This window comes from Collimonas sp. OK242, from assembly GCF_900107095.1.
GTDB lineage: Bacteria > Pseudomonadota > Gammaproteobacteria > Burkholderiales > Burkholderiaceae_D > Collimonas.
The window spans coordinates 1-56,865 of record NZ_FNOR01000017.1 but is presented as its reverse complement, the minus strand read 5'-3'; the positions used below and the strand labels follow the sequence as shown (position 1 = coordinate 56,865).

The window sequence follows — 56,865 nt, the reverse complement described above, 5'->3', positions numbered from 1 at the left end:
GCCAGATGGCGCAGCGGCTGGTGGCCTACGCGCGCGAATCCGGGTTGGTCAAGGTCCGGGTGGAACATCCGGTGTCGACTTGCCTGGAGCTGGCGGCGGCATTGCAGCAGCGCTACGGCCTTGAGCAATGCCATGTGGTGCCGAGCGAAGGCGCGGGCGGCAGCGTGGTCGACGAGGCCGGCGTGCAGCAGATGCTGGCGGTGGTGGGGGCTGAAGTGATGGAGCGCTATCTGCAGCAGGAGACGCCGCTGGTGGTCAATGTCGGTTCGGGACGGACCTTGAAGGCGGTGCTGGAAGCGGTTACCGAGATGGAGCGGCCGCAGCACCGGATCGTTTCGATGGTGGGGGCGATTGCTGCCGATGGTTCGTCAAACCGTTATGACGTGGCGCTTACCGCTGCCGATAAAATCCAGGCGCGTTTCTTTTTCTTGCCGGCGCCGCTGGTGGCCGACAGTGCGGAGGATATGCGGCAGTGGTGCAGCCATCGGGTGTATCGGATCGTCGCCGATCTGGCGCAGCTGGCGGATGTGACCTTTATCGGTGTCGGTACGATTGCACTTGGCTGCCCGATGCATGAGGATGGTTTTATCACGGCTGAAGAGGTTAAGCAGTTGCAGGAATACGGGGCGGTGGGCGAAATGATCGGGCATGCCATTGCCGGCGACGGCCGCCTGATTGCATCGCCGCTTGAGGAGCGTATCACCAGTTTGCCGCTGACTTCGCCGCCGACGCGCCCGGTGATCGGCATGGCCGGCGGCGTCAAGAAGGCTGAAGCGATCCGGGCGGTATTGCGCGGCGGTTGGTGGTCGGGTTTGATCACCGACGAATACTGCGCGCGCTACGCACTACAGGACAAGTAGTTAAATGGGGGCTTTCGCCTTCGGCAAGGTGCCGGGCTTCTGGCCTTGGCGGGCCGGCATTGTCTTGTTGTATATAAATAATGTGGTAATACGGGCCTTGCCAAATCGCCGGAAATCCTGCACTATTGGTCTTGATTTTAATAATCCTTTACTGAAAAACATGTCTTTCGCACGCGCTTATTTCTTTTTTTACTTTAGCTATTCCAGCCCCACGGCGGTGAAAAGCGGTAAGCGTTCGTAAGTAAAGAGCAAACCGAAATTTCTAAAAAACCGCCAGCGATGGCGGTTTTTTTATACCCAGTCACTTTTGAGCCAGGAGAAAAACATGCTACGCACCGATGATTTGCGCATACGAGAAATGAAAGAACTAGTCCCGCCATCCCATTTGATACGCGAATTCGGCTGCTCCGAGAAAGTGGCGGAAACCGCCGCCAATTCGCGGATTGCGCTGCATCGCATTTTGCATGGCCAGGATGACCGCCTGATGGTGGTGATCGGACCGTGCTCGATCCACGACACCAAGGCGGCGCTGGAATATGCGGGCCGTCTGGCGGGCGAGCGCGAGCGCTTCAAGGGCGAGCTGGAAATCGTGATGCGGGTCTACTTCGAAAAGCCGCGCACCACGGTCGGCTGGAAAGGTTTGATCAACGATCCGTACATGGACAACAGCTTCCGCATCAACGACGGTTTGCGCATGGCGCGCGAGCTGTTGTTGAACATTAACCAGCTGGGCTTGCCGGCCGGCACCGAATTCCTGGATGTGATCAGCCCGCAATACATTGCCGACCTGATCAGCTGGGGCGCAATCGGCGCCCGCACTACCGAATCGCAGGTGCATCGCGAACTGGCTTCCGGCTTGTCATGCCCGGTCGGTTTCAAGAACGGCACCGACGGCAATATCAAGATTGCGGTGGATGCCATCAAGGCAGCTTCGCAGCCGCATCATTTCTTGTCGGTGACCAAGGGCGGCCACTCGGCGATTGTGTCGACTAATGGCAATGAAGATTGCCATATCATTCTGCGCGGCGGCAAGGCGCCGAACTATGACGCTGCCAGTGTCGATGCGGCTTGCAAGGATATCGCCAACAGCGGACTGGCATCGCGCCTGATGATCGATGCGTCGCACGCCAACAGTTCGAAGAAGCCGGAAAATCAAATCCCGGTATGCGCCGATATCGGCAAGCAGATCGCCGCCGGCGACGATCGCATCGTGGGCGTCATGGTGGAGTCGCACCTGGTCGCCGGCCGCCAGGATCTGGTGCCGGGCAAAGAACTGGTCTACGGCCAATCGGTGACCGACGGTTGCATCAACTGGGAAGAAAGCGTGGCGGTGCTGGAAGGTTTGGCGGCGGCAGTAAAACAACGCCGTTTGCTCAATAGCAGCCCGGCCTGAACGGCTAGCTGACACAGGGCGGACATGTTATCCGCCCGCTGGTGTATCAAGCGCTGTCAGAAGCGCTTGGTCAACACCATCATCTCGCCTTCGCGCCGCATCTCGGTGCGGTTCAGGAACGACATGCCGAGCAGTGCGAACGGTAGTCCGGCCTCTTGCACCAGGGCATCGACCTGATTCATTTCAATGTCGCCGATCTTGACGGTATTCAGCTTGACCATATACGCCGGCGCCGCGCCGTTGGCGGTATTGACCGCGACCATCCTGCCCTTTTTGTAGTCCACGCCGAGCCGTACTGCGTCCGATGCGGGCAGGGCGATCATGGTGGCGCCGGTATCGACCAGCATGGTCATCATGGCGCCGTTGATCTGGGCCTGCGCCACAAAATGACCCTGCGGATTGACTTTCAAGGTGACGCTGGAAGCAGCGCCGGGCGCGCTGCGGCTGACGTATTCGCCGATGCCGATCACTTGCCGCTTGCCTTTCACCTCCAGCGTGGCGGTGGAGCCGTTGGCTTCCACCAGCTTTACGTCGTCGGTGACTTTGCTGCCAACCGAGAAAGTCTTCGGTCCGGAGCCGTCGATCACCAGCACAGCTTTTCCCGGAAACAGGCCGACTACGCCAATATCGGAAGCTTGTGCAGCACAGGCAACGCAAGAAATGGAAGCAAGTAAAAACAGGCGGTTGACTAGAGCAAACGGGCGCATTGTTGTCCGGCTTTCCTGGCAAGAGGTTAAGGTAGCGCCGTAGTGCCGATATCTTGAACAGCTGGCAACAGCAGGTGGATAATAACCCTATAAGTTGCCAAGCTACAATTTAGTCGCGGAAATTATTGAATTCCAGTGGCAAATCGGCCACTTCCTTGCGCAACATCGCCATTGCTGCCTGCAAATCGTCGCGCTTGGCGCCGGTGATGCGGACGGCGTCGCCCTGGATGCTGGCCTGGACCTTCATCTTGCTGTCCTTGACGATGCGGACGATCTTCTTGGCGGCTTCAGATTCGATACCGTTCTTGATCTTGATCACTTGCTTGACCTTGTCGCCACCGATTTTTTCGATCTTGCCGATGTCGAGAAAGCGCACGTCGACGTTGCGTTTGACCAGTTTCGAGGTCAGGACGTCGCGCACCTGGGCCAGTTGGAATTCCGAGTCGGCATACGCAGTCAGGTCGCGTTCCTTCAACTCGATGCGGGCGTCGCTGCCCTTGAAGTCGAAGCGGGTCGAGATTTCCTTGTTGGCTTGATCGTTGGCATTTTTTACTTCGACCAGATTAGCTTCCGATACGGTATCGAATGATGGCATGGTGATACTCCTTCAGTATGTTCAAACAAAGCCGGCAGGCTCAATAAGTGGCGCCGCCGTCGAGCTATGCGCATTTTAACGGACAAGAAACCCGAGATGTCGGTCTGGCCGGTCTATTTCTTATGTGCCCGTCTATCTTTTGGCGCCCGGGCCAGCCGCTGGCCGGATTCGCTTGCCGCAGTTAGTTACGCTTATAATCCCGATGCTATGACTATCTCCAAGCTTCCCTACCAATTCGATTTTTCGCTGCGCCAGCATAATACCTTTGGTATCGATGCCAGCGCACATGCCTACCTGCCGGTCGCTTCGCTGGAAACTCTGCAGATACTCAGGTCAGATCCTGATGCTGCCCGTCTGCCGCGGCTGGTGCTGGGCGGCGGCAGCAATCTGATCCTGACCCAGGATTTTCCGGGACTGGTGTTGCATATGTGTAATCGCGGACGGGAAGTTGTCGGCGCCGACGATGACGCTGTCTATGTACGGGCGGCAGCCGGCGAAAACTGGCATGAGACGGTGTTATGGACGCTGGAGCAAGGGCTGGCGGGGCTGGAGAACCTGTCCCTGATTCCCGGCAACGTCGGTGCTGCGCCGATCCAGAACATAGGCGCTTACGGTATTGAATTGCAAGAGCGTTTCCATGCGCTGACGGCAATCGATATGGAGAGCGGCGAAATCCTGACCCTCGATCGCAGCGCCTGCGCGTTTGATTATCGCGACAGCGTGTTCAAGCACAGCCTGCGCGACCGGGCAGTAGTGCTCGACGTTACCTTCGCCTTGCCGAAGCGCTGGCAGCCTGCTTTGCGTTATGCCGATGTGGCGCAAGAGCTGGACGCTCGCAAATTGCTGCAGCCAAACGCGCGCGATGTCAGCGATGCGGTGATTGCCATCCGCACCCGCAAGCTGCCGGACCCTGCAGTGATCGGCAATGCCGGCAGCTTTTTCAAAAATCCGATAGTGACGGCGCTACAGCGCAATGCGCTGCTGGAACAACATCCGCAATTGGTGAATTACCTGCAGCCGAACGGCAGTTACAAACTGGCTGCCGGCTGGCTGATCGACCAGTGCGGATGGAAAGGGAAAAACCTGGGCGCCGCGGGCGTTTATGAAAAACAGGCGCTGGTGCTGGTCAACCGCGGCGGCGCCAGCGGCCAGGATGTGGTGCGCCTGGCGCAAGCGGTGCAGGCTGATGTGAGGAGTAAATTTGGCGTAACGCTGGAGCCGGAACCGATTTTTATTTGAGCCGCAAGCGGTTCGCATCTCAATGTGTCATTATCAGGTCACATAACGGCATTAAACTCCGTTATGTCTCATCTCCAACACTCCCTAAAGTAATGGACTTAGCCCGTCATGCAACTGCATCACGGGCTTTTTTTGCACGCTTTTACGTTTTCCTGACTTCTTAGGCGTAATGGCAAACGTAGTTCACGGTTTCCAGCGTCTCGATATCGAAACTCGAATTGGCCGGGATTTCGAAGCTATCGCCACCGTTGTACGTAGTCCATGCTTGCTGGTCTTTCTGGCGTACGCGGCAGCTGCCGCTGGTGATGTCCATGATTTCCGCCACGCCGGTGTTGAACGTCAGGGCTGACGGCAAGATGACGCCGAGCGTCTTCTTGCTGTCATCCGCGAAAACGACGGTGTGGGAAATGCATTTGCCGTCGAAATAGACATTGCCTTGCTTGAGGACAGTGACATTGTCGAATTGTGTAGTCATGTTGAGTTCTTTTTGAGTTTTTTTGTAGGCGTGGATTTTATTCTGCGTCTTTGTCCAGCAGCGGCAGCGACACGGCGTTGCTGGAGGCGAGCAGGCCGGTGCTTTGATAGATCGCCAGCTTTTGGCGCGTATCGCTGATGTCGAGGTTGCGCATGGTCAGTTGGCCGATACGGTCTTGCGGCGAGAAGGCGCCTTCGCCCTTTTCCATGGTCAGGCGTTCCGGATGATAGGTCAGGTTGGCCGACTCGGTGTTGAGGATAGAATAATCGTTGCCGCGGCGCAGCTCGATCGTGACCTCGCCGGTGATGGCGCGCGCCACCCAGCGTTGTGCGGACTCGCGCAGCATGATCGCTTGCGAGTCGAACCAGCGGCCTTGATACAGCAGGCGGCCCAGGCGGCGGCCGCTTTCACGATATTGCTCGATGGTGTCTTCGTTATGGATGCCGGTGACCAGGCGCTCGTAGGCGATGAACAGCAGGGCCAGGCCCGGCGCTTCATAGATGCCGCGGCTCTTGGCTTCGATGATGCGGTTTTCGATCTGGTCGCTCATGCCCAGGCCGTGGCGTCCGCCGATACGGTTGGCTTCCATCAGCAGGTCGACCTGGCTGGCATACACGATGCCGTTGAGCGCGACCGGACGGCCTTCTTCAAAGCGTACGCTGACTTCTTCGCGCTTGACTTCCACGTCGTCGCGCCAGAAGGCGACGCCCATGATCGGTTCGACGATCTTCATGCCGGAGTTCAGGAACTCAAGGTCTTTCGCTTCATGCGTGGCGCCGAGCATGTTGGAATCCGTTGAATAGGCTTTTTCCACCGACATCTTGTAATCGAAGCCCGACTTGATCATGAATTCCGACATTTCCTTGCGGCCGCCCAATTCCTCGATGAACTTGTCGTCGAGCCAAGGCTTGTAGATGCGCAGCTTAGGATTGACCAGCAGGCCGTAGCGGTAGAAACGCTCGATATCGTTACCCTTGAAGGTGCTGCCGTCGCCCCAGATATCGACTTTGTCTTCGCGCATGGCGGCCACCAGCATGGTGCCGGTGACGGCGCGTCCGAGCGGCGTGGTGTTGAAGTAGGTGACGCCTGCGGTGGAGATGTGGAAGGCGCCGCTCTGCAGGGCGGCGATGCCTTCGGCCACCAGCTGTTCGCGGCAATCGACCAGGCGCGCCAGTTCAGCGCCGTAGGCCTTGGCTTTTTGGGGGATGGCGTCGTAGTTCGGCTCGTCAGGCTGGCCCAGGTTGGCTGTATAGGCGTAGGGAATGGCGCCTTTCTGGCGCATCCAGTGCAGCGCGGCGCTGGTATCGAGGCCGCCTGAAAAGGCGATGCCGACTTTTTCGTTAACCGGAACGGATTGCAGGATATTGGACATGATATTTCGTGTGGGTTGTTGTGACTGGGGTTGTACTGAGTTTGTACCGAATTTGTACGCTATGCGACTTTTCCGAGCACCAGGTATTCGAGCAAAGCTTTTTGCACATGCAAACGGTTTTCAGCTTCGTCCCAGACTACCGATTGCGGGCCGTCGATCACTTCGGCCGCAACTTCCTCGCCGCGATGCGCCGGCAGGCAATGCATGAACAAGGCATCCGGCTGGGCGCGCTGCATCTTGGCCTGGTCGACGATCCAGCCGTCGAAGGCTTTCAGGCGTGCCGCGTTTTCGTCTTCATAACCCATGCTGGTCCAGACGTCGGTGGTGACCAGGTCGACCCCTACGCAGGCGTCGGAGGGGTTGGCGAAGAAGGTGTAGCGCTGGTTGCCGGCGGTTACTTGCGCCGGGTCGATATCGTAACCCTTGGGGGTCGAGACATTGACGTGGAAACCGAACACCTGCGCCGCTTGCAGCCACGAATACAGCATGTTGTTGGCGTCGCCGATCCAGGCTACCTTCTTGCCGGCGATGGAGCCGCGGTGTTCGATGTAGGTGAAGATGTCGGCCAGCACCTGGCAAGGATGCTGCTCGTTGGTCAGGCCGTTGATCACCGGCACCCGCGAGTGGGTGGCGAAGCGTTCGATGATGTCCTGGCCGAAAGTACGGATCATGATGACGTCGCACATGCGCGACATTACCTGCGCCGCATCTTCCACCGGCTCACCGCGTCCCAGCTGGCTGTCGCGCGTGTTGAGGTAGATGGCGGCGCCGCCGAGCTGATGCATGCCGGCTTCGAACGACAGGCGGGTGCGGGTCGAGTTTTTCTCGAACACCATCACCAGCGTGCGGTCGAGCAGCGTGTAATGCGGTTCGTAATTCTTGAATTTGCGTTTGATGAGACGGCTACGTTCAATCACGTACTCGTATTCGTCCAGCGAAAAATCAGAAAACTGCAGGTAATGTTTGATTGCCATAAATGAAAACGGCGGCCGCTGTGGCGACTGCCGCCGATAGTTGGAATTCCATTTTTAAAACAACTGCTCAATTGCCGCACTGCCCGCTTCCCGACTACCCGAGATTGGCTTAGAAATGAAATAAGTGCTTCAATTATAAGGGATTTCAGTAGAAAAGATACCCGTCGAAAAGTGGTTGTTTTGATAATCAATACAGTTTTTGCGACGATTCATGCAACAACTGCACGTACAACTGATGCCGCATCGGCGATATTCTGTTTTCCTTGACCGCTTCCAGCACGGCGCAGCTCGGCTCGGTCAGATGGTGGCAGTTGTAAAATTTGCATTTGCCAAGATAGGGTGAGAATTCGGTGAAGGCGCGCTCCAGCATGCCTTCGCTCAGCTGGTACAAGCCGAATTCCTGGAATCCCGGCGAATCGATGATGTTGGCGGGATTGCCGCCCAGGCTGGTGTCAGCCGCATCCATTTCGTACAAGCGGGTGAAGGTAGTGGTGTGCTTGCCGGTATCGAGGGCGGCGGAAATTTCGCGCACGGCAATATCGGCGCCTGGCATGATCAGGTTGATCAGCGACGATTTGCCCATGCCGGACTGGCCGATCAGGATGGTTGACTTTCCCGCCAGCAGGGGCGCCAGCGTGGCGCAGGTTTGTTCCGGAAATGCCCGTGCCGACACTTCATGCACCGGGTAGCCGAGGCCGGCATACAGTTGCAGCCGTTGCCGGGTCTTGGCCAGCGATTCGACGATATCGGTCTTGTTCAGCACGATATGCGCGGTCACGCCGGCGGCTTCGGCGGCCACCAGCGCGCGTGAAATCAGATCGTCGGCAAAACCGGGTTCGGTGGCCACCACGATGAACAGCTGGGTGACGTTGGCCGCCAGCAGCTTGGATTTGTACTGGTCGGAGCGGTACAGCAGGCTGTGGCGCTCATCGATGGCTTCGATCACGCCCTGGTTGGGCGAAGTCAGCTTCAACTGAACCCGGTCGCCGACGGCGACATCGCTTTTCTTGCCGCGCGTGACGCATTGCAATTTGAGCGACTCTTGCAGCGACCCTTCGCCAATTTTTCCTTGCACCAGATAGTGCCGGCCGTGGGCGGCAATCACCAGGCCGCTGCCGGCCTGGTTGCTGTGTTGCTTGTGGCGGCTTGGCTTGCTGTGATCAACCATGTGCTGCCATCGGCTTGTCGCCCAATTTATCTGACAACTTATTGCTTAATTTTTTGATCCGCACCGAGGCCGGCGGGTGCGAATCGTAGAACGCAGAGTGCAGGGGATCCGGTGTCAGGGTTGAGGCATTGTCTTCATACAGCTTGACCAGCGCCGCCACCAGATCGTTGGCGTCGGTGTGCTGTGCGGCAAATGCGTCGGCTTCGAATTCGTGTTTGCGCGAGCTGATCGACGACAGCGGCGACAGCAGGAAGGTAAAGATCGGCAGCGCCAGCATGAACAGGATCAGCGCCATCGCATCGTTGTTGCTGAAGTCGACCAGCAGCAGCGGATTGACGCCGAGGCCGGTGTAAAACCAGAATTGCAGTTTCAGGTAACCGAGCAAGGCCAGGAACGCCAGCGAAAGCGCGAACATGACGACAATGCGTTTGGCTATGTGCTTGAGCTTGAAGTGGCCCAGTTCATGCGCCAGCACCGCTTCGATTTCATGCGGCGCCAGGCGCGCCAGCAGGGTGTCGAAAAAAACAATCCGCTTGCCGGCGCCGAAGCCAGAGAAATAGGCGTTGCCGTGGGCGCTGCGCTTAGAGCCGTCCATCACGAACAAGCCCTTGGAAGCGAAGCCGACCCGTTTCATCAAGCCTTCGATACGCTCGCGCAGGCTGTCGTCGTTGAGTGGCGTGAATTTATTGAACAGCGGCGCAATCACGGTAGGGTAGAGCACCAGCATCAACAGCTGGAAAGCGCTGAATACCAGCCAAGCGTAAAACCACCAGAGATCGCCCGATTTAGCCATCAGCTGCAACACTACCCAGATCAGCGGCAAGCCGATGGCGGCGCCGATCAAGGTATTTTTCAGCATATCGGTAAGGAACAGCCGGACCGTCATCTTGTTAAAGCCGAACCGGGCTTCCAGCACGAATTGCTTGTAATAATCCAGCGGCAGGTCGATCAGGCCGGAAATGGCGCCGAATGCCATCAGCAAGCCCAGCTGATAGACCATGCCGGGCCCGGCCCAGTTGAATATGATGTTGGAAAGCAACTGCAAACCGCCCAATAGCGTGAAGCCGATCAGGACCGCAGCGCTCACCAGCATCGAAAACAGGCCGAATTTGGTCTTGGCGACGGTGTAGTCGGCAGCGCGCTGGTGCGCGGCCAAGGGGATCTTTTCGGCGAATTCGGCCGGTACGGCGCTGCGGTGGGCCAGCACATGGCGAATCTGGCGCGAACTCAGCCAAAAGCGCAGCACCAGGGTGATCACCAGGAAAACGATGAATAAAACAGAAAATGCAAATGAAGACATGTAGTCCCTATGTGAGAAAATAGCCGTTTTATGGCTTACGCAAACAAACGTTGGGCCTGCCTTAGCTAATACAACCAAGAGAACAATTATGTCACAAGCCGACGATATATCCGCTACACCTGAAGCTCCGCCAGTTCCCGCGGCGCCGGTGCGGCCTAACGAATTCAACCTGATCTGGGTCGACATGGAAATGACCGGGCTCAATCCGGATAGCGACCGCATCATTGAAGTGGCGGTAGTGGTGACCGATCCGCAATTGAATATCCTGGCGGAAGGGCCGGTGTTTGCGATTCATCAGCCTGACGAAATAATGGATGGCATGGATGCCTGGAACAAGGGCACCCACGGCCGCTCCGGCCTGATCGAAAAGGTGAAAGCCTCGACCGTGACCGAAAGCGAGGCCGAATTGGCGCTGATCGCGTTCCTGAAAAAATACGTGCCGAACGGCAAATCGCCTATGTGCGGCAACACGATTTGCCAGGATCGCCGCTTCATGGCGCGCGGGATGCCCAAGCTGGAAGCGTTTTTCCACTACCGCAACCTGGATGTTTCCACCCTGAAAGAACTATGCCGCCGCTGGAAGCCGGAACTGGCCAGCGGCTTCAAGAAGCATCAAAAGCACACCGCGCTGGCGGACATCATCGAATCGATTGAAGAGCTGCGCTATTACCGCGAGCATTTCATCAGGGAATAACGCCGCATCAAGCTGGATGCCGACGGGTGGATGCGCTTGGCGCTATCCACCTGCTGCCTGGTTTAGTCTTCGCTGGAATCGATGCCGCAGCATTTCTTGAATTTCTTGCCGCTGCCGCAGATGCACTCATCATTGCGGCCGACTTTCGGCCGGTCGCGCTGGATGGTGGTGACCGCCGATTTACGGTGCGGCAGCCAGTAACGGTAGATTTCCGGAATCGCCGCTTCCACCTCTACTGCCAGCTTATGGCGCTGTACCGGATCTTCGCGCAACGCCATTTCTTCCTCTTCCAGTTCTTCCGCGCCTAGCAAGTAGATAGGGCGCACCACCGTCGCCAGGTTGGAGTGCCAGATCGGTTCCCAGGCTTTGGCGCGCAGGTTGATGCCTTCCCAGAAACCCCAGGTCCAGGCTTCGCCGTCGAGCAGGCTCTTACCTTCGTGCTCATGTTCGCAAAACAGCGGTTCGTATTCTTTCGGCGCCACTTCCAGCGTGACCGCGATTTCATTCATGTAGCGCGCAATCAGGCCGACGATCCTTTCATATTCCTTGTCGGACTTGAATTTCGGCGCATCCTTCAGCGACGGCCCCCACACATGCGGCAGCCATTCGCCCAGCAAAACCTGTTCCGGGCCGATTACCAGCGCCGTCAGATAGCCGTGCAGGGTATCCATGGTCATGCTGTCTTCAGCGCAACGATCGGACAATAAAAAATCGTCCAGTTCGTCAAATTCTTTGTCTGAGAGGGGTTCGTCGAGATTCATGGAGATGGCCGCTTAAATTTACGATGGAAATGGGGATACGGATTTTACGATTGAAATGCGCTCAAGCTGCAAAATATTCGAGGTACTTGTCCGTGGGCAACCATTTATTCTGTGAAAGTCTACCTGAAGCTGCGGCAGGATAGCGAGGTAAGAGTTTATTGACTACCAGATCACATTATCTTATATGAAAAGCAGAATGCTCACCCCCGAAGACCTTAACTAAGCCGCTGACGCTTACAATAGCCGACATGACTATTCCAAGCCCCGCATCATTTTCTACCCTCACGCCTGATACTGTACTGGACGCGCTCGACAGCATCGGCCTGCATGGCGATGGCCGTCTGCTGGCGCTGAACAGCTACGAAAACCGCGTGTACCAGATCGGCATGGAGCAAGGGCCGCCGCTGGTGGCGAAATTCTATCGGCCGCAACGTTGGAGCGACGCCGCCATCCTGGAAGAACACGGTTTCGTGCAAGAGCTGGTGGAACGCGAGATCCCGGTGGTGGCTGCATGGGCGGCGGAAGACGGCCGCACCCTGCATCAGTTCGAGGGTTTTCGCTTTGCGGTGTTTCCGCGCCACGGCGGCCGCGCGCCGGAGCTGGAAGATAGCGCCACGCTGGAATGGCTGGGCCGTTTCCTCGGCCGCATCCACGCAGTCGGCGCACTCAGCAATTATCAACACCGGCCGACACTGGATATCGTCAGTTTTGGCGAAGAACCTAGCGCATTTTTACTGGCCAACAATTTTGTGCCGGACGATCTGCTGGAAGCTTATCGCAGCACCGTGACCCAGGCCCTGCTGGGCGTGCGCCGCTGTTTCGAGCGTGCCGGCAGTGTCGGCGCCTTGCGCCTGCATGGCGATTGCCATGGCAGCAATGTGCTGTGGACCGACGCCGGGCCGCATTTTGTCGATTTCGACGATAGCCGCATGGGGCCGGCGGTGCAGGATTTGTGGATGCTATTGTCCGGCGAACGCAGGGACATGGTGCGGCAAATGGGCAGCTTGCTGGCCGGCTATGAAGATTTCTGCGATTTCGATACGCGCGAGCTGTACCTGATCGAAGCCCTGCGCACGCTGCGCCTGATCCACTACGCAGCCTGGATCGCGCGGCGCTGGGACGACCCGGCTTTCGCCGTGGCCTTCCCCTGGTTTAATACCCAGCGCTATTGGCAAGACCGGGTGTTGGAGTTGCGCGAACAAATCGCGCTGATGGATGAGCCGCCGCTGTGGCAGACATGAACGTCGCCGTGCCGCTTAGTGCGCTACCGATTTGGAGAACACGTTCAACACCAGCACGCCGGAAACAATCAGGCCGACGCCGATCAGCGCCGCTGCATCCAGGCTTTGCTTCAGGAACAGCCAGCCGACCAGGGCGATCAGCGCAATGCCGATACCCGACCACAGCGCATAGACGATCGCCACCGGCATCGTGCGCAATGTGAGCGACAGGAAGTAGAAGGCCGTCAGGTAGCCCGCCACCACGGCAATCGACGGCACCAGCCGGGTGAATTCGGCACTGGCTTTCAAGGCACTGGTGGCAATCACTTCGGCAACGATGGCGATCAATAGATAGACCCAATGCATGATTTCTCCCGGCTAAAAATAAAACGTAGATAAAACAAAATTCTGCAACTCTGGAACTCTAGTCGATAGCCGCAAACAGCTCTGTAACAAAATCGACAAATACCCTTACCTTGGCCGACAACTGATGGCTCTGGTGATACACCACCGATACCGGCGGCCCCGGCGTCGCCCAGTCTGCCAGAACCGGGGTCAAGAGGCCATCGCGAATCTGCGGATTGAGCGAGAGCGTCAGCAGCTGGACGATGCCGGCGCCGCTGCCGGCGGCATGGATCAGTGTTTCAGCGTGATTGATGGCGATATTGCCGGGCGGCGCCCAACTGAATTCTTGCCTGCCCTTGCTGAAGGTCCAGGGGACGTTCTGGCCGCTGTTGGGGTGAATGAAAGCGAGGCAACGGAAACCGCTTAGTTCCTGCGGCGTCTGCGGAGTTCCGTAGCGCGCCAGGAACTGCGGCGACGCGCAGCACAGGTTGCGGGTTTGATAGATGCGGCGCGCCACCATGCTGGAATCCTTCAGCTCGCCGATGCGGATCCAGACATCGCCGCGCCCCTCCACCATGTCGACCATGCGGTCGCCGACGTTCAGCCTGATCGACAGATCGGGATACAGCGCGGCAAAGCGCTCCAGCGCCGGCGCCAGGTAAATGCGGGCAATCACGGTAGGCACATCGACGCGCAAGATACCCTGGGGCGTCACGCGCCGGCCCTGCAATGCATCTTCCAGTTCGCTCATGTCGCCCAGCAAGCGTTGCGCGCGCTGATAGCAGCTATGGCCATCGTCGGTCAGGGAAATCTTGCGGGTGGTGCGATTCAGCAGGCGTACGCCGAAATGCCGCTCCAGGGCGGCAATGTGATTGGTGATGGTGGCGTTCGACATCTCCAGCTGCTCAGCCGCGCGGCTGAAGCTGTTCAGTTCCACCACCTGGCAAAATACCCGTAACGATTCCAGCCTGTCCATGGTGACGATTTTATATTATTTAAGATATTTAAAAAATGATTTTAATTATTGACTATTTTTCTGATTATTAAAAAGGATGATAATGCCAAAAACCAGATCGTATTGATACGACGCCAACACTTACACAAGGAGACACGCATGGCCACTGCGACGAAGAATACGAATAGTAGTCAGATAGACATTCCCGCCCTGATCGACCGCAGCCGCATCGGCAATTTCCAGGTCGTCATGCTGATCCTGTGCGCCATCTGCCTGATCATCGACGGTTTCGACGTCCAGGCCATGGGTTATGTGGCGCCTGCCATCATCCAGGAATGGGGCATCGCCAAAGCCAATCTGGGGCCGGTGTTCGGCGCCGGCTTATTCGGCATGCTGGTGGGCTCGCTCTGTTTCAGCATCCTGGCCGACCGCATCGGCCGCCGCCCGGTGTTGATTGCCGCCACTTTGTTCTTCGCCGCCTGCATGTTGTTGACGCCTCTGGCCGGCACGGTCGGGCAACTCATCGTACTGCGCTTCGTGACCGGCCTCGGGCTGGGCGCGATCATGCCGAATGCGATGGCGCTGGCCGGCGAATACAGTCCCGTGCGCAAGCGGGTCACCTTGATGATGCTGGTTTCCTGCGGTTTCACCTTGGGCGCGGTGCTGGGCGGTTTGTTGTCGGCGGCATTGATTCCGCGCTTCGGCTGGCAATCGGTATTCCATGTCGGCGGCGTCGTGCCGCTGGTGATCGGCGTGCTGATGATCTTCCTGCTGCCGGAGTCGATGCAATTCCTGGTGTTGCGCGGCAAACGGCTGGAGCAGGTCGGCAAGTGGCTGCGCCGTATCGATCCTGCGGTCGTGATCAGTCAGGATACGCGCTACGTCGTCAACGAAAAAGCCGGCAAGGGCGCGCCTATGCTGCAATTGTTCCAGGAGGGCAGGGCCAAGGTCACTATCCTATTGTGGATCATCAATTTCATGAACCTGGTGAATCTGTATTTCCTGTCGAACTGGTTGCCGACGATTGCCAAGGATGCCGGCCTGTCCACCGCCACCGCGGTGATGGCCGGCACCACCTTGCAGATCGGCGGCACGCTGGGCACCCTGATCATGGGGCAGTTGATTGACCGCTCCGGCTTCCGCCGCGTGCTGATTCCGGTATTCCTGATCGCAGGAATGGCAGTGGCCTTGATCGGCCGTCCCGAGGTCTCGTTGCTGTTCCTGTTTGCCAGCATCTTCGTTGCCGGTTTCTGCATAGTCGGCGGCCAGCCTGCGGTGAACGCGTTGGCAGGCACCTACTACCCGACCACATTGCGTTCCACCGGCATCGGCTGGAGCCTGGGCATAGGCCGCGTCGGTTCTATCGTCGGTCCGGTGCTGGGCGGTGAGCTGATCCGCCTGAACTGGCCGAACAGCAGCATCTTCATCTTGTTGGCCGTGCCGGCGCTGGTGTCGGCCGTGATGCTGATGCTGATGCAAGAGACTTCGCAACGTAAGGCAGCGCATGTTGTTATTGCGCACTAGGATGAGAACTTGAACCAGGTCGAAATTTGAACCGAGGATAAAACCCATGGAAAACATCAACGCGCTGCGTTACCAGTCCGGATTCTGCAATGACTTCGCCAGCGAAGCCCTGCCCGGCGCCTTACCCGCAACTCAGAATTCACCGCAGAAAGCGCCTTACGGCCTGTATGCGGAACAACTGTCCGGCACCGCATTTACCGCGCCGCGCGCGCACAACCGGCGCTCCTGGTTGTACCGTATCCGGCCGGGCGCAATGCACCACGAATTTGAAAAAATCGCGCAATCTCTGCAACCTTTGCTGGCCAGCGGTCCGTTCACCCAGATCGATACGCCGCCCAACCAGTTGCGCTGGAATCCATTGCCATTGCCGGCCGACGATCAGCCCACCGATTTTATCGATGGCATCGTCACCTTTGCCGGCAACGGCGACGCCGCAGCGCAGGCCGGGATTGCAATTCACCTGTACGCGGCAAATCGCTCCATGCATGACCGCTTCTTTTACGATGCCGACGGCGAATTGCTGATCGTGCCGCAAGAAGGACGTTTGCTGGCCAGGACCGAACTCGGCGTGCTGGAAGTCAAACCTGGCGAAATCGTCGTGATCCCGCGCGGCATGCGCTTTCGGATCGAACTGCCGGACGGCAGCGCGCGCGGTTATATCTGCGAAAACTACGGCGCTGCTTTTCAATTGCCGGAACTGGGCCCGATCGGCGCCAACGGCCTGGCCAATGCGCGCGATTTCCAGGCGCCGGTGGCGGCCTACGAAGATCGCGAAGGAGAGTTCCAATTGCTGGCCAAATTCGGCGGCCAGTTATGGACCGCGCGCATCGATCATTCGCCGCTGGACGTGGTGGCCTGGCATGGCAATTACGCGCCGTACAAATACGACCTGAGCTTGTTCAACACCATCAACACGGTCAGCTACGATCACCCGGATCCATCCATTTTCACGGTGCTGACTTCGCCCACGGATACGGCCGGCACCGCCAACGTCGATTTCGTGATTTTCCCGCCACGCTGGATGGTGGCCGAGCACACCTTCCGGCCGCCATGGTTCCACCGCAACATCATGAGCGAATACATGGGCCTGATCGAGGGCGCCTACGATGCCAAGGCCGAGGGTTTTACACCGGGCGGCGGCAGCCTGCACAACTGCATGAGCGGCCACGGCCCCGATGCGGCAACGTTCGACAAAGCGTCCAGTACGACGTTGGCGCCGCAACGCATAGCCAATACGATGGCCTTCATGTTTGAAAGCCGCTACATGATTCATCCCACGCCCTATGCGCTGGCGACGCCGCTGCTGCAGAAGGACTATCTGCAATGCTGGCACGGTTTGAAAAAGAATTTCAACGGCCAGCCATGATGCAACAAGACATGAGAGAAAAGACATGATGCAAACTAACGATCCAGCACTGAAATCATTCATTCCGACTCCGGCGGAGTCGCATTTCCCTATCCAGAATTTACCGTTCGGCGTATTCAGCACCGCTGCCAATCCGGCGCCGCGCGTCGGCATCGCCATCGGCGACCAGATACTGGATCTGGCTGCGCTAGCCGAAGCCGGCTTGCTGAACGTCAGCCCCGCCGTATTCCGCCAGGCTAGTTTGAATCCTTTCATCGCACTGGGCCGCGCAAGCTGGCGCAGCACCCGCACGGCCATCAGCGCACTGCTGCGTGATGACAACCCGCAACTGCGCGACAACCAGGCCCTGCGCGCCAAAGTCTTGGTCGCCCAGGATCAGGCCAGCCTGCATCTGCCGCTGGCGATTCCCGGCTATACCGATTTCTATTCGTCGAAAGAACACGCCACCAATGTCGGCTCCATGTTCCGCGATCCGGCCAATGCGCTGCTGCCGAACTGGCTGCATATCCCGATCGGCTATAACGGCCGCGCCAGCTCGGTAGTGGTCAGCGGCACGCCGGTGCGGCGCCCCAAGGGACAGCTGAAATTGCCGGACGCCGACGCGCCGGTCTTTGGCGCCTGCCGTAAACTGGATTTCGAACTGGAAACCGGCTTCATCATCGGCGTGCCGAACGCGCTGGGAGAACCGATCGACATCGCCAATGCGGAACAGCATATTTTCGGCATGGTTTTGCTCAACGACTGGAGCGCACGCGATCTGCAGCAGTGGGAATATGTACCGCTCGGACCGTTCAACAGCAAATCCTTCGCCACTTCGATTTCGCCGTGGGTAGTCACCATGGACGCGCTGGACCCGTTCCGCGTCGCCAGCCCGGTGCAGCAGCCGGCGCCGCTGCCATACTTGCAGCAGAGCGGCAAGAATGGCTACGACATCACCCTGGAGGTAGCGCTCACGCCTGGCGCGAACGCCGCAGCGCAAACCATCTGCCGCACCAATTTCAAAGCCATGTACTGGACCATGGTGCAGCAACTGGCGCATCACACCATATCCGGCTGCAACACCCGCATCGGCGACCTGATGGGTTCAGGCACCATCAGCGGCAGCACGCCGGATGCTTTCGGCAGTTTGCTGGAGCTGACATGGAACGGCAAGAATCCGCTGACGCTGGCGGATGGCAGCCAGCGCAGCTTTATCCAGGATGGCGATGAGGTGAGGATGACGGGCTGGTGCCAGGGCGATGGTTATCGCGTTGGTTTCGGTGTGGTCAGCGGCAAGATATTGCCGGCGCGAGACTGATAAAAAATGGGGTAGCACTCTATGAGCAATTCCAAGCGGGTTGCTCATAGTTGATCCGATTCGACAAGATCGCTGAGGTATTCTTGCTGTTTATTGAGCCATCGCTTTCAATGCAGCCTGAGCCAGAAAGCCGGAGCGCGTCATTTGATGCGACTTGGCGTAAGCATCGATGTCACGCAACAGACTTTCCGGCAATGAGATGTTGAGCCGCACAGGCTTGGTATTGATTTTTGATCGATCAATATCGACCAGCATCCAGTAGCCGTCGGCATAGTCTGCCGCGTCTTTCCATTTCTCGATGGATGATGCTTCAGGAATATGCGCTTCGCCCTGGTACATGGTTTCTGCTGCTTCCTGGGCCTTTGCCGGGAGATCATTCAATTCGTCTGCCGCTGTAAAGACGCCAGGAAGATCCGGAAAGCTGGCGCCGTAAGCGCTATTGCTGTCCTTCCATACATACAGTGGATATAACATTTTCGTCCTTATTTCAATTCGGTCTGTCGCAAGATGCTCTCGGCGGTTCCAACAGGCAGGTCTTTCTTCGGATGCGGAACTAGCACGGGTTAGTGGCGAAGTGTGGAGAAGTACGGGTTTTTTCAATAGTGGTAAAAGCCTGAAAAGCGGTTTCTGATTACACGCTGCATTACATCTTTCCGCTGCGAACACGAGATAAGCGGGTACAAAAAAGCCGCCCAGGGCGGCTTGGAATGAAATAGGTGGAAGCCTTACGCCTCCGGTCCGGCACCGAACCGTGGCGCGGCATCGTTCTCTCAGCGACTTATCGGTGCGGCACGCCATCCCGCCATTCACCCCAATGCGTGACGATATCCTGCACCAGCGGATTACCCGCGCGATACAGATTCTCCGTCGCCGGTACGAAGCCGCCCTGGTCGGCATAATTGAGCAGATTGTCAGCGCTAGTCTGCCCTTGATACGGCCGATCGAAATCCGACCCGGTGCGCAACGCCGCCACGCGGTTCAGATCGACCCGCTTGATGCTCGCTGCGCGTTTCAATGCTTCGAAGCTTGCATTGTCTTCCTGCGCCGTCATGCAATACACGCCCTTGTTGTCGGTCAGGATCTTGGTCCATTCGCGTGCACGTTCGCCCAGCAGCGTGCCTGACCACCAGGTATTGCCGGAAGCGATATCGCACTGGACTACCGACGGCGGCTGATTCGCGGGCGCGTAATTGAACTTCGAGCGCGCTATCTGCGCCTGCGGGCTATCGGCCAGCACCACGTTGCGCGAGAGTGCGAACGCAGCATCGGCCAGTTTCGGATTGAGCTGGAATACTTCGTTGCGATAATCGAGCGGCGGCTTTTCGCTCGGACTCTTGGTGTTGATGCCGAGATAGCCGGTTTTCCAGCCGGCCGGAATTTCGCGTGCATCCAGTTCCCACTGGATGCCGAAATCTACCAGGTACTTGGCCCACGCCGCCGAACCGACGGTACCGCGCGCAGGATCGATGCCGGCAATCCCGGAGATCAGGAAATACGTATGGCGCAGATCGAAACGCGACGAGAACGTCAGCGCCATGACCGACGCCGAGGCATTGGCGTAGCCCATGCCGGTCGTGATTACGCAGACGTCTTGCTTGTTGCAGTTAACGTTGGGATAGTCCGGCGACAGGCCTGGCACCGCAATGGTTTTCCAAGGGCCGATGCGATCAAGCCAGGCCTGGCCTTCGGGGCCGAACATGGTAATGATCATTACTTTGACCGGGCGGTTCTGTGCATTCGATTCGGCCAGCGCATCGTTGCCCCGGTCCTGCGCGATCGATGGACCGGTGGCGCAGGCGGTAAGCGATAGAACGGCTGTGGCAATAAGCGAGCGAGTCATCATGGGCTTTCCTGGTGGCAAGTGGAACTGCTAGTCTACCTGTGAAAATCGATTATTGTTACCGTTTTGCAATATTTTTGAGCAATTTTCCAGGCGTAAAAAAGCCGCCAAAAGGCGGCTAAGTTCGTGTTCTCGAGCTGGCGGATCAAAGATAGATGATGGCCAGCACAACGCCGATAATCAGAGCGAACTTGATGCACATATACAGCGGCTTGCTGAATTTCTTCAGGGCGCGCCGATATTGGCCGGCGGCCCAGACAAAACGGAATAATTTATTGATGCCGCCGGTTTCATCGCCGGTTTCGTTGGGCGATGCCGCCGCGCTCATCATGTGGCGGCCGAGCCAGCGGTTGATCGCCTGCGCCCAGCGGTAACGCATAGGGCGCTCTATGTCGCAGAAAATGATGATGCGATTGCTGTCGCAACCGTTTTGCGCCCAGTGGATAAAGGTTTCGTCGAACACCACACCCTGGCCATCGCGCCAGCTGTAGCGCTGCTGGTTGACTTCGATGAAGCAGCGATCGTCGTTAGGGGTGACCAGGCCGAGGTGATAGCGCAGCGAACCGGCGAACGGATCGCGGTGCGGGTTTAACGTGCCGCCGGGAGCCAGTTCGGCAAACATCGCAGCCTTGACGCTGGGCGTACGGCGCAGCAGGGCAACGGTCTTGGGGCAGAACTGTTCAGCCGACGGATGGCTGGCGTCATACCATTTCAGGTAGAAGCGTTTCCAGCCGGCCTTGAAGAAGGAATTGAAGCCGGCATCGTCATTCTTTTCCGCTGCGCGGATTTTCTCCAAGCCGATCAGGCCCTGCGCTTCATCGCGGATGGTTTCCCAGTTGTCTTCCAAAATCTTGAGATCGGCAAAGGTGCTGGTCGGCAGGTACGGTGTATTGGTAGGCACCTTGGAAAACATGTACATGAAGATGTTGAGCGGGGCCATGATCGACGAATGGTCGAATATCTGCCGGAAGAAGGGCAGGCGCGCCTTGCCGCGAAAGTGCACGTACAGCACCGATAATATAAAAATACTGACTACTGCCCATTTCATAAAAATGTGCTCCGTTTCAAAAAATGGCTGGTCACCGTTGCGTTGCCGGCGCGTGCCTGGCGCGCATTACATGGTGAGGAAAAAGAATGGGATATTGGCAACTAAAATTAAGTCAACCGCCATTTTATCCCTTTTGCGGCTAGTAACAGCGATCTTGCTGCGTTTGTTAAGCTGTATGGCTGCAATAGGGAAGGTTGTGGAAGCGCATCTCCAACATTGCCGCCAATAATATTTCGATGTTAATATTGCGCTTCCTTAGGGGAGTAGCCGCCTTCGTTTCTTTCGAAGAGCGCATGTCAACATACTTGGCGCTGTACCAAATTTACGCCATGGCATGCGCGACCGCACGGTTTGGCAAGACCTATGGTGCTTCCCTTTACCCGGCCGGGCGAAGGTGTTGCGCCATTCGTCAGTGCCCGGCCCTCAGGATTTCCTCATGCTTATTTACCGCCAATGGCAGCCTCAGTGTTCTGCCGCCGCCAGCTTCACTGAACTACCCTTCGTGTCATCTTTTTCACCTGCGTCATCCGCAGCCCTGATTGATCAGGCGGGAGCACGCGCATGATGCTCAGCGTTGCTCTGCTGCTCGGCGCAGCCGTGGTGATTTATCTGTCCTGTGAATATTTCGTCAATAGCATCGAATGGGTCGGGCGCCGGCTGGGCATTGCGCAAAGCGCCGTGGGCACGGTGCTGGCAGCGTTTGGTACGGCGTTGCCGGAAAGCGTGGTGACTTTTGTCGCCGTGGTGTTCGGGCGCGATGCGGCACACCGGGAAATCGGCGTCGGCGCTGCGCTCGGCGGGCCGCTGGTGCTGGCGACGATCGCCTACGCGGTGGTCGGCCTTATGTTCATCCTGAATCGTAAAAAACTCGCTACCGTCCTGCTGTCAGCCAGCGCTGCGCAACGGCTGCGCCGGGACCAAGCCTGGTTCATCGGTATTTTTGTGGTCAAGGTCGGCCTCGGCCTGGTGGCGTTTGCCATTAAGCCTTGGCTGGGTGTGCTTTTCCTGCTGGCCTACGGTGTGTATATCTGGGGCGAAATGCGCAAGGAAGAAGATGCCGATGCCGAAGTGAATGATCTGGAGCCTTTGAAATTCCGGCCGCACGATCCGCAGCCGGGAATTGGCTGGGCTTTGCTGCAAACCTTGGTGGCGCTGGTGGTGATTTTCCTGGGTTCCCAGTTGTTCGTGCATCAGCTGGGGGACATCGCACCTTGGCTGGGTATCTCGCCGCAATTGGCCGCGCTCTTGCTCAGCCCGATCGCTACCGAGTTGCCGGAGATCCTGAACGCGGTGATCTGGGTGAAGCAGGGCAAGCAAAGCCTGGCCCTGAGCAATATCAGCGGCGCCATGATGATCCAGGCGACTATCCCGACCGCGCTGGTATTGATCTTTACGCCATGGATGCTGGGTCCGCCGCTGATCTGGGCCGCGGCGGTGACGATGATGTCGATGTTCGGCTTGTATACGCTGCTGCGCAAGGGCATGTTGAGCGCTGGCCGTCTGGCTGTCTTCGGCTTGTTGTACTTGCTGTTTGCCGCCGGGCTGGGATACATCGGCGTGCATTGACCGGGACGCCCCTCTTTTCTGGAGCTCGCAGGGCCTGGATCATTCTCTTTCTTGCCGCTATCATGCTGCTGTGCGGGGTGGCCAGCGTCAGTCTGATCGCTTGCCTATGCGGCAGCGTTGATTTTATTGGATGAGCCGATTACCTTGGTTTCGAATCCTGCGTGGGTTTTCAGAGCCTGGTAACGCAGGCAGGTGACGCGCAGGAAAGAAGCGAAATTGCTGGCTTCACCGAAATGTGTGGTGACTTCTTCGTGCAATTTTGCGATCAGCTGGTTGGTGGTCAAATCGTTATCTGCAGCCAGTTCCGCCAGGGTTTGCCAAAACAGGTTTTCCAGCTTGATGGTGGTGATGACACCCATGATGCGCACCGAACGGGCGCGCGATTCATACAGTATGGGATCGGCCTGGGCATAAATCTGACACATCGAACACCTCGCTTTCTGAACATTTCTTGCGCAATCGTTGCCGCTGATGCCGGCAAATATATGGTGCGGCCGGTCTTGCGGCCGGCCGCACAAATTCCATCATAACTCGATGCGTGTCCCCAGTGCAGTCAGGAACAGCGCCAGCCAGGCCGGGTGTGCCGGCCATGCCGGCGCAGTGACCAGATTGCCGTCGCGATGGGCCGCCGTCACGGCGATTTCCGCATATTTGCCGCCCGCCAGTTTTACTTCCGGCGCACAAGCCGGGTAGGCGGAGCAGGTTTTTCCTTCCAGCGCGCCGGCTGCCGCCAGTAGTTGCGGGCCGTGGCAGACTGCGGCAATCGGCTTGTCGGCCGCATGGAACTGCTGGACGATTTCGATCACGCGCGGATTCAGGCGCAGGTATTCCGGTGCGCGGCCGCCAGGGATCAGCAGGGCATCGTAGCGGCTGACGTCGACATCGCTGAATGCGGCATTCAGGGTAAAGTTGTGGCCGGGTTTTTCGCTATAGGTCTGGTCGCCTTCGAAGTCATGGATGGCGGTGCGGATCTGGGCGCCTGCGGCTTTGTCGGGGCACACCACGTCGACCTGGTGGCCGACCATCTGCAGGGCCTGGAACGGCACCATCAATTCATAATCTTCAACGTAATCGCCGGCGAGAATCAGGATTTTCTTTGCGCTCATGATAGGCCTTTCAGTGAGATTGCTGGGGTAGGGAAGGTCGAGTATGGGACTGTAAAAATTTGTCAGGTAATAACTGGTTATTACCAGCGCAAGTTTCGATGTTGCGCTGCGCAATTCCCGGGCTTTGACGAATCCAATGCAGTAATGCGATAGCTGAATTACACTGTCGGCATCAGCCGCCGTGTGCAACTGCACAATGGCTGGCGAAAAATTTTTTTAGAAAAGGTAAACAGATGGCCTCAAAAGATCCAGTGCCGGCGGTGGCGGCTAGCGCCTTGTCAGAACGTCCAAGCCGTGCCGAGGCGGAATCGGCGATTCGTACCTTGTTGCGCTGGGCCGGGGATGATCCGGACCGCGAAGGTTTGCTGGATACGCCGGGGCGCGTGGCCCGGGCTTATGAAGAATTTTTTGCCGGTTACAGCAAGGATCCGGTGGAAATTCTGTCGACCACGTTTTCCGAAGTTGAAGGTTACGACGAGATGGTGGTGTTGACCAATATCCGTTTCGAGAGCCATTGCGAGCATCACATGGCGCCTATCATAGGCAAAGCGCACGTCGCCTATCTGCCGGACCATCGTGTGGTCGGTATTTCCAAACTGGCGCGATTGGTCGATATTTTCGCCAAGCGTTTGCAGATCCAGGAAAAAATGACGGTCCAGATTGCTGATACCTTGCAGCAAGTGTTGTTGCCGAAAGGTGTGGCCGTAGTGATCGAGGCATCGCACGGCTGCATGACGACGCGCGGTATCCACAAGCCGGGCAGCAGCCTGGTGACCAGCCGCATGCTGGGCGCGTTCCGCGACGATCCGTCGACGCGGCGCGAGTTCATGAGCATCATCAGTCAAAAGCGCAACGAGTAAATCGCGCTTGTTCGCCTTTGTTAGGTGGCTCCGACGCCCGTCGGAGCGCATTCCAGCAGGATTCAGATCAGCGCTGCGGAATCGTCTTTCTCTTCACGCCCGGTAACCCGGGCCAGCATGGCGCGCGCCACCACGCTACGCGATAAATACCAATACAGCGCAATTACCGCGAGTGAAAATAAGGCAAAACCCAGCATGCCCGCATACAGGTAAAACACCTTGTATAGCTCGATGCCGACGCCGTACAAAGTCATGTTGATCATGCCCATGGTGGCAGCGACAGTGGCTTTGGAGACGGCGCTCTCGGTCAGCGTGAAACGGATCATGACGGCTGCCGACAAGCCTTCACCGAAGGCAATTACGCTGATCGCCGCCACCAGGAAGTAAGGTTTGTCTAGGAACGCAGCGCCCAGCAGCATGATCAGGACGCCCACGGCGATCGGATACATGGCCAGCTTGATCGAGCTGCCCAGGCGCCAGCGGTCGACTTGCCGCGCCAGCATCAGGTTACCGGCAATCAGGCAGGCGAACACCGGGATTTGCCAGTAGCCGTATTCGATCACGCTCAGATGGCCGTCGGCGACCAGGATTTCGGGTGACATGGCGATCCAGCCGATCAGTGGAGTCGCCAGCAACGGCATGCACATGGCGGCTTTCAGGAAATGGCGGTTGCCGACCACTGCGCGGTAGTCGTGCCAAATCTGCGTCAGCGGCAATTTTTCTTTGCGCTGCTTGACAGTTTCGGGCATATGCCGCGCCAGGCCGATCAGGGCGATAAAGGCAATCGCGGCGATGAACACGAACACCATGCGCCAAGGCAGGATTCCAATCATGAAAGCGCCCGCCACCGGGCCGATCAGCGGTGCAATCAGCGCCACATTGGCCATCAGCGCGGTGACCCGGATCGCGGCTTTTTCTTCAAACGCTTCTTGCACCACGGCGTAGCCGACCGAAGAAATAAAGCACAAGCCCATGCCCTGCAATACGCGCAAGGCGATGAAACTCTCGATGCTTTGGGAGAATAGCGTCGCCAGGCAGGCCAGGATGAAGAAGATGGTGCCGCCCAGCATCACGGGACGGCGTCCGATACGGTCCGAGAGCGGTCCGAACAGCCATTGGAAGATGGCGCCGCCCACCAGGAATGCGGTCATGGCCGAAGCCATCCAGGCGGCGCTGGCGCCGAATTCGCGGGTGACCGTCAGCATGCCCGGCTGGATCATGTCGTTGGCGATATACACCGAAAACTCAAACAAGACCAGAGCCAGCGGGAACATCAGGGTATTACGGGTAAGCGTGGAGATTTTTTGCATTTTTTGGTTTTACTGGGTGAAGCGGTGACCATTGCGGCATTGGCTAACGCGCCGGCGGCAGATGCCCTGTGGGTGTCACGGACGGACTCGCTTGATTTAAACGACTTCGATTCAAACGACTGGTGTTGCCCAGTCGCTGTCTGCGCTGAATTCCTCGATCAGAAAATCGAGCATGGCGCGCAGGATGGCAGGCATTTGGCGGCGCGAAGCATAGACGCCGTAAATGCTCATTTCGCGCGGTCGGTATGCTCCGAGCAGCGCGCGTAGTTTATCACTGCGCAGCAATTCTGTGGCCGCATACAGCGGTTGCAGGGTGATGCCGGCGCCATGGACCGCAGCTTCCAGCAATACCGACGATTCGTTGGCGCTCATGTTGCCGCCTACCGGCACCGCGACCGGTACGCCGTCTTTCTCGAATTCCCACAGGCTTTTGCCGAAGTAGGAATAAGTCAGGCAGTTGTGCAAGGCCAGGTCTTCTGCCGTTTCCGGCGTGCCATGCTGTTCCAGGTAGGCCGGCGATGCGCATACCACCGAGCGGCACACCGCCAGTTTGCGTGCGATCAGGTTGGGATCGAGTGCATTGGTGATGCGGATTGCCAGATCAACCCGCTCTTCGATCAGATTCACGGTCCGGTCGACCAGCAGCATATCCACGGCAGTGCCGGGGTAGCGTTTCAGGAAGCGCGTCAGCAGCGGCGCCAGGTATGCTTGTCCGAGGGACATGCTGCAAGTCAGCCTGAGCGTGCCGCGCGGGGTATTTTCGGGCGTCATCGCGGAAGCCTGGATATCGCTGGCCATGCCTAGCATCTGACGGCAGCGCGGCAGGGTATCGCTGCCGGCCGATGTCAGGCTCAATTTGCGTGTGGTGCGATGGAGCAGGCGGGCGCCTGCCCACGCCTCCAGTTCCGCCAGATAACGCGACACCATGGCGCGCGACATGTCTAGTTTGTCGGCGGCGGCGGTCAGGCTGCCCTGATCCGCTATCTCGACAAATACTTGCATTGCGATCAGCCTGTCCATGATTTTCTCGCTTATTTGATCGGTTTTTGCAACAAACTATGCACCATTATGAGGTTTTTCACATCGTTTTTGGCAACTATGATGATGGTTCTTTCACCTCTCACTGGAGAAATCGATGTTTACACGCTCACTATTCCATTCGCTGCTGGCAACCGCCGCTGGCCTGATGATCGCCGGCTCGGCAGTTGCAGCGCCGCAACTTTTGAAGCTGGAAGTCTATAATCCCGGCGCCAACGGCATTTTCCCGGTGTCTTCCGAGCTCATTACCGGCAACAGCGACGCCATCGTGATCGATGCTCAGTTCGATCGCGCCAATGCCGGCCAATTGCTGAAAAAGATCCAGGACAGCGGCAAGAAACTGACCACGATCTACATCAGCCACGGCGACCCTGACTACTACTTCGGACTGGAAGTGTTGAAGGAAGCTTATCCGGACGCCAAGATCCTGGCGCCAGCGCCTGTGATCGCGCACATCAAGGCCACCATGCAGGACAAACTGGCATTCTGGGGGCCTAAGCTGGGCGCCAATGCGCCCAAGCAGTTGATCGTGCCGGAACCACTGCAAGGCAATGCGCTGACGCTGGAAGGCCGCAAGCTGGAAGTGATCGGCCTAGACGGCGCCAGCCCGGATCGCACTTTCGTCTGGATTCCATCATTGAAAGCGGTTGTTGGCGGCGTGCTGGTGGTCGGCAACGAACACGTGTGGACGGCCGATACCCAGACCTTGGCTGCGCGCCAGCAATGGATCAGGATGCTGGACAAGATTGCCGCCTTGCATCCGAAGGTGGTGGTGCCGGGACATTTCAGCGCCGGTGCGCCGCAAAACATCGAAGCTGTACGCTTTACCAAAAACTACCTGAAGACTTATGAAGTAGAAACCGTCCAAGCCAAGGATTCCGCCGCCCTGATCGACGCAATGAAAAAGCATTATCCAAATCTGGACGGCGTGTCCTCGCTGGAACTCGGCGCCAAAGTGAGCAAAGGTGAAATGAAATGGTAGAGAATCATGATTGCGGCGACAGCAGTTGTCCGCTACCCGGCGTGGTTGTGATGGGCGCAGCAGAATTGGCCATGGAATCGGCCGCAGTTGCGGCCACGAGTCCCGTGCTGCATTACATTTACGATCCGATGTGCGGCTGGTGTTACGGTGCAGCGCCTTTGCTGCAGGCAGCAGGTGAGGTCGCAGGCCTGAGGATTGAATTGCACGGCGGCGGCATGATGACCGGCAGCAATCGCAAACAGGTCAGCACGCAATTGCGCAACTATGTGATGCAGCACGATCATCGGATTGCGGCGATCACCGGCCAGCAATTCGGCGACGATTATTTTAACGGGCTGCTGCTGGATACCGCGGCGGTGCTGGACTCCGGTCCGCCGACCACAGCGATCCTGGCAGCTGACGCAAGCGCGGGGCGTGGTCTGGCAATGCTGGAGCGTATACAGGCTGCGCACTACGTGCAAGGCTTGCGGGTTGCCGAGACTGCGCTGTTGCGCACCCTGGCGACTGAGATCGGTATCGATGCGGCGCTGTTCGATAACAAATTCGCCGAGCTTGGCGGAGCGGCCACACAGGCCCACATTGTCGCCAGCCGTGCCTTGCTGGCGCGTGTCGGTGGCCAGGGCTTTCCTACCTTTGCGTTGCAACGAGGAACGCAAATCGAGATGTTGGATGGCGGCCGGTTCTTTGGCCAGGTGGAGGCCTGGAAAGCTGTCTTGGGTGCGTAACGTTAGGGGGTTAAACAAACAGCCTGTATAACTCTCGCGAGCTATACAGGCCGTTTTGCAATGCGCTTTGTGCTTTGTGTCTGAACGGGTTTTTCTGCGCGCTCAGGCAACCGCTTTCAGTTGATTGAAATCGGTATTGCTGGCCGGCGCGAAACCGCCATGGGCGGGTGCGTGGTTTGCATAGAACTGGCCGAAGCGGTTGGCCAGGAAATCTGTCAGCGTGGCTTGCTCTTGCCGCACAAAACCGCTTTGCGGCAAGACACCGGTCACCACTAAATCAACCATGGCGCAGATGCCGGCTGCGGTAGTCAGCTGGATCGCCGACAGCAACTGGCCGTTGACGTGCTGGCTATAGATCTTCTTGGCATAGGTTTCCTGCTCAAGACGGCCATCGCGCATGCCGCTGACGCTGACGAAGGTCAGCACCACATCCTGTTTGGTGATCGGGATCGAGTTTTCCAGCACTTCCTTCAGGATCGGACGACGTTCCAGCTTGCCCAGCTGCAGGTCGCGCACCAGGATCTTGATGATGTCGCGATGGCCGGGATAACGCACGGTTTTGTAATCCAGGTTCTGCACCCGGTCGCGCAGGCTTTCGCACAAGGTGCCCAGGCCGCCTGAAGTATTGAATGCCTCGTAATCGACGCCGTCGAGCGAGAAACGTTCCAGCTCTTCCAGCGGCGAAGTTTCGCGCAGGATGCCGTCGACAATCGCTTCGCAAGGATTGCAGTACTCGTTGATCAGACCGTCGGTGCTCCAGGTCAGATTGTATTTGAGCGCATTGCTAGGATAGGTCGGCAGCGCGCCGACGCGCATCTTCACATCATGCAATTGCTCGAAGCGGCTTGCCACATCGTTCGCCACAATCGAAATGAAGCCAGGCGCCAGGCCGCATTGCGGTACAAAGGCGGTGCTTGAATCGAGCGCCAGCGCTTTGACGAAACGGGTGCTTTCGACATCTTCGGTCAAATCGAAATAATGCGATTTCGCTGCTTTTGCAGCGCCGGCGATGACCGGTGTCAGGAAGTAAGGGCAGGCCGACAGTGTGACGTCGTGGCCGCTGATCAGCTTGGTCACGGTCGGTGCGTGCGAAATATCCGCCAGGATCGTTGTGACGTTGGGAAAGCCGGCTTGCTTCACATATTCCAGCCGTTGCGGATCGCGGTCGGCCACGGTCAGGATGTAATCGCCGGTGTGGGACAACAGGTTAAGAATGGCATCGCCGATTTTGCCGGCGCCTAAAAGTATCAGTTTGGTAGTCATGTCGTCGCTCACGTTGGTGTTTTAGTCAATGCTGCAGTTCTGCTGAAGCAATTGTAAATTCAAGCGAAGTCAGATAATAGAGTGTAAATAGTCGTCAATATGTATAATAACGATACGTTTTGACGAATATTAAAGATTAAATGTCGCGATTAGGGAAAAATGAGAGATAAGCTTGACGAAGTCGACCACAAAATCCTGGCCTTGCTGATGGATGATGCCCGGCTCTCCATGGCGACTATCGCCAAGCGGGTCGGCGTCGCCAGAACCACGGCGATAGCCCGTCTGGCGGCGATGGAAAAGAAGGGGGTGATCGCCGGTTACGGCGTGCGCCTCGACCTGGAGCTGTACCAGCCGGCAGTGCGCGCTTACGTCGGCATCTCCATCGATTCCCGCAATGCGCCGCTGTTGGTGCAGCAGCTGCAAACAATGTCGCAGGTGGAAACCCTGTGCGCGGTGAGCGGCGTGATCGACTACATGCTGACCCTGCGCTGCCAGTCCACTGATGAGCTAGACCGTTTGCTGGACCAGATCGGCGCGATGGAAGGGGTAAGGCATACCTCGACCTCGATCATTCTCAGCAAACGTATCGATCGCGGGCCAATCTGATTTACCTGGAAGATATGTGCTTTATCTATAACTGTTATGCGAATAATAAAGCAGACATGCATGTTGCACTGCCATATAGTTACACCTGTCTCCTCCAACACCTCCTAAGGTTTGGATTCAACCCGCTACCGCAAGGTCAGGCGGGTTTTTTTTTGCCTGGCTACATTTTCCTTGCTTGAGCTAATATGCAAGCAGGAGGCGACACATGGATATGAATAAATCTACGGATCGGATTGAAAGAGAGATTGTGCTCAAAGCCGCACGTTCGCGGGTCTGGCGTGCGTTATCGAATGCGGAGGAGTTCGGCGACTGGTTCGGGGTGGCGCTGAAGGGAAAAGCCTTCGTCGCCGGACAAGCAGTCCGGGGACAAATTTCCTATGCCGGCTACGAGCATCTGGTCTGGGAAGTCGTGATAGAACGCATGCTGCCGGAGGAATTGCTGTCCTTCCGCTGGCATCCCTATGCGGTTGACCCCGCCGTCGATTATTCGCAGGAACCGACCACGCTGGTCGTCTTCGAACTGACGGCAGTCGAGGAGGGCACCTTGCTGCGCTTGGTCGAGTCCGGGTTTGACAATATCCCGGCAGAGCGGCGCCAGGAAGCGTTTCGCATGAACAGCGGCGGCTGGGAAGCGCAAATGAAGAATATCGAGAAATATGTCGCTGCAGCAGTTACATCGTAACGCTGCATCGAAGCTGGAATCGTTGCAAAATTCGTCAACACGCCCTAGATCGATTTTTGATTTACCCGCTTGCTTAGCTGCTCCGCGCTCTCCCTGCGTTCGCTGTAACGGTCCGTCAGGAATCCGGAAACATCGCGCGTCAGCAAGGTAAATTTATACAGCTCTTCCATTACATCGACCACCCGCTCGTAATAAGACGAGGGCTTCATGCGGCCGCTGTCGTCGAATTCCAGGAATGCCTTGGCGACCGAGGATTGATTCGGGATCGTGATCATCCGCATCCAGCGCCCCAGTATGCGCATCTGGTTGACGGCGTTGAAGGATTGCGAGCCGCCGGAGACTTCCATGACGGCCAGCGTTTTGCCTTGGGTTGGCCGTACCGCGCCTACCGCTAGCGGGATCCAGTCGATTTGCGCTTTCATGATGCCGGTCATGGCGCCATGCCGTTCGGGCGAACACCAGACCATGCCTTCGGCCCATGCAGCCAGCTCGCGCAGCTCCTGCACTTTGGAATGGGTATCGGGCGCGCCATCGGGCAACGGCAATCCCCGCGGATCGAAAATCCTGATTTCGCCACCCATCGCTTGCAGCAGACGGGCGGCTTCCATCGTCAAAAAACGGCTATAGGATTTTTCACGTACCGAGCCATACAGCAGCAGGAAGCGCGGTGCATGCGTGGCACGTGCGACGCAGGAAAAATCGGCCGCCAGCGGCGGATGAAATAATTCGGCGTCCAGGTTCGGTAAATCAAGCAGATGGCGTGACACGCTGCCCCTCCGCATCGATCACACTTTCACCGTCTTCTTTGGTGAACGCGCCGCGTTGCGCATGCGGCAGAATCTCCAGCACCAGTTCCGACGGCCGGCAAAGGCGCGTGCCGATGGCTGTCACAACAAAGGGGCGGTTGATCAGGATCGGATGCGCCAGCATCGCATCCAATAACTGTTCGTCGCTCAAGCTCTGATCGTCCAGGCCCAGTTCGGCATAAGGAGTTCCCTTTTCGCGGATCGCTGCGCGCACCGTAAGGCCGGCATCAAGGATCAGTTGCTGCAGCGTGCTGCGCGAAGGCGGCTGTTGCAGGTATTCGATCACTTCCGGTTCGTCGCCGGAGTTACGGATCAGGGCCAGGGTATTGCGCGATGTGCCGCAGGCCGGGTTGTGATAAATCGTGATGGTCATGATGATATTTCCTTTGTAGGGCAGGGAAGGTCTGTCAATGCCTGGCTTCGTACCAGCCGCGGCTGCGGTTCACGATGCCGACCACCAGCAACATGGCAGGGACTTCGATCAGCACGCCAACCACAGTGGCCAGTGCGGCGCCGGATTTGAAACCAAACAGACTGATCGCTGCTGCAACCGCCAGCTCGAAAAAATTGGATGCGCCTATCAGGGCCGACGGGCCGGCGATCGAATGTTTTTCACCGAGCACTCTATTGAGCCAGTAAGCCAGCGCCGAGTTGAAGAACACTTGTATCAGAATCGGAACCGCCAGCAGCGCGATGACCAACGGCTGCTCGACGATGGCATCGCCCTGGAATGCAAACAACAAGATCAAAGTCAGCAACAGCGCCGCGATGGACCACGGCTGGATGTTGTGCATCGCGGCGTCAAATGCCGCCTGGCCCCGGCGCAGCAGTGCTCTGCGCCATAGCTGGGCGATGATGACGGGAACCACGATATACAACACCACCGAAGTCAGCAGCGTCGCCCACGGCACCACGATGCTCGATACGCCCAGCAGCAGCGCTACCAGCGGTGCGAAGGCGAAGATCATGATCAGGTCGTTGATGGCTACTTGCGACAGGGTGAAATAAGGATCGCCGCCGGTCAGCCGGCTCCACACGAAAACCATCGCGGTGCACGGCGCAGCGGCCAGCAGGATCAACCCTGCCACGTAGGAATCGAGTTGCGCGGCCGGCAGATAGGGCGCGAACCAGTGGCGTACGAATAGCCAGCCGAGCAAGGCCATCGAGAATGGTTTCACCGCCCAATTGATGAACAAGGTAACGCCGATGCCGCGCGCATGCCCCTTCACCTGGCGCCAGGCGGCGAAGTCGATCTTGAGCAGCATCGGAATGATCATTACCCAGATCAGCAAGCCAACCGGCAGATTCACCTTGGCGATCTCCAGGCCGCCGATTGCTTTTACGCCATGCGGAAATGCTTGTCCCAGCAATACGCCGATCACGATGCACAAGGCTACCCAGATCGTCAGGTAACGTTCAAAGACGCTTAGTGATGCAGTTTCGGCGCGCTGGCCGATGACTTTGGTTTGGGCGGACATGGGTGAATTCTCCGTGTTCATTTCAAGCTGTCTGAGGGCAGCAAACGGCGGCCGGGGCACAGACGGCATTGCCGCCGCAGCAGTTTTCAGTCAGGAAACCGATCAAGCCGTTCATGGTGCCGAAGTTGGCCGAGTAAATGACGAAGCGTCCTTCATGCCGGGAACTCACCAGCTGCGCATGGGAAAGCTCTTTCAGATGGAAAGACATGGAGGAGGGGGGAATGGACAACTGCTCGCCGATTTTGCTGGCAGCCATACCCTCAGGCCCGACCTGAACCAGCAGGCGGAAAACCGCCAGGCGGGATTCTTGTGCGAGCGCGGCAAGCGCGTTGATGATGTTCCTGGTTTCCATGGGCGGCCTTTATTATTCAATATTTCAATTATTATTGAAATATTGAATAAATTCAAGCACGCATCTCAATTTTCGAAACGAAACCTGACAATGAAAGAGCCCGCGCCAGTCGCAGGCTCTTCCCGCCTCGGCATGCAATTTATCTCGAGGGTTGTTTAGAGCAAGCGACGTCGTATTGAGAGACGCTTGTGGGGTTCCGCGAATTCTGCGGTTGTTGCCCGGCGTAAACCGTTCCGGCCTGCCCGTCCGGGTTGAAAGCGGCGCCGGGCGCCGTCGCTGCGTTACCTGGAGTATTGGGGGCTGTAGCGCTGCCGCAAGATTGATTGGGTTGTCCCGTCTGCTTGGTCACGGTGGCAACCGGCTTTCCAACGCTCGTTGTCGCTGCAGATGTCGCACCAGTGTGCGGGACCGCTACCGCTCTGCCGGGGCCGCCTGCGGCGACGGCTCCAGTCGTTACGATGAGCGACAGGATACTGATAGCGGCGAAAATGATGGCATGTTTCATTGGACTACTCCTTTCTCAATTCGCGCTCTTCATACGGAGCGCCTCGTGGTAAAGAAGGATTCGTTGAATTTGACACAGCCACAAAGCAAATTCGATCTTGCTATATCCATACTGCACCTCCCGAACGCCGTTGGCAATATGTGCGTCGCCGTGACTTGCCTGCGAATTCATCTATGATTACAGGTAAGAATGGCAGCACGACATGGTTACCGCAACATTTCGTTTCTATGAAGAATTAAATACCTTCCTGCCCATCGAACGGCGCAAGCGCGCGTTCGATGCCGTATCTGCGCGTGCGGCTACCACCAAGCACATGATCGAGGCGCTGGGAGTGCCGCACACCGAGGTTGAACTGGTATTGGTCAACGGCGAAACTGCCGGTTTCGACCGGCTGCTGCGGGACGGCGACCGGGTTGCCGTTTATCCCAAGTTCGAGGCACTTGATATCAGTCCACTGTTGCGTGTGCGCGGCCATCCATTGCGCAAGAGCCGCTTCATTGCCGACGCGCACTTGGGTGGCCTGGCTCATCTGCTGCGCATGACTGGCTTCGACACGCTCTACGACAATAATTTCCGTGACAGCGCGATCGCCTCCATCGCGGAAAAGGAGGAGCGGATCGTACTCACCCGTGACCGTGAACTCCTCAAGCGCCGCATCATCACGCATGGCTGCTATGTGCATGCGCTCAAGCCGGCCCGGCAGCTGAAGGAAATCTTCGACCGGCTGGACCTGGCACGCAGCGCGCGGCCCTTCACCTTATGCTTGCAGTGCAATGCGCCTTTACGCAGCATCGACAAAGCACTGGTGGAAGAGCGCTTGCCGCCGAAGGTAAGCGCGCATTTCGAGCGCTTCAGCACATGCGATCTCTGCCAGCGTGTGTTCTGGGAAGGGACGCACTGGCGGAGCATGCAAGCGTTGCTGGCCGAGCTCACGGCGACAAAACGATCCTGATCCTCGAATTGCCGGAAATCCTGCGGCTAAAAAGCCTCTCGCGCGCACACAATCGTCGCTGGCGCAGACTTGGGAAAAAACTGCAAGGCAATCAGCGCACAGACACTCCCGGCCAGCCACACGGCCGGCCAGTTGCCGAGTGTGAGGATGTGCGGAATCGCCAGCGGTGTCAGGAAGCACATCACGAACACACTGGTATTCGCCATGCCGAGCGCGGTGCCGGCGTTGCGTGCGCCGGCGATTGTCGCGAGTTCGGTATAGGCGACGCCGTGCCAGGCGGAGACGCTGACGCCGGTCAGCACCAGCATGACGATCAGCAGCGCTGCCATGGCCGGACCGACTGTCGGCAGCTGGCCGGCCAGCGTCACCAGTGCAGCCAGCGCGGCGAAGGCAATCGCACTGGCGACGGTGCAGACGCGCAAGAATTCGCGCCGGTTGCGCTTGCGGTCGGTCCAGCGGCCGCTCCATACGCGCATGACCATGGCGCCGCATTGCAGCGCCGCCATGGAGGCCGTGATGGCGGCGATGCCGGCGTGGCTGAAATCGTGCAAGAACACCGTGCCGAAGGACAGTATGGCAAACTGCGGCGCACACAGGATGCCGATCGCGGCGACGATGCGCCACAGCTGGCGATCCTTCAATGGCGCAGATGAGGATGACAGCGCAGTGTGGTTCACATGCGCTTTATCTGCAGCGCTTGCGACTGGTTCATAGAGCCAGAGCCAGGTGAAAAACAACGTCACGCCGCAGAGCAGGGCGAGTACGCCGTACACCGAGGCAAAGCCGAAATGGGTCGCCAGCGACGGCAAGATCAGCGCGCCGGCAGCGCCGCCCAGAGGCACCGCGGTTTGGCGTATGCTCATCGCCATTCCGCGTTCGCCTTCGCCGAACCAGGTCATCACCGCCCGCCCGCTGGAACCGTTGACGCTGCCGCCAAGCAGGCCGACCAGCAGCAAGCCGGCGGCCAGCAGCGGCAGGCCAGGCACGTAGCCGGCAGTCGGCGCAGCGAACATGGCCATCAGCGCCAGTGCCAGCGCAGTGGTGGCCAAGCCCGACAACAGCACCGGACGGTCGCCCCAGCGATCGGTCAGCAAGCCCCATGGCAATTCGCTGATCGCGATACCGAGGCCCATCAGACCCAGCACCAGGCCGAGTTCAGCATTGCCCAGATGATAAGCAGAGCGTATCAAGACGGCAGTTGTCGGAATGCCGCTGAAAGCTGCCGAAAAACTGGCATTGGCCGCAACGCCCACGCCCAGGACCTTCCAGCGATGGCGGCGGTTGTTGGTGAAAGCTTGAGACATTGAAATTCTCCTATGACGATATGGCCGGCGAAGCAACAAGAGCGGCAATCACAAACCTTGTTTTAAGCCCTTGCAGCAAGTATCGCTTTGCGTGATACTTTTGAATATCAGATAATTTTGAATCGATTGTTTTGAAAAACAGGATAGTTGTCATGCGACAAATCAGCTTCGACATAGACGTATTGCGCACCTTCACCACCGGCATCGACCTCGGCAGCTACGCCAAGGCCGCCGATCGTCTGGGCCGATCCACTTCAGCTGTGAGCGCGCAGCTGAAAAAACTCGAAGAACAGGCCGGTGCGCCGATTTTTCGTAAAGCCGGGCGCGGCCTGGCGCTGACCGAGGCCGGCCAGACGTTGCTGGGTTACGCGCGCCGCTTGCTCGACCTCAACGATGAAACCACGAGCGCGGTGCGCGGCGTCGAACTGGCAGGGGAGGTGAAACTGGGTTTGCAGGAAGACTTCGGCGAAGCGCTGTTGTCGGATGTGCTGGGCCGTTTCATGCGGGCGCATCCGAAGGTACGTGTCGAAATTTGTGTCGCGCGCAGCACGGAGTTGCGCGAGCGCGTGACCTTGGGACGCATCGATCTGGCGTTGCTATGGGAAGGCGGCACGCCGGCATTGAATGGCGAGCGCGTCGCCGATCTGCCGCTATGCTGGATCGGGCCGGCGCAGGATGCAGCCGGACCGCTCGCCTCGCCCTTGTCTTTGGTGTTGATGGATGCGCCTTGCCTGCTGCGCGACCTCGCTGAAACTGCGCTGGACTCGGCCGGAATCGCCTGGCGTCACGCCTTCACCAGCGCCAGCCTGTCGGCATTGTGGGCGGCCTCGGCGGCAGGGCTCGGCTTGACTGTACGCACGCCGATCGGCTTGCCGGCCAGCTTGCGCATCATCAATCCGCAAGAGGCCGGCTTACCGGCGCTGCCGCAAATCGGCTTGTCCTTGTATCGTGCGCAAACAATGGCAGGGCCGGCGGTGAACCGCCTGGAGGAGCTGCTGCTGCAGGCGGTGCAGGAAACCGTCCGCAGGATCGCGGCGGCTTGACTCTATCCGCGCCAATCGCCATGTTTTAAAGCGGCACCACCGGGACGCAAAGATCGCACTCGAATGCGCCGGTTTGCGGATCGCAGGCGGCGTCTGTCGGGTAGTACTCGAAGAATGGCCGGGCATCGAGCTGCATGCCGCTGGCTGGCAGCCAGTCGCGTAGCAGCCGGGTCCAGGAATCGCCGATATCGCGGCCGTTGCCAACGTAGCGGGTCACTGCATAACTGCCGCCGGGGATGGTGGTGACAAATGACTGGCCGCTGGCGACAAAATCCGCCGGCACTTCAACGCCTGCATCGTAGCGGCATTTTTCTGAACTGGTAATCGCTGGGTCATTGTGGCTGATGCCGTAGCGGGGACGGCCGAACAGATTGTTGGTATCCATCCAGGGGCTGACGGTTTCGACCCAGAATTCCGAGATGGGCGGGCCGTATACTCCGATGTAGCGCAGGTAGGCGATTTTGGCTGGCTGCCGTTCAATGACTTTGACTTTCATGGGAATCTCCCTGGTGGCTGGTTGAGAGTTTCCATGATGGTCCAGACGCTGCTTGCTAGCCTGATCCTGCTTGCCATGCAACTGACCAGGATTGCTGTCTTGGCCGGATGGCTTGCCATGGCTTTCTTCAAGTTGGCCAGCCCAGCGGTCCGCCTGTCCCTGGCGCCACTCGGTGGCGGTGCAGCCGAACCTGGTCTTGAAGGCGCGCGCAAACGCTTCGGCCGAACCGAAACCTACCGACAGGGCAATCTCCAGCACCGGCACTGCGGGCTGGGCGACCAGACGCAACGCCGCGACTTCCAGCCGGCGCCGGCGCAGATAATCGCCGAAGGTTTCGCCCATCCAGGCCGAGAACAGACGGTGAAAATGAAACGAAGAAAAATGGGCGACTTCCGCCAGGGTGCTCAGCTCAAGCACTTGATCGAGATGGCGGTCGATATATTCAAGCACCCTGTGCATGCGCCGGGCATAGACGGCCTGGTTTTCTTGCGATGTCATGATGATACTGGCAGGCGGCGGATCAACGCGTCGCCAGCCCAAGTCCGATTTCGGTACCCGGCCCGGGCAGTGCTGCCGAGGAGGCAAAAGCCAGCAAGAAAATCAGATATGGGGTCATGTGCTTATCCCTGATGCGGCTGCTGTGAAAACAGGCTTGATTCACAAGTTTTTTTGGTAAATGCGGTAGTGCAAAGTTCTGCAAAAATAGATTGTATTTCCGATGGCGTCTGCAGCATGCCGTTCTCGCTCCACCATGCAAGCACCGTGAACAAGGACGCTGAAATGAAACGCCCGTGCAGGCTGGCCGGCAATTCTTCGCGCGCGCCCAGAATGGCGTTCAGCCTGCGCTCCAGTATTTCCTGCGCCATGCGCGATACCGCCGGACCGGTAATACCACTCATCAACGCCTGGTACATTTGCGGCACCTCACGCAGATGAGCGAACAGCCTGCTTGCATCCAACAGTGCTGGCAGGTCTGTCGACACCGAAATATGGCAGTCTAAAACGCCTTCCAGCTGGGTTCGAAGCAGTTCGTCCTTGTTGTCGAAATGGGCGTAAAACGTGCCTCTGCCGACGGCCGCCTTTTTTGCAATGTCGCTGACGCGAATGGCGTCGTACGAACGGCGCAGCAATAGCGTGGCCAGGGCAGCATCGATGTCGTGGCGGCTGCGGCGAGAACGCATATCGACGTGTTCCTGAACAGAAGCAGATTTTTGTTCGGTATCAGACATAAATTCGGGTTTGTACATTGCAGTCACGCGGCTTTGACGAAATACTCGTGGCTCCTATGTTATCGCAAAGCAACCCCAACCTCCTTTTTTCAACCGGAAAAGCAAATATGACGAATCAACGAATTCATGCGACAGCCCTGATTATCGGCATGCTGGCCGGCATCGTCACCATGTCGATTCACCCGACCAGCTTCGATCTCCATGCCTCGGCAGAAGCCATCGCCCATGTCAATCACGTCAATACCGTGACGCATATACTCGGCCTGGCAAGCATACCGGTCACCCTGCTGGGAGTTTTCGGGATATCCAGCCGTATCGGCTGGAACAACATGCATGGACTAAGCGCGTTCATTGTCTATTGTTTTGCATCGGTAGCTGTCATGCTGGCGGCGGTGGCCGACGGCCTGATCGGTTCCAGCCTGGCCCAGGAAGCAATCAACGTCGACGACAGCAAGCGGCAGATGCTGATGATGGCGCTGCATTACAATTTTCAGCTGAACCAGGCATTGGCGAAAGTGTATATTGCCGGCTCGTCATGTGCATTTATCCTGTGGTCGATTGCGCTGATACGTCTCGGGAAAACCACAAGAAAGCTGGGAATCGGCGGCGGTATTGTCGGATTGTGCCCCCTGATTGCCTTGCTGAGCGGCCATGTGCAGATGGATGCGCATGGATTCGGTCTGATTATTCTTGCCCAAGCCAGCTGGATCATTCTGGTCGCTATTTCGCTGTTGAGAGAGTGTGTGACGCCACTGCCGGCATGACTGGACAGTTGAGTCGTTTGTCAGAGCGTCGCCTGTGGTCAATGCCCGCCATATGACATGATGTAAACGAGAGCGGAGTACAGGTCGCGCTTGCGGCGCTCGCTGTACTCCGTTGTGTATGCCATCGTCAAGCTACGAGCAGCTTCCTGCCGTATTCGCAGGCTTTCTAGTTTTGCAAACCGCGTGGAATCGCGCTCAGCAACTGGCGCGTGTAAGGATGGGTCGGATTGTGGTACAGCTCATCCGAGTTGGCCAGTTCCACCACTTTACCCTGATGCATCACCATCACCTGGTCGGCCAGGTATTTGACTACCGACAGATCATGCGAGATGAAGATGTAGCTCATGCCGAACTCTTCCTGCAAGTCTTGCAGCAGATTCAACACTTGCGCCTGCACCGAGACGTCCAGCGCCGACACCGATTCATCGCACACCAGGATTTCAGGGCGCAAGGTCAGGCAGCGGGCAATCGCGATCCGCTGCCGCTGGCCGCCGGAGAACTCATGCGGATAGCGGTGATAGGCCTGCGGCGGCAGGCCCACTTTTTGCAACAATTGCATGGCCATCTCGGTACGCTCATTGTCGTCGCTGCCTATCTGGTGGATGCGCATCGGTTCCAGCAGGATCTGGCCGATGGTGAAGCGCGGGTTGAGCGAAGCGTAGGGATTCTGGAAAATGATCTGGATGCGCCGCTTGTAGGACATGAAATCGTGGTTGGACATGCCGATGATGTCCTTGCCTTCAAACAGCGCCTGCCCCGCAGTGGCCTGATGCAGGCGCATCAGGGTCAGGCCGACGGTGGTCTTGCCGGAGCCGGATTCCCCCACCACGCCCAAGGTCTTGCCGCGCGCCAGCTTGAACGACACGTCCTGCACCGCTTTGAATTCCTTGCGGCCAAACAAGCCCTCGCGGAAATAAAAGCTCTTGCCCAGGTTGCGCACGTCCAACAGGATGTCTTCGTGTCCGCTGCAACCGCGGCTGCGTTCCCGTAAATCCAGGTCGGCGCCGTTGTGGCCGTTCATATAGTCGCTGATGACCGGCAGGCGCCAAGGGCGGGTATCGAGCGAAGGGCGGCACATCAGCAGGGCTTTGGTGTACGGGTCTTGCGGCGCTTCAAAGATTTGCCGTACATCGCCTTTTTCGCGCACTTCACCGTGGCGCATGACGATCACCTGGTCAGCGATTTCGCCGACCAGCGCCAGGTCATGGGTGATGAACAACACCGACATCTTGTGACGTTTGCGCAAGGCTTCGATCAGGTCGATGATCTGCTTCTGGATCGTGACGTCGAGCGCGGTGGTCGGTTCATCGGCAATCAGCAGCTTGGGTTCGCAGGCGATCGCCATGGCGATCATCACGCGCTGTTGCTGGCCGCCGGACATCTGGCTCGGGTAGGCATCGATCTTGGTTGCCGGCGACGGAATCCCGACTTCCTCCAGCAAGGCAATCGCGCGCGCACGTGCCTGCTTGGCGTTCATGCCCATGTGCAGTTGCAATACTTCGCCGATCTGGAAACCGACGGTGAATACCGGGTTGAGCGACGTCATCGGCTCCTGGAAAATCATGGAGATTTCCTTGCCGCACATGTCGCGTCGTTCATCGGGCGACATGGTCAGCAGGTTGCGGCCTTCAAACTCGATGACGCTGGTGGCGGCGATGCTGGAGTTTTCCTTGGGCAGCAAGCCCATCACGGCCAGCGAGCTGACCGATTTGCCGCTGCCTGATTCGCCCACCAGGGCGACAGTGGTGTTGCGTGGAATATCAAAGGAAATCCCTTTGACGGTTTCCACCATGGTTTTTTTATCGGTGCGAAAACTGACGCGCAGATCGCGTACGCGCAACAACGGTTGTTCGCCGTTGTCCGCTGGATGGGTGTGCTTAGTCGATTCCATGATGTCTCCTATTTCAGCTTCGGATCAAGGGCGTCGCGCAGCGCATCGGTGAACAGCGAGAACGCCGTCACCAGTATCGCCATGGCGATACTTGCAGCCGCCAGCTGCCACCACTTACCCAGAATTAATTCGTTTTGCGCTTCGTTCAGCATGCTGCCCCAGGATACGACGCCGACCGGCACGCCGAAACCGAGGAAGCTCAAGATCACTTCCGACTTGATGAAGCCGACCACCGAGATCGACAGCTGCACCAGCGACACATGGCTGACGTTAGGGAAAATGTGGCTGAACATCTTGCTCCAGTGGCTGGCGCCGATAGCATCTGCCGCCATCACGTATTCACGCGATTTGTGTTTCATGTATTCGGCGCGGATCAGGCGATAGGTGCCGGTCCAGCCGGTCAGGCCTAGAATCAGCACGATCGCTGTCACGCCTTTTTGCTGGAGCACCGCGGCGACCGCCAGGATCAGCAGCAGGTAAGGGATGGAAGTGAATATGCTATAGAACCAGTTGAAGGCGTCATCGACCCAGCCGCCGAAGTAGCCGGAGACCGCACCGAAGATGGTGCCTAAAGTAACCGCCACCAGCGCTGCAACCAGGCCGACGATGATCGAGGTTTCGGCGCCCTTGATGGTTTTCTTGATGATGTCGTGGCCCCATTTGTCGGCGCCGAACGGCAGCGTCGGTTTGCGGATCAGAGTCTCGCTGCCGCCTTTTTTAGCCAGCTCGGCGCGGATTTCAGCCATTTCTTTCGCCAGCGGATCGGCGATGCCATAGTCGTTGGCAATCACCGGCGGCGTAGCTGCTGCGGTACCGCTCTTGCGCAAATCGCGCAGGATGTCGCGCAGCGGATCGACCGGATTTTCCGGCGGCGGCGCTTCAAGCGCGGCGTCGTTGTCGCTGAAGCCGCGCTCGGCCTCGGTTTGCGCGCCCACGAAGCTAGGCGGCGCGTAGTTGACGCCGACTTCCTTCGACCAGTCGCCGGCGATCAGGCCGCTGGCCGACAGCGCCAGCATGAGCAGGTACAGGCCGACGACGGCAAGTGCGGCCATGGCGACGTGATCGGCGCGCAGGCGGCGCCAGGCCAGGGCCCACAGGCCAGGAGAGTGGCTGGAGGATTGGGCAATATCTGGACCGGTGGCCAGGGTTACGGTGCTTGCTGCAGGCGCCGCTTGGGTAGGGGCCTGGTGGATACTTTGAGTCATGGCGGCTCCTACTTCAGTTGAACGCGTGGGTCGACGGCTTGGTACAGCAAGTCAGTCAACAGGTTGAATATCATGGTGGCGGCGGCGACATAGATCGTGATCGCCTTGATCACCGGGAAATCGCTGCGCTCAACCGCCAGGATCACTTCACGGCCGATGCCTGGAATCGAGAAGAAGCGCTCGATCAGGAAGGCGCCGATCAACAGCGCCGGCAGGTTCGACATGACATTGGTGATGATAGGAATCGCGGCGTTGCGCAACACATGCACCCACAGGATGCGGCGTTCCTTGACGCCCTTGGCGCGCGCGGTGCGGACATAGTCCTGGTTGACTTCGTCCAGCACAAACGTGCGGTACAGGCGCAGGCTGGGGGCGAGACTTACCGCCAGCATGATCAGGATCGGCAGGGCCGAGTAGTGGAACAGGTTTTCGAGGAAACCGTTGCCCCAGCCTTGCACCGGGAACAAGCTCAGTTTGTAGGCGAACCAGTACTGGAACAGGATGATGTAGACCAGGATGCTGATCGACATGCCGACGGTACAAGCCACCATCACCGCGCGGTCGGTCTTGGAGCCGCGCACGAAGGCCACCGCCAGCGCCAGCGCCACCGCGATCAGGGTTTCCAGGATGGTGAGCGGAATCAGCACGGTCAGGGATGGCCCGAGACGGGTCAGGATGACGTTGGCCACCGACTCGCCGGTGCTCCAGCTGGTGCCGAAATTGAAGGTGACGATTTGCTTGATGAAGATCCAGAGCTGGACGTAGTACGGCTGGTCGATGCCCAGCTGGGTACGGATGTTGGCGATCTGTTGCGGGTTCGACATCTTCCCGGCCAGGATATAGGCCGGGTCGCCGCCGACCCAGTTGAACAGGAAAAATACAAGTACGATGACGCCGAGCATGGTCGGCAGCATTTGCCAGAGGCGTCGCAGGATATAAGCGGTCATGATGATTCCTTAATCTGGCTCAATGCAGGCGTTGGCCTGAAATTTCGGCAAAGAATGCCTTGCTGTTAGGCTCGCGGCCGAGGAAGGCGCTGACCATCTCGCCGGCCGGTTTTTCAGCGCCGCGCGACAGGATGTCCTGGCGGTACAGATGGCCGACTTCCGGGTTCATCAGTTTGCCGTTATAACGCGACAGCATGTCCAGCGCCAGCACTTCCGACCACATGTAGCCATAGTAACCGGCGGCATAGCCGCCCATCAAATGGCCGAACTGGCCCGGGAATTCAGTGTCGGGCACATAGCCCAACGGCGTGGCGCCTTCCATTTGTTGCCATATTGCAAGCGCTTGTTCCTGATCAGCCTTGTCGTTATGGATAGTCATGTCATAGCTCGCGTACAGCAGCTGGCGTGCATAGCGTATGCCGCGGCCATAGTTATGGGCCGCTGTCAGGCGTTGCAGCAAAGCGTCGTCGATGGTTGGACATGCTGTCTTGCAGAAGCCGGCCAGCAGCGTCAGCGACTCTTTACGGCGCGCCCATTCTTCATACATCTGCGATGGCGCTTCGACAAAGTCGAGCTCGACGTTGGTGCCGGCCTGGACGACATATTTAGTGTTCGACAGCACGCCATGCAAGACGTGGCCGAATTCATGCACCAGGGTTTCCAGTTCATCGCTGTTCAAGCCATTGCGATCGAAGTTGGTAACCAGCGTTGAAACCGGCGTGCGCCGGGCCAGGGTGCTGACGCCACGGGTGCCCCAGGCGGCGGCGTGGCCGTATTTGCCTTCGCGCGGGAACAGGTCCAGATAGATGCCGGCGATACGTGTCTTGCTCTTGCTGTCGATAACGTCGTAGTACTGGACTTCAGGATCCCAGACCGGTACCTCGACACGCTTGAATTCAACGCCATACAAGGTGCCGGAGACATGCAGGATCCACGGTACGGCGGCATCGGTAGGGAAGTACTTGCGCAGGGCTTCCTGGTCGACGTTGTAACGCGCCTGTTTGATCTTCTGCTGCCAGTACTCGGCATCCCAGCGTTCCAACTTGGTATCGGCCAGCGGCGTCTTCAGGGTTTCCGACTTGAATGCGCGCAGTTCTTCGATTTCCTTGATTTCCAGCTGTGTGACAGCGGTTTTTACTTCGGTCAGGAACTTGTCGACGGTTTGCGGATTTTTCACCATGCGGCGCCGGGTCACCAGATCGGCGTAGCTTGGCAGGCCGAACAATGCCGCCATTTCATGGCGCAGGTTCATGGCTTCTTTCAGAATCTCCAGATTCTTTGGCGTACCATGATTGGCGAACGCGATCTGATAGCGGCGGCGCGCATCGCCGTTATCCGCCGATTCCATGAACGGTTTGTAATCCGGGTAGTCGAAGCCGAGCAGGTAGTTGCCCTTGTCGTCGCGCTTGGCGCGGGCCAGATAGGCGGCCGGCATGCCTTGCAGTTCCGCCGGAGTGAAGCTCAGCTTCTGATTATTGTCGCGGATATTGCGGGCGAATTCCTGGCTCAGCTCACCCAGCTTGTCGAGGATCTCTTTCATCCTGGCGCGCTTTGCGGGCGGCAGCGAGACGCCGGTGTCGTCGAAGCTGTACAGGATGTCCTGACGCAGTTTTTTCTCTATTGGATCGCTAGGCTGGATGGCTTTGAAGCGGGCGTACAGTTTTTCGCTTTGCAGCAGGTCGGTAGCGAACCTATTGGTTTCAATCAGGCAGGCTTCGGTGCTGCCGCGTACTTTTGCGTCTGGTGAAACATTGTTGAGGATATCGACCGGACCTTGCAGGTCTTCCAGGGCGATCTGCAGATCGTTCCACTCGGTCAGCACTTTCTTGCTGTCTTTGGCATGGGCCGCCGGTAGTTTTTCCAACAGCGATACGCGCTTGCGCAGGCTGGCCAGGGTGTCCTTGCACAGCGCCGGGATGTCGTCTGCTTTCAGCAAGGGAATCAGCGGGCGTTGCGTACCTTGGGCGGCTGCCTGGTTCAGCATCAGCGTGAATAACGCTGTCGTGACCGGCAAGAAAAATGATGATGGTTTCATGCATTTCCTCAAATAGGGGCTTAGTAAAAATCAGTGGTTAGAAGGAATACAGGCGGAAGGCGCTGCGCCATCCCGCTCGATCGTGTTTATATTTTTATTTACGTTTTTCGATATCGAAATACATCCATTCGGTAGGCATGACCGGATGCTTCTTGTAACCGATCACACGCGGTTGCGCGATCATGTTGCGGTAGCGGGCATAACCGATACGCGCCGGTGCATCGACTTCCAGGATGCGTGTCATCTTGTGATACAGCAGGTCGCGTTCCGGGCCGGCCGGCAATTTCTGCGAGGCGGCGTAGAGCACATCGTATTCGGGGATCTTGGAGCAGCCGTTGTTGTTCTGGCCGACATTAGGCCCGTAGAACAACTGCATGAAGTTGTCGCCGTCCGGATAGTCGGCAATCCATGGCGCAGTACGGGTTTGCAGTTGGCACTCTTTTTCCGCCTTGAGCAGGTCAGGAAAGGTCTTGAGGTCGCCGACCATGCGGATGTGGATGGTGTCGTAAGTCTTTTTCCACATTTCCGATTGCTGCTGGCCGTTGGAGTCGGCGCGGGCCGAGTAGCGTATCGTCAGCGGCTTGCCGTCCGGCAGGGTGCGGTAGCCATCCTTGCCGATCTTGTAGCCGAACTTGTCGAGCAAGGCATTGGCGACTTCCGGTTCGTACTGGATGCTGCTCTTGTAGTCCGGGTCGTAGCCGACCACGCCGGGCGGGATCGGGTATTCCAGCGGGATCGCTTCGTCGTTCCAGACCACCTTGATTTCTTCGCGCACGTTGTGCGCCATTGCGATGGCGCGGCGCAGGGCGATTTTTTCCTTGCTCATGCCGCCCACTACCGGGTCTTGCATGTTCCAGTAGAAATAGCTGATTTCAGGGTCGACGATACGCGACAGTTGCACCCCTTTTTTTACAAACTCCGGCTTCAGCTTGCCGCCCGCCATGACTTGCGGCGCCAGCGGCCCCTGCAATTCGGTGATATCGACTTCATCGCCTTCGAACGCCAGCAAGCGCGACTGGTCTTCCACCATGACGCTGATTTCCACACGGCCGATTTGCGGCATGCGTTTGCCCTTCATCTTGGCGACGATGGCGGCATCGCCCGGGTCGGTGCTGGGCTGGAAATCCCAGGTATAACCGCGGTAATCCGGATTGGCAGTCAACACCATGCGTGAACCGCGTATCCATTGGCTCAGTATGTAAGGGCCGGTGCCGACCGGATGCCCCATCACGGTGCCTTGCGCATCGCGATATTTTTCGATCACTTCGCGCGCGACTGCACTGGTCGGTTGATGCGCCAGGATCATGCCGAGGTTGAAATCAGGCTGTTTCAGGTGGATCCGCAGGGTATAGCGATCCAGCAGTTCGAAGCCGGGGACATTGGCGTCGTAGTCGAAATGGCCGGTTTTCTTGGCTTGCGCCGCCACTTCGTCGAGGCCGACCACTTTGCCTTCCAGCAGCCAGGTTTGCGGCGAAGCCAGCTGCGGATCGAACAGGCGTTTCCACGAATAGACGAAATCGGCCATGGTCAGTTCGCGCTTCTTGCCGTTGAACACCGGATCATCGGCAAAGTAGACGCCTTTTTTCAGGCGGATGGTATAGGTCATGCCATCCGGGCTGACTTCCGGCAGCGCGGCCGCCGCCGATGGCATCAGTTTGGCCGGCCGCGCCAGGTATTCATAGGCGAACAGTGTTTCAAATACCGACTGATTGACCAGCTGCGAATACAAATCGCGTGTAACGGCCGGATCGAAACCGGTTTCAGGTGCTACGAATACAAAGCGCAGTACTTTGTCGGGATCTGCCGGGGAAATTGGCGCTGCCGATGCAGCTGCCGATGCTTTCATCGGCAGCGCGCACGCTAAACAGGCAACCAATATCCCGCGTAACCAAAGCGAGTTCATACCATTTGTCTCCTTCAAATATCTCTAGCTAAATTGGGCCTGCGGCAGACGCGGATTGCCTGCCGGATCAGGAATCTTGTTACCGAACGAGCGGCGAATTAGTGTTTCTCGACATCGATGTACTGCCATTCAGCGTGCAGGATAGGGTGTTTTTTGAAACCCTTGACCCACGGCCGTACCAGCCAATTGCGGATTCTTGTGGTGTTCAGGGACCAGGCGGTGTCGGCTTCGAACTGTCGATTCATTTGCTCGTAGACTTTATCGCGCTCGGGGCCCAAAGGCAGCGCCATGGCTTTGACGTAGAGGGCATCAAAGGCTGGCGATTGATAGCAGCCGTGGTTGCCGTGGCCGGAGTTCGGCCCGTACAGCAATTGCAGGAAATTCTCGGCTTCCGGATAGTCGGCATTCCAGGCCGCACCCCACATCATCAATTCGCAAGAGGTCGCGGCTTTCAGGTTGTCGGCAAAATTGCTGACGATGAATTTGGTCCGGATGCCTATCAGGTCGAGGCCGCGTTTCCAGAGTTCTGACTGTTCTTGCGAAATGCTGCCCTGATTGCTCGTATATTTCAGCAGTAGTGGTGAGCCATCCGGCATGTTGCGATAGCCATCTACACCCCGCTTGTAGCCGAAGTGGTCCAGCAGTTTGTTAGCCAATACCGGGTTGTAGCCGATGCTGCTGCGATATTTAGGATCATAGCCGCCGACTCCCGGCGGAATCAGCATTTCCAGCGTGAGGGCCTGGCCATTGCGCAATAAGTTTGCTTCTTCCTTATTGTTATAGGACATCACGATGGCACGCCGCAGCGCAATTTTGTCGTTGCTGTAACCGCCTATGGTTGGATCCCTCATATTCAATACAGTGTAGGTGATGCCGGCATCGACGACGCGCTGCAACTGTACGCCTTGTTCGGTAAATTCAGGTTTCAGCTTGTCGCCGTCGAGCAGGGTCGGAGCTGCCGTTTCCGGTACCTTATCGAAATCGACTTGCTTCCCCTGGAATGCCAGCCAGCGCGATTGGTTTTCTTCGATGATGCTGATCTCGACGCGGCCAACCTGCGGCATCTTCTTGCCCTGCATATCTTTGATGATTTGCTTGTCGATGGCGTCTGCAGACGGCTTGAAGTCCCAGGTGTAGCCGCGATACTCAGGATTGGCGACCAATATGATCTTGCTGCGCGGGACATATTTTTCCAGCATATATGGACCGGTGCCGACCGGATGCTGACCGCTTTGTTGTCCATAGGCAGTGACGGCTTCGCGTGCCACCGCGCCGAATGCGGTATAGGCGACTACGTTCAGGAAGTTATAGTCCTTGGCATTCAGAGTGACTTTTAAGGTATAGCGGTCAGGCGCCTGTAATCCGGCTATCGAGGCATCGTAGTTGAAATGCCCGGTTTTCCTGGCCTGCTCGGCGAGGTCGTCGAGGCCGACAATCTTACCTGCGACGAAATTGGCGTGTGGCGAGCGAGTTTGCGGATCCATGACCCGCATGAAGGTGTAAATATAGTCTGCGGCAGTGAGCTCTCTGCGCGCGCCCTTGAAAACCGGGTCGGGCGAGAAATAGATGCCTTTTTTGAGGTGGAAGGTATAGGTCTTGCCGTCCTCGCTGATTTCCGGAATCGCCTCTACCGTCTCCGGCACCAATTTGGCTGGCCGCGCCAGATAGTCGTAGGTAAGCAAGGTTTCATAGATGACTTCGCTGACCCAGCCTGAGTAGAAATTCTGGGTGCGGACCATATCGAAGCCATCGTCTGCCGCTTCGAATGCGGTTTGTATGACCTTCGCCGGGTCGGCCGGACTGGTCCCGGCATGGGCGCCGACGGCGCTGCCCGCGAATACTGTAAAGGCCAGCATTTGCGCCAGCAATATCTTTTTGAATCTGACTGAGTTCGACAAGTTCGACATTTTGCTAAGCATTTTCTTTTTGCCTTTTGAGCAGGTGGTTATTTTCTATATGCACTTAAGATTGCTTATCTTTGGTACAAAATAGCGTCATCTCCGATGACATCGCGCTAATTCACCGGTAGGCGAACGCGTGATCAATACCTTTTTTACTTGGTAAATAAATAATATCCGAATCTATGCGTTTTATGCTGTTTAAGTGAAACCTGGCATGTGGTTTGTCTCCTGTTGTGTGTGATTTTGTGGCTGATGACAGCCGTCTATTCCAGGTTAAGGCGGCATACTACAGAATCCCGTACAAAAAGATAGATGAGCAGATAAATTAGGGTTTAGTGTTTTTCAACATCCAGATACATCCAGTCCGCCTGCAGGATAGGGTGGCGTTTGAAGCCCTTGATCCATGGCCGGATCAGCCAGTTGCGCAGGCGCGACACGGTAAGCACCCAGGCAGTATCGGCTTCCATCTGGCGGCTCATCTCCACATACAACTGATTGCGTTCCGGGCCCGGCGGCAGTGCTTTGGCTTTGACGTAGAGCGCATCGAAGGCTGGCGAGCTATAGCAGCCGTTGTTGCCTTGCCCCACATTGGGGCCATATAGCAACTGCATGAAATTATCGCCTTCCGGGTAGTCTGCAATCCAGGAACCGTTCCACATCATCAATTTGCATTCCGTCGCTGCCTTCAGGTTGTCGGCAAAATTGCTCACCCGAAAATCGGCGTGAATACCTATTTTGTCGAGCCCACGCTTCCATATTTCCGAGAGAACCACATTGATCGCCTGTGCTTCGGTGGCTATTTTCAAAATCAGAGGCTTGCCGTCGGGGAGGGTGCGGTAACCGTCGGCGCCACGCTTGTAACCGAAGCGATCAAGCAATTTGTTTGCCAGTGCCGGATCATAGGCAATGCTGTTGCGGTAGTTGGGATCATGGCCGACAACGCCGGCAGGGATCGCCATTTCTGCTTTCACCGCCAGCCCGAGGCGGACCTGGGATATTTCATCCTGGATGCTGTAGGCCATTGCGATTGCGCGCCGCAGGGCGTTTTTTTCCAGGCTGCTGCCACCGATGACCGGATCTTTGTAGTTCAGAAACGTATAGACCACGCCCGGCTCAATCAGGGTGTTCATGCGGATCCCTTGATCCAGGAAGGATTGTTTCAGGTTTTTTCCGTCCAATACGGTTGGAGCCGCTGCCTGCGGCAGGTAGTCCAGGTCGATTTGTTTGCCTTGAAAAGCCAGCCAGCGCGATTGCTCCTCCTCAATGATGCTGACCTCGACACGGCCGACTTGCGGCATCTTCTTGCCCTTCATGTCGTGCACCAGCTGGTCGTCCCAGGCGGAGCCGGACGATTTGAAATCCCACGTATAGCCGCGGTATTCAGGATTGGCGACCAATACGATTTTGCTGCGTGGAACATATTCCTGCAGCATATAGGGACCAGTGCCGACCGGATGGGCTCCTGTCTGATCACCGTAGGCGTCGACTGCTTCACGCGCCTGCGCGCCAAAGGCAACGAATCCCATGATGTACAGGAAATTGTAGTCGGGTGCATTGAGCGTGATCTGCAAGGTATAGCGGTCAGGGGTTTGCAGGCCGCTTACCGGCGCGTCGTAGTCGAAGCGGCCGGTTTTTTGTGCTTTGGCGATCAACTCATCCATGCCGGCAATTTTGCCTTGCAAGACATTGGCGGATGGCGAACGGTTCTTGGGGTCGAGAAAGCGCTTGAACGTATAGGCGTAGTCTTGGGCAGTCAGTTCGCGGCGAGTTCCTTTGAAGGCGGGGTCTGGCGCAAAGTAAATTCCCTTCTTGATATGGAAGACATAGGTCTTGCCGCCGTCGCTCACCGCGGGCATGGCCTCTGCGGTTCCAGGTACCAGTTTGGCGGGGCGCGCCAGATAGTCATATGTCAAGAGGCGCTCGAAAATCGCTTCGGATAGCCAGCTGGTATAGGCGTTAACGGTGCGAACCGGATCGATGCCGTCGTCCGCCGCCTCGAAGACCGCATGCACCACTTTGGACGGGTCTGCCGGATTATTGCCCGCATACACCGGAAATGTTGCACTTGTGATACCGCCAATCAGCATTATTGCTGCAATGCACGATCGCTTGAATTGTTTAAAGTTCCACATCGTCTAAATTCTTTCCCATTGCCTTTTAAGCATCAAATTACTTTATTTTCCAATCGGAAATGGCTTGTTTACGCCATTAAACAGGCTTATGCGGTTTTGTTTATACCCGTATGCGTATTTGTTATTTGGCGTATATAAGCAACAGTATCGCAGGCGTTCCCAAATTTAATGCTGTTTTTATTTTTTTTAGGATACACTATTTTAGCTGCATTACATTGTGTGGCATGTTTTTTGCTTGTAGGTATCAACGGAAATATTTCTGGCAGACAATCACAAATTGGGACCAGGAAAGCAACCGAGCAGTACTGTTTTACACGCGAAATAAAATCTGCTTTTTGGTCGTTGTTGTGAATAGATTTTTGACGCATCGCTCAGAAGGCGATTAACAAATCGTGTTTGCTTTATTACAAAAACTTAAATTTCAACTCTAACTTTTACCCATAGGGAGTTTGGTTATGATGAAGGAACGGGGATTGCCACGTTCGCTGCGACTGATGTTTTCGGGCGGCGTAGCTGTTGGGCTAGGTCTGATGGCCCATTCAGTGCAGGCGCAGGAGACAAAAACGGACGATGCTCCGCAACAAATGCAACGGGTCGAAATTACTGGCTCGTCGATTAAACGGATTGCGGCTGAAGGCGTATCGCCGATCACCGTTATCAAGGCCGACGATTTCACCAAGATGGGATCGACTACAGCGGCTGAAGTCTTGTCCAGTGTTTCGGGCAACCAGACACAATTCAATACCTCGTCCAACGTTGGTGCTGGTAAAACTGTCGGTGCCGCCGCTGACTTGCGCGGCCTGGGCTCCAACAAGACACTGGTGCTGCTGAACGGCCGTCGTTTGGCCAATAGCGCGTTCGACGGCTCCGCAGTCGACCTGAATGTGATCCCAATTGCAGCCTTGGACCGCGTTGAAGTACTGCGCGACGGCGCTTCTGCGATCTACGGTACCGACGCGATCGGCGGCGTGATCAACTTCATCACCAAACGTTCATATACTGGTCTGAACCTGAGCGCTGAAGGCATCTTGCCTGAGCAGGCTGGCGGCGCTGAAAAGCGTGTCAACCTGTCGGGCGGTATCGGCGACCTGGACAAGGATCGCTACAATTTCTTTGGCGTGATCGACTACCACACCCAAAACGGTGTGAAAGCCTCCGATCGCGATATCTCGAAACTTGGCGGCCAGAATCCTGGCGTCGGCTTGAACGCCAGCAGCGGCAACTCTTTCCCTGCCAATTTCACCGATATCAATTCCGGCGCAAGCGGCAATCCGTACGCAGGCAACTGCAGCTCCGTGTCGCCATTTGCGTTCAACCGGAAAGGTATTTGCCGTTACAACAGCCAGGCGACTATCGGCATCGTCCCGAAAACAGAGGAAATTGCACTGCTCGGCAAGGGCTCCTTCAAGCTGGATGCTGACAATACGGCATCGATTGAATACCTGCACTCGCAAAGCAAGGTTAAAACCTATATTGCCGGCGACGTGTTTGCCGGCGACGTCAGCGGCACCGGCAGCGACTATTACATTACCAACACCAGCCCGTTCTATCCTGGCAATGGCATCACTCCGGGCAACGCTAACGCTAGTGGCGGCCCGCTGTCGCTCAACTACCGCTCGCAGGATGCAGGTGGCCGTATTACTGAGTCGAAGAACAGCACCGACCGCTTGCTGCTGAGCCTGGAAGGCAACCAATTCGGTTGGGACTACAAGACCGGTTTCTCCTACTCGGTGAGCAAGGCGGAAGACAATCTGGCTGGCGGCTACCTGAACAACGATATGGTGAAGGCCGGATTGTTGAACGGCATCATCAACCCGTTTGGCCCGCAAACTGCAGCTGGCACCGCTTACATGAAGAGCGCCCAGTTGTACGGTACCTATGAGGATGCACGTACGCAAACGACGTCGATCGACTTCACTGCCAGCCGCGAGCTGTTCCAATTGCCGGCCGGTGCGGTAGGCTTTGCGATCGGCGGCGAATTCCGCAAGGAAAAGGCTAACTTCAATGTTGACCATGCGCTGGCCGATCTGGATTCCAGCACCGGTTCGCAAGATGCCAAGTCGTCGTCCGGCACGCGTAACGTGAAAGCTGTGTTCACTGAATTGAGCGTACCGATCTTCAAAAGCCTGGAAGCGCAACTGGCAGCTCGCTACGATAGATATAGCGATGTCGGCGGCACTCTCAACCCTAAGGTCGGCCTGCGTTTCCAGCCGGCTAAAGAGATCATGTTCCGTTCTTCGTACAGCACTGGCTTCCGCGCTCCGAGCCTGTATGAGCTGAATGATCCGAACTCGAAGACTTTCACCAACAGTGCTTACAATGACCCGGTCCTGTGCCCAGGCGGTAGTGTTGCTGCAGGTGGTGTCGAAGCACGCGATTGCGGCCAGCAGTTTTTCAAATTGCAAGGCGGTAACAAGAATTTGCAACCGGAAAAATCGAAATCCTTCACGCTGGGTATGGTGATCGAGCCGATTCCGTCGGTGACAGCTTCTGTCGACTACTTCAACATCAAGATCAAGAATCAGATTTCGGTAGTCTCCGAAGGCGACATTTTCGGCGATCCGGTCAAATACGCGGCTAACTATGTGCGTAATGCGGACGGTTCCCTGAACTACGTCACTGATACCAACGTCAATCTGGGCAATGTCCATACGCAAGGTTTCGATCTTGGCTTTGCATGGCGCGCGCCTAAGACTGCATGGGGTAACTTCGGTCTGTCGCTGGATGGCACTTACGTCACTCAGTACGACTATCAAACCGCAGTTGGCGGCCCATACCTGAACAACCTGGCGGTCTACGGCGGTGGCGTCGGTGCTGCCGGCGGCGTGGTGTTCCGCTGGCGTCATACGGCTACGCTCAACTGGAGCCAAGGTCCATGGAGCGGCGCGCTGCAACAGGTATATGCAACAGGCTACCGCGATCAAAACGGTCCTAACGTTGTAGCGGCCTACAAGCAACATCAAGTCGGTTCTTATACACGTTACAACCTGTCGGGTAACTACACCGGCTTTAAGAACCTGACCTTGACTGCTGGCATCAAGAACCTGTTCGATACTAAGCCACCGGCCTCCAACGTATCCGATAACTTCCAGTATGGTTACGATGCCCGTTATGGCGATCCTATTGGCCGTGCGTTCTTCGTTCGCGCCAACTATCAATTCTTTTAATCACGGGAATCGATTGGCTTAAGCACTTATAGTAAGCAGACCACCTGGGAAGTTTTCCAGGTGGTTTTGGCTTTTCAGAATGTGTAGGCTGAGAACGATCTTTCTGCTGTTTTATTAGGCATTGATGTAGTATTTGCGGACGCGCACTAATTAGGGGAGGATGACCTGATATTTTTTTGTTGGATTGATAATAAAAAAATGTCTGATGACTCATCCCAGTACTAAATCAGTTTGCATAGCAGGCGCAGTTTGATTGGTACGGTTTTTGCGTTATCGTAGATTGGCTAGTAGTTCACTCATCTGATTGCATGTGGTTTTAGCAATTGAATAATGTAGTATCGGAGGAAAGAGGCATGGATTTCACGCAGGATGGGAGAAACCCTTCCAAGAATATAGTTGGCATCAGCGTGGTTGTTCTTCTGCACGTAGCTCTAATTTATGCGTTGATTACAGGGCTAGCCCGTAAAGTTGTTGAAGTGATTCAGCAACCGGTCGAAACCAAGATCATCGAGGAGATCAAGCCGCCGCCACCGCCACCACCACCGGACAAGCCGGTTCCGCCGCCGCCAAAATCGGTTGCGCCACCGCCACCGTTCGTACCTCCACCAGAGGTAAAAGTAACGCCGCCGCCACAAGAGAACGTGATTGCAGCTGTCACCAACGTCAAACCACCGACCAATGACTTGCCTACTTCTGTAGCGCAACCATCGGCTACCGGCGAAGCCGGGCCATCGCATACCAGCGCAAAAATTGCCGGCAATTGCGAAAAGCCGGAGTATCCAAGGACTTCGTTGCGTAATGAAGAACAGGGTACTGTTACTGTCAAGCTGACGATAGGCGCCGACGGTAATGTGGTCGACTCCTCTGTCGAAAAGGGCAGTGGTTTCAAAGATCTGGACAGAGCCACAGTGAAAGCCTGGAGCTTGTGCCATTTCACCCCTGCCATGGCCGACGGTAAACCTGTGCAGTCAACCACAAAAATGCAATATGTCTGGAAGCTGGAATAGGCGCGGTCAAGCGTAAATAAACGCACACAGCGCAAGCAAGCGCACAGCGCGCGAAGCATTCATCACGTCGCGATTGCGGCAATCTACTTTCTAAATTTGGAGTATCAGCATGACTATCACTCGTAACCGCTTATCCGCCCTGGCTGCCGCCCTGATGATCTCTGCCATGGCGATCTCGCCGCTGGCCGCAATCGCCCAAACACCAGCTGCAGCATCTGCTGCGGCTACCGCTTCTGCACCGGCTGCCGACGCCCCTAAAGCTGCCGATGCAGCCGCGTCGCTGGCAGACACCCCGACCCCGCCGCCACAGCCGGCCGCCAAGGAAACCGTCGATAACCCGTACGGCCTGGACGCCCTGTGGAAAGGCGGCGACTTCGTTGCCCGCGGCACCCTGATCATCCTGGTGCTGATGTCGATGGGCAGCTGGTACATCATCATCACGAAGCTGATCGAGCAGGTGAAATTGATGGGCCAGGC

Annotated in this window: 53 protein-coding genes, 1 pseudogene and 1 riboswitch (1 of these 55 only partly in view); of the genes and pseudogenes, 21 read left to right on the top strand and 33 right to left on the bottom strand. The window is 57.2% G+C overall.

Features of this window, described 5'->3' with window-relative positions:
• The 3 genes from BLV81_RS18345 to aroG form a co-directional block, all read left to right on the top strand.
• Positions 1-860: the 3' portion of a sugar-binding transcriptional regulator gene (locus BLV81_RS18345; protein ID WP_092358931.1), read on the top strand. The gene continues 106 nt to the left of window position 1, outside the view; 860 of the gene's 966 nt are visible here — the last part of the coding sequence; its start codon lies beyond the left edge, outside the window; its stop codon occupies positions 858-860.
• 4 nt (positions 861-864) lie between these two features.
• Positions 865-1,101, top strand: coding sequence for a hypothetical protein (locus BLV81_RS23720; protein WP_143036373.1), 237 nt, complete (start codon positions 865-867; stop codon positions 1,099-1,101).
• An 84-nt stretch (positions 1,102-1,185) separates the two neighbouring features.
• Positions 1,186-2,253 carry a 3-deoxy-7-phosphoheptulonate synthase AroG gene (gene aroG / locus BLV81_RS18340; RefSeq protein ID WP_092358929.1) on the top strand — a complete coding sequence of 356 codons (1,068 nt, stop codon included), beginning with the start codon at positions 1,186-1,188 and terminating at the stop codon, positions 2,251-2,253.
• A gap of 56 nt (positions 2,254-2,309) precedes the next feature.
• Here aroG and BLV81_RS18335 read toward each other — a convergent pair whose 3' ends face one another.
• Positions 2,310-2,960, bottom strand: a complete 651-nt coding sequence (locus BLV81_RS18335) for a retropepsin-like aspartic protease family protein (protein ID WP_092358927.1) — start codon at positions 2,958-2,960, stop codon at positions 2,310-2,312.
• A 109-nt stretch (positions 2,961-3,069) separates the two neighbouring features.
• The gene (locus BLV81_RS18330; protein ID WP_092358925.1) at positions 3,070-3,555 is read right to left on the bottom strand and encodes a YajQ family cyclic di-GMP-binding protein; all 486 of its coding nucleotides are present in this window, start codon (positions 3,553-3,555) and stop codon (positions 3,070-3,072) included.
• Positions 3,556-3,762: 207 nt separating this feature from the next.
• Between BLV81_RS18330 and murB the strand changes: the two genes are divergently transcribed.
• On the top strand, positions 3,763-4,794 hold the full coding sequence (murB, locus tag BLV81_RS18325; protein ID WP_176992889.1) for a UDP-N-acetylmuramate dehydrogenase: 1,032 nt from the start codon (positions 3,763-3,765) through the stop codon (positions 4,792-4,794).
• Positions 4,795-4,954: 160 nt separating this feature from the next.
• On the opposite strand, the gene BLV81_RS18320 is transcribed toward murB, so the two are convergent.
• The 5 genes from BLV81_RS18320 to BLV81_RS18300 all read right to left on the bottom strand — a co-directional run bounded on the left by BLV81_RS18320 (position 4,955) and on the right by BLV81_RS18300 (position 10,083).
• Positions 4,955-5,269: a pyrimidine/purine nucleoside phosphorylase gene (locus BLV81_RS18320; protein ID WP_092358923.1), complete on the bottom strand. Its 315-nt coding sequence runs from the start codon at positions 5,267-5,269 to the stop codon at positions 4,955-4,957.
• A 37-nt stretch (positions 5,270-5,306) separates the two neighbouring features.
• Positions 5,307-6,641 carry an argininosuccinate synthase gene (gene argG, locus BLV81_RS18315; RefSeq protein ID WP_092358921.1) on the bottom strand — a complete coding sequence of 445 codons (1,335 nt, stop codon included), beginning with the start codon at positions 6,639-6,641 and terminating at the stop codon, positions 5,307-5,309.
• 59 nt (positions 6,642-6,700) lie between these two features.
• Complete coding sequence (gene argF / locus BLV81_RS18310; protein ID WP_092358919.1) at positions 6,701-7,615, bottom strand: ornithine carbamoyltransferase; 915 nt, start codon at positions 7,613-7,615, stop codon at positions 6,701-6,703.
• 187 nt (positions 7,616-7,802) lie between these two features.
• Complete coding sequence (gene rsgA, locus BLV81_RS18305) at positions 7,803-8,783, bottom strand: ribosome small subunit-dependent GTPase A (protein WP_092358918.1); 981 nt, start codon at positions 8,781-8,783, stop codon at positions 7,803-7,805.
• Positions 8,776-10,083, bottom strand: coding sequence for a M48 family metallopeptidase (locus BLV81_RS18300; RefSeq protein ID WP_092358916.1), 1,308 nt, complete (start codon positions 10,081-10,083; stop codon positions 8,776-8,778). Before BLV81_RS18300 ends, rsgA begins: the two co-directional genes overlap by 8 nt.
• 88 nt (positions 10,084-10,171) lie before the next feature.
• Between BLV81_RS18300 and orn the strand changes: the two genes are divergently transcribed.
• The gene (gene orn / locus BLV81_RS18295; protein ID WP_092358914.1) at positions 10,172-10,777 is read left to right on the top strand and encodes an oligoribonuclease; all 606 of its coding nucleotides are present in this window, start codon (positions 10,172-10,174) and stop codon (positions 10,775-10,777) included.
• A gap of 62 nt (positions 10,778-10,839) precedes the next feature.
• Here the strand turns inward: orn and BLV81_RS18290 are convergent, their stop codons facing one another.
• Positions 10,840-11,538, bottom strand: coding sequence for a UPF0149 family protein (locus BLV81_RS18290; protein WP_092358912.1), 699 nt, complete (start codon positions 11,536-11,538; stop codon positions 10,840-10,842).
• Positions 11,539-11,786: 248 nt separating this feature from the next.
• Here BLV81_RS18290 and BLV81_RS18285 point away from each other — a divergent pair, with 248 nt between their 5' ends.
• The gene (locus tag BLV81_RS18285) at positions 11,787-12,779 is read left to right on the top strand and encodes a serine/threonine protein kinase (RefSeq protein ID WP_092358910.1); all 993 of its coding nucleotides are present in this window, start codon (positions 11,787-11,789) and stop codon (positions 12,777-12,779) included.
• 15 nt (positions 12,780-12,794) lie between these two features.
• Here the strand turns inward: BLV81_RS18285 and BLV81_RS18280 are convergent, their stop codons facing one another.
• Entirely contained in the window at positions 12,795-13,124 is a 330-nt protein-coding gene (locus tag BLV81_RS18280; RefSeq protein WP_092358908.1) for a DMT family transporter, read from the bottom strand.
• A gap of 58 nt (positions 13,125-13,182) precedes the next feature.
• Positions 13,183-14,079 (bottom strand): LysR family transcriptional regulator, encoded by an 897-nt coding sequence (locus BLV81_RS18275; protein ID WP_092358906.1) that lies wholly within the window; start codon positions 14,077-14,079, stop codon positions 13,183-13,185.
• 138 nt (positions 14,080-14,217) lie between these two features.
• On the opposite strand from BLV81_RS18275, the gene BLV81_RS18270 reads away from it, so the two are divergent.
• Genes BLV81_RS18270 through fahA form a run of 3 tightly spaced genes read left to right on the top strand, consistent with a single transcriptional unit; the run spans position 14,218 to position 18,245 of the window.
• Positions 14,218-15,582 carry an MFS transporter gene (locus BLV81_RS18270; RefSeq protein WP_092358904.1) on the top strand — a complete coding sequence of 455 codons (1,365 nt, stop codon included), beginning with the start codon at positions 14,218-14,220 and terminating at the stop codon, positions 15,580-15,582.
• 46 nt (positions 15,583-15,628) lie between these two features.
• Positions 15,629-16,948, top strand: coding sequence for a homogentisate 1,2-dioxygenase (gene hmgA, locus BLV81_RS18265; protein WP_092358902.1), 1,320 nt, complete (start codon positions 15,629-15,631; stop codon positions 16,946-16,948).
• Between the two features lie 25 nt (positions 16,949-16,973).
• On the top strand, positions 16,974-18,245 hold the full coding sequence (gene fahA / locus BLV81_RS18260) for a fumarylacetoacetase (protein WP_092358900.1): 1,272 nt from the start codon (positions 16,974-16,976) through the stop codon (positions 18,243-18,245).
• 90 nt (positions 18,246-18,335) lie between these two features.
• Here fahA and BLV81_RS18255 read toward each other — a convergent pair whose 3' ends face one another.
• The 4 genes from BLV81_RS18255 to lpxO all read right to left on the bottom strand — a co-directional run bounded on the left by BLV81_RS18255 (position 18,336) and on the right by lpxO (position 21,133).
• Positions 18,336-18,719 carry a type II toxin-antitoxin system HicB family antitoxin gene (locus BLV81_RS18255; RefSeq protein ID WP_092358898.1) on the bottom strand — a complete coding sequence of 128 codons (384 nt, stop codon included), beginning with the start codon at positions 18,717-18,719 and terminating at the stop codon, positions 18,336-18,338.
• A gap of 8 nt (positions 18,720-18,727) precedes the next feature.
• Positions 18,728-18,805: a type II toxin-antitoxin system HicA family toxin gene (locus BLV81_RS24450; protein ID WP_369823899.1), complete on the bottom strand. Its 78-nt coding sequence runs from the start codon at positions 18,803-18,805 to the stop codon at positions 18,728-18,730.
• 218 nt (positions 18,806-19,023) lie between these two features.
• Positions 19,024-20,088 carry a purine-nucleoside phosphorylase gene (locus tag BLV81_RS18250; RefSeq protein WP_092358896.1) on the bottom strand — a complete coding sequence of 355 codons (1,065 nt, stop codon included), beginning with the start codon at positions 20,086-20,088 and terminating at the stop codon, positions 19,024-19,026.
• A gap of 142 nt (positions 20,089-20,230) precedes the next feature.
• Positions 20,231-21,133 (bottom strand): lipid A hydroxylase LpxO, encoded by a 903-nt coding sequence (gene lpxO / locus BLV81_RS18245; protein ID WP_092358894.1) that lies wholly within the window; start codon positions 21,131-21,133, stop codon positions 20,231-20,233.
• Positions 21,134-21,386: 253 nt separating this feature from the next.
• Positions 21,387-21,563: riboswitch (yybP-ykoY riboswitch) on the top strand.
• Positions 21,564-21,694: 131 nt separating this feature from the next.
• Here lpxO and BLV81_RS18240 point away from each other — a divergent pair.
• Positions 21,695-22,699, top strand: a complete 1,005-nt coding sequence (locus BLV81_RS18240; protein WP_092358892.1) for a sodium:calcium antiporter — start codon at positions 21,695-21,697, stop codon at positions 22,697-22,699.
• A 104-nt stretch (positions 22,700-22,803) separates the two neighbouring features.
• Here the strand turns inward: BLV81_RS18240 and BLV81_RS18235 are convergent, their stop codons facing one another.
• Together BLV81_RS18235 and BLV81_RS18230 are read right to left on the bottom strand one after the other, a co-directional pair.
• Positions 22,804-23,124, bottom strand: a complete 321-nt coding sequence (locus BLV81_RS18235; RefSeq protein ID WP_092358891.1) for a ribbon-helix-helix domain-containing protein — start codon at positions 23,122-23,124, stop codon at positions 22,804-22,806.
• A gap of 99 nt (positions 23,125-23,223) precedes the next feature.
• The gene (locus BLV81_RS18230; protein ID WP_092358890.1) at positions 23,224-23,805 is read right to left on the bottom strand and encodes a DJ-1/PfpI family protein; all 582 of its coding nucleotides are present in this window, start codon (positions 23,803-23,805) and stop codon (positions 23,224-23,226) included.
• A 233-nt stretch (positions 23,806-24,038) separates the two neighbouring features.
• Between BLV81_RS18230 and folE the strand changes: the two genes are divergently transcribed.
• Positions 24,039-24,665, top strand: coding sequence for a GTP cyclohydrolase I FolE (gene folE, locus BLV81_RS18225; RefSeq protein WP_092358888.1), 627 nt, complete (start codon positions 24,039-24,041; stop codon positions 24,663-24,665).
• A 62-nt stretch (positions 24,666-24,727) separates the two neighbouring features.
• On the opposite strand, the gene BLV81_RS18220 is transcribed toward folE, so the two are convergent.
• Positions 24,728-25,975 (bottom strand): MFS transporter, encoded by a 1,248-nt coding sequence (locus tag BLV81_RS18220; RefSeq protein ID WP_092358886.1) that lies wholly within the window; start codon positions 25,973-25,975, stop codon positions 24,728-24,730.
• Positions 25,976-26,086: 111 nt separating this feature from the next.
• A complete protein-coding gene (locus BLV81_RS18215) occupies positions 26,087-26,995 on the bottom strand; it encodes a LysR family transcriptional regulator (RefSeq protein WP_092358884.1) in 909 nt (302 codons plus the stop codon).
• A gap of 115 nt (positions 26,996-27,110) precedes the next feature.
• On the opposite strand from BLV81_RS18215, the gene BLV81_RS18210 reads away from it, so the two are divergent.
• Both BLV81_RS18210 and BLV81_RS18205 read left to right on the top strand, forming a co-directional pair.
• Positions 27,111-27,995 (top strand): MBL fold metallo-hydrolase, encoded by an 885-nt coding sequence (locus BLV81_RS18210; RefSeq protein ID WP_092358882.1) that lies wholly within the window; start codon positions 27,111-27,113, stop codon positions 27,993-27,995.
• Positions 27,989-28,720, top strand: a complete 732-nt coding sequence (locus BLV81_RS18205) for a DsbA family protein (protein ID WP_092358880.1) — start codon at positions 27,989-27,991, stop codon at positions 28,718-28,720. The genes BLV81_RS18210 and BLV81_RS18205 overlap by 7 nt, the downstream gene beginning before the upstream one ends.
• A gap of 102 nt (positions 28,721-28,822) precedes the next feature.
• On the opposite strand, the gene BLV81_RS18200 is transcribed toward BLV81_RS18205, so the two are convergent.
• Positions 28,823-29,983, bottom strand: a complete 1,161-nt coding sequence (locus tag BLV81_RS18200; RefSeq protein ID WP_092358878.1) for a saccharopine dehydrogenase family protein — start codon at positions 29,981-29,983, stop codon at positions 28,823-28,825.
• 159 nt (positions 29,984-30,142) lie between these two features.
• On the opposite strand from BLV81_RS18200, the gene BLV81_RS18195 reads away from it, so the two are divergent.
• Complete coding sequence (locus tag BLV81_RS18195; protein WP_092358876.1) at positions 30,143-30,589, top strand: Lrp/AsnC family transcriptional regulator; 447 nt, start codon at positions 30,143-30,145, stop codon at positions 30,587-30,589.
• Between the two features lie 211 nt (positions 30,590-30,800).
• Entirely contained in the window at positions 30,801-31,271 is a 471-nt protein-coding gene (locus tag BLV81_RS18190) for an SRPBCC family protein (protein ID WP_092359049.1), read from the top strand.
• A 44-nt stretch (positions 31,272-31,315) separates the two neighbouring features.
• Here the strand turns inward: BLV81_RS18190 and arsH are convergent, their stop codons facing one another.
• From arsH to BLV81_RS18170, 4 genes are read right to left on the bottom strand one after another with little or no spacing between them, the layout of a single operon-like run.
• Positions 31,316-32,053: an arsenical resistance protein ArsH gene (gene arsH / locus BLV81_RS18185; protein WP_092358874.1), complete on the bottom strand. Its 738-nt coding sequence runs from the start codon at positions 32,051-32,053 to the stop codon at positions 31,316-31,318.
• Positions 32,019-32,450 (bottom strand): arsenate reductase (glutaredoxin), encoded by a 432-nt coding sequence (gene arsC, locus BLV81_RS18180; protein ID WP_092358872.1) that lies wholly within the window; start codon positions 32,448-32,450, stop codon positions 32,019-32,021. Before arsC ends, arsH begins: the two co-directional genes overlap by 35 nt.
• 34 nt (positions 32,451-32,484) lie before the next feature.
• On the bottom strand, positions 32,485-33,555 hold the full coding sequence (gene arsB / locus BLV81_RS18175; protein WP_092358870.1) for an ACR3 family arsenite efflux transporter: 1,071 nt from the start codon (positions 33,553-33,555) through the stop codon (positions 32,485-32,487).
• Positions 33,556-33,577: 22 nt separating this feature from the next.
• Positions 33,578-33,907 (bottom strand): ArsR/SmtB family transcription factor, encoded by a 330-nt coding sequence (locus BLV81_RS18170; protein WP_092358868.1) that lies wholly within the window; start codon positions 33,905-33,907, stop codon positions 33,578-33,580.
• Positions 33,908-34,614: 707 nt separating this feature from the next.
• On the opposite strand from BLV81_RS18170, the gene BLV81_RS18160 reads away from it, so the two are divergent.
• Positions 34,615-35,364: a Mut7-C RNAse domain-containing protein gene (locus BLV81_RS18160; RefSeq protein ID WP_092358866.1), complete on the top strand. Its 750-nt coding sequence runs from the start codon at positions 34,615-34,617 to the stop codon at positions 35,362-35,364.
• 26 nt (positions 35,365-35,390) lie between these two features.
• Here BLV81_RS18160 and BLV81_RS18155 read toward each other — a convergent pair whose 3' ends face one another.
• Positions 35,391-36,668: an MFS transporter gene (locus BLV81_RS18155; RefSeq protein ID WP_092358864.1), complete on the bottom strand. Its 1,278-nt coding sequence runs from the start codon at positions 36,666-36,668 to the stop codon at positions 35,391-35,393.
• Between the two features lie 152 nt (positions 36,669-36,820).
• Between BLV81_RS18155 and BLV81_RS18150 the strand changes: the two genes are divergently transcribed.
• A complete protein-coding gene (locus BLV81_RS18150; RefSeq protein ID WP_092358862.1) occupies positions 36,821-37,711 on the top strand; it encodes a LysR substrate-binding domain-containing protein in 891 nt (296 codons plus the stop codon).
• A gap of 25 nt (positions 37,712-37,736) precedes the next feature.
• Here BLV81_RS18150 and BLV81_RS18145 read toward each other — a convergent pair whose 3' ends face one another.
• Together BLV81_RS18145 and BLV81_RS18140 are read right to left on the bottom strand one after the other, a co-directional pair.
• On the bottom strand, positions 37,737-38,705 hold the full coding sequence (locus BLV81_RS18145; RefSeq protein WP_092359045.1) for an AraC family transcriptional regulator: 969 nt from the start codon (positions 38,703-38,705) through the stop codon (positions 37,737-37,739).
• 122 nt (positions 38,706-38,827) lie between these two features.
• Positions 38,828-39,388, bottom strand: coding sequence for a TetR/AcrR family transcriptional regulator (locus BLV81_RS18140; protein WP_176992888.1), 561 nt, complete (start codon positions 39,386-39,388; stop codon positions 38,828-38,830).
• Positions 39,389-39,543: 155 nt separating this feature from the next.
• On the opposite strand from BLV81_RS18140, the gene BLV81_RS18135 reads away from it, so the two are divergent.
• A complete protein-coding gene (locus tag BLV81_RS18135) occupies positions 39,544-40,200 on the top strand; it encodes a hypothetical protein (RefSeq protein WP_092358858.1) in 657 nt (218 codons plus the stop codon).
• 166 nt (positions 40,201-40,366) lie between these two features.
• Here the strand turns inward: BLV81_RS18135 and BLV81_RS18130 are convergent, their stop codons facing one another.
• The 7 genes from BLV81_RS18130 to BLV81_RS18100 all read right to left on the bottom strand — a co-directional run bounded on the left by BLV81_RS18130 (position 40,367) and on the right by BLV81_RS18100 (position 52,169).
• Positions 40,367-42,091 (bottom strand): ABC transporter ATP-binding protein, encoded by a 1,725-nt coding sequence (locus BLV81_RS18130; RefSeq protein WP_092358855.1) that lies wholly within the window; start codon positions 42,089-42,091, stop codon positions 40,367-40,369.
• 8 nt (positions 42,092-42,099) lie between these two features.
• On the bottom strand, positions 42,100-43,296 hold the full coding sequence (locus BLV81_RS18125; protein WP_092358853.1) for an ABC transporter permease: 1,197 nt from the start codon (positions 43,294-43,296) through the stop codon (positions 42,100-42,102).
• 8 nt (positions 43,297-43,304) lie between these two features.
• The gene (locus BLV81_RS18120) at positions 43,305-44,243 is read right to left on the bottom strand and encodes an ABC transporter permease (protein ID WP_092358851.1); all 939 of its coding nucleotides are present in this window, start codon (positions 44,241-44,243) and stop codon (positions 43,305-43,307) included.
• Between the two features lie 19 nt (positions 44,244-44,262).
• Positions 44,263-46,278 carry a M3 family metallopeptidase gene (locus BLV81_RS18115; RefSeq protein WP_176992887.1) on the bottom strand — a complete coding sequence of 672 codons (2,016 nt, stop codon included), beginning with the start codon at positions 46,276-46,278 and terminating at the stop codon, positions 44,263-44,265.
• Positions 46,279-46,372: 94 nt separating this feature from the next.
• Positions 46,373-48,181 (bottom strand): ABC transporter substrate-binding protein, encoded by a 1,809-nt coding sequence (locus BLV81_RS18110; RefSeq protein WP_092358847.1) that lies wholly within the window; start codon positions 48,179-48,181, stop codon positions 46,373-46,375.
• 98 nt (positions 48,182-48,279) lie between these two features.
• Positions 48,280-50,100 (bottom strand): ABC transporter substrate-binding protein, encoded by a 1,821-nt coding sequence (locus BLV81_RS18105; protein WP_092358845.1) that lies wholly within the window; start codon positions 50,098-50,100, stop codon positions 48,280-48,282.
• A gap of 314 nt (positions 50,101-50,414) precedes the next feature.
• Positions 50,415-52,169 (bottom strand): ABC transporter substrate-binding protein, encoded by a 1,755-nt coding sequence (locus BLV81_RS18100; protein WP_255365337.1) that lies wholly within the window; start codon positions 52,167-52,169, stop codon positions 50,415-50,417.
• Positions 52,170-52,669: 500 nt separating this feature from the next.
• On the opposite strand from BLV81_RS18100, the gene BLV81_RS18095 reads away from it, so the two are divergent.
• The 3 genes and pseudogenes from BLV81_RS18095 to BLV81_RS18085 all read left to right on the top strand — a co-directional run.
• Positions 52,670-55,381 carry a TonB-dependent receptor gene (locus BLV81_RS18095; protein WP_092358841.1) on the top strand — a complete coding sequence of 904 codons (2,712 nt, stop codon included), beginning with the start codon at positions 52,670-52,672 and terminating at the stop codon, positions 55,379-55,381.
• A gap of 353 nt (positions 55,382-55,734) precedes the next feature.
• Positions 55,735-56,388 carry an energy transducer TonB gene (locus BLV81_RS18090; protein ID WP_092358839.1) on the top strand — a complete coding sequence of 218 codons (654 nt, stop codon included), beginning with the start codon at positions 55,735-55,737 and terminating at the stop codon, positions 56,386-56,388.
• Between the two features lie 109 nt (positions 56,389-56,497).
• Positions 56,498-56,865: pseudogene (locus BLV81_RS18085) on the top strand (MotA/TolQ/ExbB proton channel family protein); the annotation flags it as partial.

Coding starts and splice junctions, on each gene's coding strand:
- BLV81_RS18330 (WP_092358925.1), bottom strand. CDS start 3,555: ATGCCATCATTCGATACCGTATCGGAAGCTAATCTGGTCGAAGTAAAA.
- BLV81_RS18335 (WP_092358927.1), bottom strand. CDS start 2,960: ATGCGCCCGTTTGCTCTAGTCAACCGCCTGTTTTTACTTGCTTCCATT.
- BLV81_RS18140 (WP_176992888.1), bottom strand. CDS start 39,388: ATGCGTTCTCGCCGCAGCCGCCACGACATCGATGCTGCCCTGGCCACG.
- BLV81_RS18160 (WP_092358866.1), top strand. CDS start 34,615: ATGGTTACCGCAACATTTCGTTTCTATGAAGAATTAAATACCTTCCTG.
- BLV81_RS18255 (WP_092358898.1), bottom strand. CDS start 18,719: ATGTTATATCCACTGTATGTATGGAAGGACAGCAATAGCGCTTACGGC.
- BLV81_RS18095 (WP_092358841.1), top strand. CDS start 52,670: ATGATGAAGGAACGGGGATTGCCACGTTCGCTGCGACTGATGTTTTCG.
- BLV81_RS18090 (WP_092358839.1), top strand. CDS start 55,735: ATGGATTTCACGCAGGATGGGAGAAACCCTTCCAAGAATATAGTTGGC.
- BLV81_RS18205 (WP_092358880.1), top strand. CDS start 27,989: ATGGTAGAGAATCATGATTGCGGCGACAGCAGTTGTCCGCTACCCGGC.
- BLV81_RS18100 (WP_255365337.1), bottom strand. CDS start 52,169: ATGCTGATTGGCGGTATCACAAGTGCAACATTTCCGGTGTATGCGGGC.
- BLV81_RS18320 (WP_092358923.1), bottom strand. CDS start 5,269: ATGACTACACAATTCGACAATGTCACTGTCCTCAAGCAAGGCAATGTC.
- BLV81_RS18155 (WP_092358864.1), bottom strand. CDS start 36,668: ATGTCTCAAGCTTTCACCAACAACCGCCGCCATCGCTGGAAGGTCCTG.
- BLV81_RS18275 (WP_092358906.1), bottom strand. CDS start 14,079: ATGGACAGGCTGGAATCGTTACGGGTATTTTGCCAGGTGGTGGAACTG.
- BLV81_RS18130 (WP_092358855.1), bottom strand. CDS start 42,091: ATGGAATCGACTAAGCACACCCATCCAGCGGACAACGGCGAACAACCG.
- fahA (WP_092358900.1), top strand. CDS start 16,974: ATGATGCAAACTAACGATCCAGCACTGAAATCATTCATTCCGACTCCG.
- BLV81_RS18240 (WP_092358892.1), top strand. CDS start 21,695: ATGATGCTCAGCGTTGCTCTGCTGCTCGGCGCAGCCGTGGTGATTTAT.
- BLV81_RS18230 (WP_092358890.1), bottom strand. CDS start 23,805: ATGAGCGCAAAGAAAATCCTGATTCTCGCCGGCGATTACGTTGAAGAT.
- arsH (WP_092358874.1), bottom strand. CDS start 32,053: ATGCGGAGGGGCAGCGTGTCACGCCATCTGCTTGATTTACCGAACCTG.
- argG (WP_092358921.1), bottom strand. CDS start 6,641: ATGTCCAATATCCTGCAATCCGTTCCGGTTAACGAAAAAGTCGGCATC.
- BLV81_RS18110 (WP_092358847.1), bottom strand. CDS start 48,181: ATGAACTCGCTTTGGTTACGCGGGATATTGGTTGCCTGTTTAGCGTGC.
- orn (WP_092358914.1), top strand. CDS start 10,172: ATGTCACAAGCCGACGATATATCCGCTACACCTGAAGCTCCGCCAGTT.
- BLV81_RS18285 (WP_092358910.1), top strand. CDS start 11,787: ATGACTATTCCAAGCCCCGCATCATTTTCTACCCTCACGCCTGATACT.
- rsgA (WP_092358918.1), bottom strand. CDS start 8,783: ATGGTTGATCACAGCAAGCCAAGCCGCCACAAGCAACACAGCAACCAG.
- BLV81_RS18135 (WP_092358858.1), top strand. CDS start 39,544: ATGACGAATCAACGAATTCATGCGACAGCCCTGATTATCGGCATGCTG.
- BLV81_RS18220 (WP_092358886.1), bottom strand. CDS start 25,975: ATGCAAAAAATCTCCACGCTTACCCGTAATACCCTGATGTTCCCGCTG.
- arsC (WP_092358872.1), bottom strand. CDS start 32,450: ATGACCATCACGATTTATCACAACCCGGCCTGCGGCACATCGCGCAAT.
- BLV81_RS18215 (WP_092358884.1), bottom strand. CDS start 26,995: ATGGACAGGCTGATCGCAATGCAAGTATTTGTCGAGATAGCGGATCAG.
- BLV81_RS18300 (WP_092358916.1), bottom strand. CDS start 10,083: ATGTCTTCATTTGCATTTTCTGTTTTATTCATCGTTTTCCTGGTGATC.
- BLV81_RS18150 (WP_092358862.1), top strand. CDS start 36,821: ATGCGACAAATCAGCTTCGACATAGACGTATTGCGCACCTTCACCACC.
- arsB (WP_092358870.1), bottom strand. CDS start 33,555: ATGTCCGCCCAAACCAAAGTCATCGGCCAGCGCGCCGAAACTGCATCA.
- folE (WP_092358888.1), top strand. CDS start 24,039: ATGGCCTCAAAAGATCCAGTGCCGGCGGTGGCGGCTAGCGCCTTGTCA.
- BLV81_RS18210 (WP_092358882.1), top strand. CDS start 27,111: ATGTTTACACGCTCACTATTCCATTCGCTGCTGGCAACCGCCGCTGGC.
- BLV81_RS18170 (WP_092358868.1), bottom strand. CDS start 33,907: ATGGAAACCAGGAACATCATCAACGCGCTTGCCGCGCTCGCACAAGAA.
- aroG (WP_092358929.1), top strand. CDS start 1,186: ATGCTACGCACCGATGATTTGCGCATACGAGAAATGAAAGAACTAGTC.
- BLV81_RS18280 (WP_092358908.1), bottom strand. CDS start 13,124: ATGCATTGGGTCTATCTATTGATCGCCATCGTTGCCGAAGTGATTGCC.
- BLV81_RS18145 (WP_092359045.1), bottom strand. CDS start 38,705: ATGACATCGCAAGAAAACCAGGCCGTCTATGCCCGGCGCATGCACAGG.
- BLV81_RS18105 (WP_092358845.1), bottom strand. CDS start 50,100: ATGCTTAGCAAAATGTCGAACTTGTCGAACTCAGTCAGATTCAAAAAG.
- BLV81_RS18250 (WP_092358896.1), bottom strand. CDS start 20,088: ATGATGACTCGCTCGCTTATTGCCACAGCCGTTCTATCGCTTACCGCC.
- murB (WP_176992889.1), top strand. CDS start 3,763: ATGACTATCTCCAAGCTTCCCTACCAATTCGATTTTTCGCTGCGCCAG.
- BLV81_RS18115 (WP_176992887.1), bottom strand. CDS start 46,278: ATGAAACCATCATCATTTTTCTTGCCGGTCACGACAGCGTTATTCACG.
- lpxO (WP_092358894.1), bottom strand. CDS start 21,133: ATGAAATGGGCAGTAGTCAGTATTTTTATATTATCGGTGCTGTACGTG.
- BLV81_RS18200 (WP_092358878.1), bottom strand. CDS start 29,983: ATGACTACCAAACTGATACTTTTAGGCGCCGGCAAAATCGGCGATGCC.
- BLV81_RS23720 (WP_143036373.1), top strand. CDS start 865: ATGGGGGCTTTCGCCTTCGGCAAGGTGCCGGGCTTCTGGCCTTGGCGG.
- hmgA (WP_092358902.1), top strand. CDS start 15,629: ATGGAAAACATCAACGCGCTGCGTTACCAGTCCGGATTCTGCAATGAC.
- BLV81_RS18270 (WP_092358904.1), top strand. CDS start 14,218: ATGGCCACTGCGACGAAGAATACGAATAGTAGTCAGATAGACATTCCC.
- BLV81_RS18190 (WP_092359049.1), top strand. CDS start 30,801: ATGAATAAATCTACGGATCGGATTGAAAGAGAGATTGTGCTCAAAGCC.
- BLV81_RS18120 (WP_092358851.1), bottom strand. CDS start 44,243: ATGACCGCTTATATCCTGCGACGCCTCTGGCAAATGCTGCCGACCATG.
- argF (WP_092358919.1), bottom strand. CDS start 7,615: ATGGCAATCAAACATTACCTGCAGTTTTCTGATTTTTCGCTGGACGAA.
- BLV81_RS18195 (WP_092358876.1), top strand. CDS start 30,143: ATGAGAGATAAGCTTGACGAAGTCGACCACAAAATCCTGGCCTTGCTG.
- BLV81_RS18125 (WP_092358853.1), bottom strand. CDS start 43,296: ATGACTCAAAGTATCCACCAGGCCCCTACCCAAGCGGCGCCTGCAGCA.
- BLV81_RS18290 (WP_092358912.1), bottom strand. CDS start 11,538: ATGAATCTCGACGAACCCCTCTCAGACAAAGAATTTGACGAACTGGAC.
- BLV81_RS18235 (WP_092358891.1), bottom strand. CDS start 23,124: ATGTGTCAGATTTATGCCCAGGCCGATCCCATACTGTATGAATCGCGC.